Genomic DNA, 56,559 nt, shown 5'->3' with positions numbered 1-56,559 from the left:
ATCGACCCTCCCAGATGGGAGGGTAAGGAATGAATTGGTCGATCTCCTTCGAACCGCTGATCTCCTGGCCACTGCTGGCCTTGGCGCTGGTGCCGCTGGCGCTGCTTGCGCTGGTCGGCCTGTGGTTTCGCCAGCGCGGTTCGGTCTTCCGCTTCATCGCCCTTCTGGCGCTCGCCGCCGCTTTGTTCAACCCGGTGTTCCTCAACGAGGAGCGTGAGCCGCTGAAAAGCGTCGTTGCTCTCATTGTCGACCGCAGCCAGAGCCAGGATATCGGCGACCGCACCAAACAGACCGACGAAGCGCTGGCGGGGCTGCAGCAGCGGCTTGGCCGCTTCAAACAGTTCGACGTGCGCCTCGTCGAGGCGGGTAAATCCGAGGCCGCCGAGGAGCGCACCGAGACACGGCTGTTCGGTGCGCTGGAAGGCGCCTTCCGCGACGTGCCGCCGTCACGCATCGGCGGCGCCATCATGATCACCGACGGCGAGGTCCATGACGCCCCCCCGGGCGCGCCCGATTTCAACGCCCCGCTGCATGCCCTGATCACCGGTAACGACCACGAAAAGGACCGCCGCATCCGCTTCGAGAACGCGCCGCGCTTCGGCCTTGTCGGCAAGCCGCTCGACATGACCTACCGCGTCATTTCGACCGAAAACGAAACCGGCCCGGTCGATGTGCGCGTCTCGGTCAATGGCGAACAGGTCGCGGTCGAGCACGCCACCGTTGGCCAGGCGATGCCGCTGCAGGTGACCATTCCGGGCGCCGGGCGCAACATCGTCGAACTCGCCATCGACCGCGAACCGGGCGAACTGACCGACACCAACAACCGCGCCATCGCGCTGATCGACGGCATCCGCGAGAACCTGCGCGTCCTGCTCGTCTCCGGCGAGCCGCATGCCGGCGAGCGCACCTGGCGCAATCTGCTGAAATCCGATGCCTCGGTCGATCTCGTCCACTTCACCATTCTGCGGCCGCCGGAAAAGCAGGACGGCACGCCGATCAACGAATTGTCGCTTATCGCCTTCCCGACCCGCGAGCTGTTCGTCGAGAAGATCAAGGATTTCGACCTCATCATCTTCGACCGCTACCAGCACCGCGACGTGCTGCCGATCCTCTATTACGACTACATCTCCGAATATGTCGAAAAGGGCGGCGCGCTGCTGATCGCGGCCGGCCCCGAATATGCCGGCGAAAGCTCGATCGCGCGCACGCCGCTGATGGCGGCCCTGCCGGCAATGCCGACCGGCGAAGTTGTCGACAAGGCCTTCTATCCGCGCCTCACCGAACTCGGCCAGCGCCATCCGGTGACGCGTGGGCTGGATGGCTCTGCTACCGAGCCGCCGCACTGGAGCCGCTGGTTCCGCACCATCGGCGTGCAGAATCCCGAAGGCGCAGTGGTGATGAAGGGCGCCGACAACCGGCCGCTGCTGTTGCTCGACCGCAAGGGCGAAGGCCGCGTCGGCATGCTGCTGTCCGATCAGGGCTGGCTGTGGGCGCGCGGCTTCGAGGGCGGCGGCCCGCATGTCCAGCTCTACCGGCGCATCGCCCACTGGCTGATGAAGGAGCCTGAACTCGAGGAAGAGCGGCTGACCGCCGACGGCCGCGGCATGGTGCTGGAAATCCGCCGCCAGACGATGGCCGACGATCCCGGCCCCGCCCAGATCATCACCCCGTCCGGCAAGACCTTGACCGTCAAGATCGAGAAATCCGAGCCCGGCGTCTTCCTCGGCAGCGTCGAGACCAGCGAGATCGGCCTCTATCAGGTCGCCAATGGCGACCTCACCGCGCTCGCCCATGTCGGGCCGGTCAACGCACCGGAATTCGCCGACGTCATTTCCACCGAAAGCCGGCTGAAGGCGCCGGCTGAAGCCACCGGCGGCAGCGTGCGCCGGCTGGCGTCGTCCACAGCCCTTGGCAGCGACGTGACGCTGCCCTCCATCGTGCCGGTGCGCTCGGCTGGTGCCGCGTCCGGCAACGACTGGATCGGACTGCGCACCACGGACGACAGCGTGCTCAAGGCCGTCTCGCGCGTGCCGCTGTTCGGCGGCTTCCTCGGCCTCGGCCTGCTGCTTCTGGCAATGGGTTCGATGTGGTACCGCGAAGGACGGTAGGGCTACTCTTCCGGCTCCGTCGTGAACATCAGCGGATAGCCCTTGGCCTTGCCGGCATCGGTGGCACGCGTCGCCTTGGTCTCGGCGACATCCCTGGTGAACACGGCGACGACGCAGACGCCACGCCGATGCGCGGTGATCATCACCCGATGCGCCTGGTCTTCGCTGAGTTTGAACTCGCCCTTCAGCACCGTCACCACGAACTCGCGCGGCGTGAAATCGTCGTTGATGAGGATGACCTTGTAGAGCTTTGGCCGTTCGACCTGCGGCTTGACCTGGACGCGCGGTTTTGTGGTGATTTCAGGCATTGGAACCGACCATTTGCGTAAGCGACCTTCGCCATTCTGGCACCAGCGAAAGCAGCCGTCTATTTTGATCAACGCCGCAAGCCGGGCGCGGCTATTCACACCTATGTGGGAAAGTGTCGTTTGCCGTTCAACGGCCCTGGCGACCGAACATCCGACGGCTTGGAATCTGCCGCGCGGTCGTGGCGGACGGCAGATCGGGGCGAAAGCGGTTTCCACCGGCATCCGCCCGGCGTTCCAGCCAGGTCGCGATCGGCCACGCGGCGACGCAGATCAGCGTCGCGCCGGTCAGCACGACCAGCAGCCAGGTCTGTGCCGGCGTGATGTAGTCCCAGCTGGTGGAAATCGCCGGCGCGAACAGCGAAGGCTCGGTGCGTCCGGTGGCCGGATCGGGCACCGGGCTGGCGGTGAACAGGATCAGCACCCTGGCGACGCCGGTGGCAACCAGGCCGCCGATCACCATCGAGCGCAAAATGGACGAAAGCCGCTTCTTCATGCGGATTGTCCTACACGGTCGGCGTTGCAAACGGGTTAAGTGTCAGTCGAGGCGGAAGCTGCCGGTGCCAGACTTCGTCAAGATCAGTTGAACCCATCGACCCGCTTCATCGCCAACGTCAGGGCTTCAGCGGTTCGGACAGGAAGAAGGCCGCTCCAGCCGAAACCAGCTGGAGCGGCCTTGGTCAACAGGCCGGCATTTTGCGCCGGACCTTATTAGGTCTTCGGGGCGTCCTTCTTGACGGCCTTCTCGGCAGCCTTCTTGTGCTTCTTGACGGTCTTCTTGACGACCTTCTTCGGAGCAGCCTTGGCCGGAGCGGCAGTCGCCGGAGCAGTGGTCGTCGAAGCAGCCGGAGCAGCGGTCGTGGTGGCGGCGGCGTTGCCGAGAGCCGGCATCGCGAAGGCGAGAGCGACGGCGAGACCGGTTGCGGAGAGGATGGACTTTTTCATGGCTTCGTTTCCTTTTTATGCGGGTCAAGTTTCGGAGTGTTACTGAACCGGGTCGTTCGGCGTCACTCCAAGCAGCTTCAAAGCACTGGCGAGCATCCGGATGCCCTGCGCCTGTTTCTTGGCGGCGCAGTACCGGTTGCCCTTTCTCTGAAGTGCCTTTGCCGCGGAGACCTGCGTTGCCGTGGCATGGGTTTCGAGGGCTTCATCAAATTGGTGGCTAAGATTGGCGCACCGTTCGCTCCGGGTTGTGAGCGTCACCTTTGCGTCCGATTGTCCGACAGCGGCAGTGACCAGGCAGAAGCCCAGCAACGCACCCAACAAACTGATCGACAATCTTGGCATCGGTTTACCCGTAAACCCGGAGACTAGCGTCGCAGCCGATGACCTGACCGCCACGAGACCAGTTATGCCCTTGAAATTTTTCAGGAGTTTTTCTGAACTGTAGAATTTTGTTTCTGGATTGTGTCTGAGAAAGCCGGTGTGAACCCGTCATAGCCACTGGCCAACATATGGCCTGAATTCTATCGTGTGGGTTGCGACAGAAGGGCTTGGCAATCAAAGACAGAAGGGCTTGGCAACAATGACAGGGCTGCTGTGAAATCCGACGCACACATACTGATCGTCGACGACGACAAGGGTATCCGCGACCTGCTGCAGGAATTCTTTCAGAAGCGGGGCCTGCACACCTCGGTTGCCGCCGACGGCATCGAGATGGAGACCATCCTGCGCCGCGTCCAGGTGGACCTCATCGTCCTCGACGTGATGCTGCCCGGCAAAAGCGGGCTGGAGCTGTGCCGCGACCTGCGCGCCCAGTATTCGACGCCGATCATCATGCTGACCGCCGTCACCGAGACGACCGACCGCGTCGTCGGCCTGGAAATGGGCGCCGACGACTATGTGCCCAAACCCTTCGACCCGCGCGAGCTTTTGGCGCGTATCCGCGCCGTGCTCAGGCGCAATGGCGCCGCCGAGCCGAAGCGCGCCACCACCAAGCAGATCTACCGCTTCGCCGGCTGGACGATGGATTGTGCTCGGCGCCGGCTGATCGCACCCGACGATGTCAGGGTCGAACTGACCATGGCCGAATTCAATCTGCTGCAGACCTTCGTCAAGAGCGCGCAGCGCGTGCTGACCCGCGACCAGCTCATCGAGCTGTCCGGCGGCGACAGCGACTATTCCTTCGACCGCAGCATCGACATCCTGGTCAGCCGGCTGCGGCGCAAGATGGAGGACGACCCGAAGACGCCCAAGCTGATCCTGACCGTACGCAGCGGCGGCTACCAGTTCCTGCCCGAGACGACCTCCGAATGAGACGTTTCCTGCCGCAGACCTTGCCTGTCTGGGTGCTGCTGATCGTCATTGCCGGCCTGCTGATCAGCCAGGTCGCGACCCTTTACATCGTGTCGCGCGACCGCGCCGCCGCCAACGGTGTCGTCGACCTCTACCGGCTCAACGACCGTGCCTTCTCGCTGGTTCAGCTCATGCATGACGCCAGTCCGGACGAGCGCAAGGCGACGGCGACCGGCCTGTTCAACTCCACCTACGCGCTCACCGTCTCGGACACGCCGGCGGTCACTTCGTCGATCGCCGGCGACGACGAACTGGCCGAACTCGAAGACATCCTCGTCGGCCGGCTGTCGAAATTCGGCATCACCGATGCACGCGTACGCCGCGATCCGGCGACGCGCGAGGCCGATGACGCGGACGGCACGGCGCCGGGACCCGACATCGGACAGGTCGAGCGTGACCTTCTGGTGCTGGCCGCCGACTTCGCCCAGAGCGACAAGCTGACGGCCTCGCTGCGCTTCGCCGACGGCCAATGGCTGAACTTCACCGAACCGATCACGCCCGTCGGCCCGATCCTGAGCTTCGACAGCCTGCCGCTTTATTCGCTGATCGCAGGGCTGGTGGTGATCATGTCGATCTGGTCGCTGCGCCGGCTGACGGCGCCCTACCGGATGATGGAAACCGCCGTGAACCGGATCGGCAAGGATCTGAAGAGCCCACCGATCGCCGAGAGCGGCAGCCGCGAGGTCCGTGCCGCCGCCAAGGCGATCAACGCCATGCAGGCGAGGTTGCGCGAATATGTCGAGGACCGCGAACATCTGGCGGCGGCATTGGCGCATGATCTGCGCACGCCGATGACCAGGATGCGCCTGCGCCTGGAGCTGTTGCGCAAATCGGCGGTCCGCGAGGCGCTGGCGCACGATCTCGCCGATGTCGAGAGCATTGCCAGCTCGGTGATCGACTTCGCCACCTTCGAGGTGACGGAAGAGAAGAACGAACGCATCGACTTCTGGTCGCTCGTGGAATCGATCGCCGACGGCTATGACGACGTGTCGTTCGACGACGAGACCCGTTCGCGCGGGCTGATCTGCATGGCGCGGCCGGTCGCGCTCAAGCGCTGCGTCACCAATCTGGTGCAGAACGCGGTCACCTACGGCAAGAAGGCGCATCTTTCGCTGCGCCGGTCGGAAGACATGATCCTGCTCACCATCCGCGATGAAGGGCCTGGGATACCGCAGGCACAGATCGACGCCGTGTTCGGCTCGTTCGTGCGCCTCGAACAATCGCGCAACCGCCAGACCGGCGGTCTGGGCCTCGGCCTGACCATTGCCCGCAACATCGCGCGCGCCGCGGGTGGCGAGATCCGCCTGTCCAACAACCCGGGCGGTGGCCTGCTGACGCAACTGCGCCTGCCGCTGGCGGCATAAAAAGCATTCAAGCAGCCTCCGCTGCCCGCGGCGGCGTCCACGAATTTGGCGTTACCGCCGCAGCACCGCGCTCAGCACATCGCGGATGCCGATGGCGCCGACGAAGCGCGACTGGTCGTCGAACAGCGCCACAGGAGCGGTCTGCGAGCGGTGCATGGCCAGCATGACGGTTTTCAGCGAGGTGCCCGGGTTGGCCCAGAACACCTGCGCTACTTCCTCGGGCTGGGCTTCGACGTCGGCGCAGGACACCCACACCGCCGGCTTGCCGTCGCGTTCGGCCGCCGCCACCAGCCCGTGATCATCGATCTTGAAGCGCGTCGTCTTGCGGCGGTCGAGCCACACCCAGCCATCCTTGCCGTGCTCCAGATCGCGACGGTCGCGCATCACGTTCCAGGCGGTCAGCACCGACAGCGGGTTCACATTGGCGATGAAGTCGCGGACATAGTCGTTGGCAGGCCGCAGCACGATGTCCTCCGGCGCGCCGGTTTGCACGATGCGCCCACCCTCCATGATGGTGATGTGGGAGCCAATCTTCAGCGCCTCCTCGAGGTCGTGGCTGACAAAGATGATGGTCTTCTTCAACTCGGCCTGCAGCTGCAGCAATTCGTCCTGCAGCTTGGTGCGGATCAGCGGGTCGAGCGCCGAGAACGGCTCGTCCATCAGCAGGATCGGCGCCTCGGTGGCGAAGGCCCGCGCCAGGCCGACGCGCTGCTGCATGCCGCCCGACAGCTCATGCGCGTATTTCTTCGACCACTGGTCGAGATTGACCAGCTTGAGCTGGCGTTGCACGCGCTCCTTGCGCTCGGCTTCCGGTACGCCGGCGAGTTCGAGGCCGAGACCGACATTCTCCTCCACCGTACGCCAGGGCAAAAGGCCGAACTGCTGGAACACCATCGCCACCTGTTTCTGGCGCAGGCGCCGCAGGGTCGCCTCGTCGCAGGTGACGACGTCGACGGTTTTGTCGCCATCCTTGACCAGCACCTGGCCGCGCGACACCACGTTGAGCCGGTTGACCGCCCGCAGCAATGTCGACTTGCCCGAACCGGAGAGACCCATCAGCACGGAGATTTCGCCCTCGTTCACGGTCAGGCTGGCGCCGGCGCAACCCAGTACATTGCCGGTCTTGTCGAGGATCTCGGCGCGGCTGGCTCCGGCGTCGATCATCTTCAGCGATCCGGCCTGGTCGGCGCCGAAGACGATATCGACGTTCCGGAAATCGACGGCGACCGTCATTTCTTGCCTCCAACGGCGATGCGGGTCATCCGGTCGAGCACGATGGCCAAAACGACGATGGCGAGGCCCGCCTCAAGCCCGAGGTCGATCTTGCGCGAACCCAGCGCCCGGTTGATTTCGGTGCCGAGGCCGCCGGCGCCGATCAGTGCGGCAAACACCACCATCGACAGCGACAGCATAATGCACTGCGTCAGACCGGCCATGATGGTGGGCAGCGCCGAGGGCAGCTCCACCTTCCACAGCAACTGGCTCTTGGTGGCGCCGAACGCCTCGCCGGCTTCGACGATCGACTTCGGCACCGAGACAACGCCGAGATGCGTGAGACGAACCGCGGTCGGGATGACGAAGATGATGGTGACGATGAGGCCGGGCGCATTGCCGAGGCCGAACAGCGTCAGCACCGGGATCAGGTAGACGAAGGTCGGCAGCGTCTGCATCAAATCGAGCACCGGCAGCATGACGCGATAGACCTTCGGCTTGTGCGCCGCCCAGATACCGAGTGGCACACCGATGGCCATCGAGACGGCGGCGGCGGCAACCACCAGCACCAGCGTCTCTACCGTCTGCTTCCAGAGGTTCTGGTTGAGGATGAACAGCAATCCGAGAAAGACAGCCATGGCCAAGCCTCTCGATCGCTGCAGATAATAGGCAAGCAGTGCAATCAGCGCGATGAGAAGGACCGGCGGTACCAGCAGCAGCGTGTCGACCACTCCGTCGAGCAGGAAATTCAAACCGCCGGAGAGACCGCGGAAGAAGGTGTTGAAATTGTCGGTAAGGAAGGTGAAGAACGCTTTGCCCCATTCGCCTATGGGGATCTTGTAACTGACAAAGAATTTTGAAATCGGATCCATCTTGCCCCTCTTTGACAGTCGCCGTCCTTGCCGGACGGTCATCTTGTCACAGGATATGAAAAAGGGCAGCCCCTTCTAAAGTGACTGCCCTTCTTGATCGGTCACGCCGAACGCAAGACCTGCTCAGCTTCCGAGCGCAGTCTTCACGGCTGCAGCCGCGTCGCCGCCATCGAAAGTGGTCACGCCGGCAATCCATGGAGCAACCGCGTCCGGATGCTTCTTGAGCCAGTCGGTCGCAGCCGTATTGGCATCGGCGCCCTTGAGGATCGCGTCCATTATCTCGCCTTCCATGTCGAGATTGAACTTCAGGTTGGCGATGAATTTGCCGGCATTCGGGCACTCGGTGGTGTAACCCTTGCGCACATTGGTATGCACGGTGGCTGCGCCAAAGCCGCTGTCGCCCATGCCATCGAGATAGGTGATCTTCATGGCACCCATCACCGGATGCGGCGTCCAACCGAGGAACGCGATCCACTCATTGCTCTTGATCGACTGCTCGGCCTGCGTGAGCATGCCAGCCTCCGAGGATTCGACCAGCTCGAAGCCTTCGAGATTGTCCTTCGGGTTCTTGATCATGTCGAGGATGATGCGGTTACCATCATTGCCGGCCTCGATGCCGTAGATCTTGCCGTCGAACTTGTCCTTGAACTTGCCGAGGTCGGTCAGCGTCTTGACGCCGGCGTCCGCGACATAGGTCGGCACGACGATACCGTAGCCGGCGCCACTGAGGTTTTCGCTGATGGTCTCGACCGAACCGTCGGCGGTGTAGTCCTTGATGTCGTTGGTCATCGACGGCATCCAGTTGCCGAGGAAGACATCAAGATCCTTGTTCTTCAGCGACGCCATGGTCACCGGCACCGACAGCTGGATCGTCTGCGGTTCGTAGCCGAGCGCGGTGAGCAGTACCGATGCGACGCCGGTCGTCGCCTGGATGTCGGTCCAGCCGACATCGGAAAGACGCACCGCCTTGCAGCTCGCCGGATCGCCGGCAAAGGCAGCGCTGGTGGACAAAAAAGCCGCCAGGCCGAGGCCGGCGACGAAAGAGTTCATACGCGACATAGACAGTCTCCCATTGTGATTCTTTGGCGAAGCGTAGCTACGGTTTCTATGCCCGCCTTGTTTCGTCAGCCAAACACCATTCTGGTGTGGTTTCAAGCATTAAGACAATCACGATCAACGGCGCGGGCTGGCCAATCAGCGACACATCAGGCGCTTTTGCCATGCCGGACGGTTTTTTCGAAGACGGGCGGGCTTTTTCAGGGGAATGCGGGCGACCGCCCCTCCCCGTATCAGGGCAAGTCGGCTTAAAAGAGCGGCATGGCCAAGCTTTACTTCCACTACGCGACTATGAACGCCGGCAAGACGACGATGCTCTTGCAGGCCTCTTACAATTATCGCGAGCGCGGCATGGGCACGATGCTGTTCGTCGCCGGCCACTACCGCAAGGGCGACACCGGCCTGATCTCGTCGCGCATCGGCCTGGAGACGGAAGCCGAGATGTTCCGCGATGGCGACGATCTGTTCACCCGCGTCGCCGATCATCACGCGCATACGTCAGTGCATTGCGTCTTCGTCGACGAGGCGCAGTTCCTCGAGGAGGAGCAGGTCTGGCAGCTCGCCCGCATCGCCGACCGGCTGAATATCCCGGTCATGTGCTACGGCCTGCGCACCGATTTCCAGGGCAAGCTGTTTTCCGGCTCGCGCGCGCTGCTGGCCATCGCCGACGATTTGCGCGAAGTGCGTACAATCTGCCGCTGCGGCCGCAAGGCGACGATGGTCGTGCGCCTCGGCCCCGATGGCAAAGTGGCGCGCCAGGGCGAGCAGGTGGCGATCGGCAAGGACGTCTATGTCTCGCTCTGCCGCCGTCATTGGGAAGAAGAAATGGGCCGCGCCGCGCCCGACGACTTCATCGGCTTTATCAAGGGCTGACTCTGTCTCTTGGTTTTTGGAGCAATTCCCAGGGGGAGCGCTATGTGCTTTTCTTGGAATTGCACCGGGCTCATACGGTCGAGACACGCCACTTCGGAAACCGCCAACCCAGCCGCACACCCAGCGTCGCCACTGCAATCAGCGCCATGCCGGCAGCCTGCGCCGGTCCGAGCGGATGCCCATAGATCGCCCAGTCGACGATGATGGCGACGACGGGATAGATGAAGGTGATGACGCCGATCACCGGTGTCGTCAGGCGCGGAAAGGCCGAATTCATCAACACGTAGGCGATGCCAGTGTGCAGCACGCCGATGCCGAGCAGCCAGCCCCATGACGCAGGCGCAATATGTTGGCCGATGCCGGCGAACGGGGCGAGCATGACGACCCCAACCAGTGTTTGGCAGAGTACCGTAATTTCGGCGCGCTGCTGACCAAGGCCCTTGGCGAGGATCGTTGTAACGGCGTAGAGCATTGCGCCGCCCAGCGTCAGCGCAATGCCCGGCGCCCAGTTGGCATCGTCGTGGCCGTGCGCGAAGACGAGGCCGCTGGCCAGCACGACGCCGAGAAACGCACCGAGCATCCACAGCAGTTGGTCGAGCGAGATGCGCTCCTTGAGGAAGACGACACCGATCAGGACCACGAAGAACGGCTGGATATGGTAGATAATCGTCGTCGTGGCGATCGATGTCATGGCGAAGCCGGCGAAGAAGGCCGTCCAGCTCAGCACCATGCACACGCCGGCAAGTGCTGCAAGGGCAAGCCGAGACGGCGACAGCGTCCGATCCGGCAGATAGCCGCGCAACAGGCACCATAAGAAAAGGAATATCGCGCCGAACACACATCGCCAGAAGACGACGGCAACGGGATGCAGCCCCGATTCCGTGGCGAAGGCGCCGACCGTACCGGCGATCACCATTGCCAGAGCAAGGCTCGCGGCCGGAAAGCGGGCTGTCGAGGCGTCCGTCATGTGGTGGTTTCCCAGCGATCCCAGCAACCATCTGGTCACTGGCGCCACCTTCAAACAAGCGAATAGATTTGTGATGACCTATTCGATATACTGATAGCACCATGGCCGCGCCACTCGATCTCAATCTGCTGAAAACCTTTGTCGCCGTCGTCGAGAGCGGCAGCCTTTCCAATGCAGCACCCAGGGTCGGCCGCAGCCAGTCGGCGGTCAGCATGCAGATGCAGCGGCTGGAGGAGATGGTCGGCAACCAGCTTCTGGTGCGTGGTCCCAGAACCGTCACTCCCAATGCGATCGGCGAGGATTTCCTGATCTATGCGCGCCGGTTGCTGAAACTGTCGGATGAAGCCTGGGCAAGTGTCACCCGGCCCAAGGAAACAGGCAGCGTCCGCTTGGGGGTGCCCGACGATTATGCCGCCTTCCTCCTGCCGCCCGTGCTCTCACGCTTCGCGGCGGAGCATCCCCTGGTGACGGTGGAGTTGATCTGCGAACAGTCGACCGCGCTGGTGAAGACGCTGGCGGAGGGGCGGCTGGATCTGGCGATCATCACCCGCTTGCCGGAGCAGCCGCTTGAGGTGATCCGGCTGGAACGCTTCGTCTGGGTCGCCTCATCAAACCATGTCGCCTGGGAGACCGATCCGCTTCCGGTCGCCTTGTTCGAACCGGGCTGCGCCGCCAGGATGAATGTCCTGCAGGCGCTTGGCGATGCCGACCGCTCCTATCGCTGTACCTATTCAAGCGCCTCTCTGCTTGGCCTGATCGCCGTCGTCCAGGCCGGGCTCGCGGTGGCTGGCCTCGCCCTGCGCAGCGTACCACCGTCGCTGCGCATCGTCGGCGGCAATGAAGGGCTTCCGGTGCTGCCGGACCTCGAAATCGGCATCCTTCGCAACCCGCTGTCGACGACCCAGGCGGTCGAGCGGCTGAATGATTTCCTGCGCCGCGATCTGGCACAACAGGCCTGACTCGCGGGCCTGTCTTCCGCAATCCCGCCGCGATGCAGCGTTTGTTTCCGCGATGCAGCGTTTGTTAAAGCCTCGGTACTATAAGGCCGCCAGCCAGAACTCTCCGGGGGCAGCATGTTTCGAGCCGCTTCGTCCGCCAGCATCCTTCTCCTTGCCAGCTCGCTTGTGGCCCATGCCGGCGGCGACCCGGCCCTGGGCAAGAAGGCCTTCAACCGGTGCATGGCCTGCCATGAAGCAGCCACCGACCGCGACAAGGTCGGTCCGCATCTGCTGGGCGTCGTTGGTCGCACCGCCGGAAGTGCGGAGAGTTTTCTTGGCCGCTATTCCGAGGCGATGAAGAGTGCCGGCGCCGCCGGCCTGGTCTGGGATGAAGGCAATCTCGCCGAGTATCTCAAGGCACCCAAGCTGAAAGTGCCCGGCAACAAGATGGCGTTTGCCGGCCTGGCCAAGGACGACGACATCGCCAATGTCATTGCCTACCTGAAGGCCGATCCCAAGCCCTGATCCGCTGTTCGCCAGCTCTGTAAAGCCGGCTTTCTCCTCGCATATCGCGGCCGCGATTGCTTCGGTGGTTTGCCCAATACAAAGGCATCCGTGCGCCTTCGCCTTGCAGCATGAAAGTTCAATGACAGCTGAACTATGGCTGGTCGGCAAGCTAATCACGCCAAGCCCACGCCTTCACTGGCTTTCAAGACCCTGACGAATTTTTTTGTTTTCACGCCGCCCTTATCTTCACGTCTTTCAATCCCCTGATGCCCCACATATATTCGCCGCTGTTCGCGACCAGCGACGTCATGCCGAAGCGGGAGGCCCCAATGGCGACATTGCAGAATTTCGACGCCGAAATTGCCAAGACCAAGCAGGTCGTGCAGGACATGCGCTCCAAGATCGAGCAATCCGGCACCATGCTTGATACGCTTGCCACATCAGACAAGAAGATCGGCGACGCAAATTTCGACCTCGAGAACGCCCGCATCGAGGATGTGCTGAAGCAGCAGAAGGTGATGGAAGGCAACATTGCCGACCTGATCATCGGGCTGGAGGACGCCACCAACGTCTTCGGCGCCGAGTTCGAGAGCATGAAGAACTACACCGGCTGGGAAAAATTCATTGGCATCTTCTCCAGCCAGAGCAAGCAGCGCATGCGCACCGACCGCGTTCGCAACATGTCGCTGGCCGGCAATCTGCAGGAACTGCTGGTCAAATCCGACACCATCGTCGGCATATTGAAGGCGCAGAAAGAGGTTCTCGACCAACGCTACAAGACCTCGGAAACCAGCCTGTCTCAGGTTATCGAGCGCCGCAAGACCACCATGACCAATCTCGAAGCCGTGCAGAAGCGCATCGAGGAGCTCAACCCGATGCTGCTCGACATCGAAAACAAGATCGCCGCTTCGACCAGCCAGAAAGACCGCACGCAGCTCGAAGGCGAACGCTCCAAGCTGGCGACGGAATACAACGAAAAGCAGGCCAAGGAGCAGGAGCTGCTGGCCGAGAGCCAGACGCTCGAGCGTTACACCTCGATGTTCCAGACCTTCGTCGATTCGCTCAACAACCAGATCGCCGCGCAATCGACGCTGATCAACAAGCTGACCATCGATACCGAGCAGCGCATCGTGCTCTACAAAGCGCTGGAAGATTCGCTGAAGACCGCCGCCCAGCAGGACGTCGCCCACAAGATCAACACGCTGGGCAGCCAGGTCGACAACACCGCCGAGGAAACCATGGCCGGCATCGGTGCTGCTTCGCAAAAGCACATCGGCGACCTGCTCGAGATGCACGAGAAGAACATGGTCGCTACCGCCGACATCCAGCGCCGCAAGAAGCTGGCCGACGATGCCTTTGCCCGCCGCTTCGACGAGGTGCTGAAGAAGCACAATTCGGCGAACTACGTGCAGTCTTAGGAGTGACAGGACTGCCCGCGAGCGCACAGGCATGACCCCCGAAAACGAAACGGCGGCACGGTATTTTTCCGCCATCACGGCCGCACTCAGCGGCCTTGAAGTGTTCATGCGCGACGATCGCTCGCCGCTCTACCGGCATGGCATCGTCGCCAAGATCGTCGCCGAACACATCGCCAGGCTCGACAAGTCGTTTTCCTGCTGGCGCAACCGGCTCGGCTTCATGGACACATTCCACATTTCGCGCGCCGAAAGCGGATTTCCGGTGTTCCAGAACTTGCTCGAACTGGAAAACGACCGACGCCAGGCCGACGCGCGGCTTGCCAACATTCCGCTCGCCGGCGAGTTGCGCGAGGAAATGGCCGACTTCATCCTGCGCCACAAGGAATTCCCCGCGGCGCTGCAGAAGTCGATAGCCGAGCGGCTTTATCTCGAGGACGTGAAAAGCGAGAACACGTTCGGCCCGTTCACCTTGGCGCAAACGGCCAAGGTCTCGGTCAATCCGAAGACGGGGCGGCCTTATTATCTCGTCCACTGGGCGACGTTCGACGGCAGCGCCAACCTGCCGCTAGTCTACATGGTGACAGTGGAGGATTCGTCCGAAACGATGATTCGCCAGCTTGTCGATAGAAACGGCAAGCTGAACGAGACGATTGACATTCCGCTGCCGGTCGATGGCCTGCTCAATCCCGAGCTTGCCCACCGTTTCGACGATTTCACCGAGAAGAACTCCGCCTATACGCTGTCGCCGGCGACCATCGCGGTCAATCTCGACAAGGATTTCGAGCCGCTGCACCCCAAGCAGCTGCGCCGCGTTGTGCTCGGCCCGTTCTATTCGGCTGGCATCACCGACAACAATTCGACGGTGACCGAGGTTTTGGCCAAGGTGCGCAAGCCGGAAAATGCCTGGCTTTTGACCTGGACCATCCAGGAGGTCTATTCCAAGGCAGAAAAGCCCGGCCGCAAGGGCCTGTTTTCGAGCGAGAAGACGACGCAGGAATTCTTCATCAACACCGACGATCTGGAAGCCGCGCGCCAAGGCGTGTCGAGCTACGAAAACCATGCGCTGATCCCGCACGAGGCCTATCAGGCGCTCTACGCCGCCGGCGAGGCGCAGAAGATTTTTGCCGGCTACAAGGTTCACATTCTGTCCAACGGACAGGTCATCTCAGACGTCTGACCGTCACACCACGGAGCACCCTTCATGGATACCGGCCTGACCACCATCCCGGAAGCCGCCATCGAGAAGCACCGCGCCACCGCGCAGAGCTTCATCACCCGCGTCGTCGTGCTGGAGGACCCGTCTAGCTCCTCCGGCACAGCACTTGCCGGCACCAACCGCCGCTTTGTCTCGACCGTCTCGGTCGGCTCCGTGCGTCGCACGCGCGAGGTCGAGCTGGCCAAGACCGTCGGCGCCGTTCATCCCGACGACCAGTTGCTGACCATCCCGCAGCACACGCTGTTGTTTCGCGCCCGGCGCGGCACGGCGATCGCGCTGGCAATATCGGATGTCTTTGCCGAAAGTTCGGATCTCGAAAGTCTGCAGGCCAGGAACACCCGCGCGCCGCTCGAAGGCGACGAGGCGTCCACCTTCAAGAAGCTTCTGTCGGCCTCCGCCTACATCTCCGCCTTCAGCCTCGCCTCCTATCTGTTCCAGCTGATCGACAGCGACGGCGAGGCACCCAACGACATCCCCGAGCCGGACTTCCTGTTCGACACGCCGCAGGATGCGGTGAAGTCTATCCTCGCCGGCCTCGACAAGGCGATATCGGGATCGTCCGACGACGCCGATCTGATGACAAGGGCGCGTGCGTTCGCCCGCGTCGCCATCGACGGGCTGCTGGCCCGCAAGGGCCGCTTCGACGGCATCGGCCCGTTCGAGAACGCGCATATCCGTATCGATGCCGACGATTTCACCCTCGATGGTTTCGACGTCGCGCCGGGCAAGCGTTCAAAACCGCTGGTGATGACATTCAAGAAGCCGGAAGAGGTCGTCGGCAATCACATCGCCAAATACCAGTCGGTCAAGCTCGCCAAGATGCTGATGGCCTACGACTTCGAGCGCGAACTCAATCCGTTCGTCGAACTCGGCGGCTTCCTGTTCACCTTCATCGGCGACGGCGCCCCCGGCACCGGCAAGACGACCCTGATCCAGATGATCGCCGGCCTCGTCAACGGCTACTGCCAGGTCGCCGGCTATCCCTTCGCCTACGAGAATTTCGGCGTCGACCAGATCTCGTCCTATCAGGGCAAATCAGGCCAGAACTGCCGCCAGTTCATCAACAATGTGCTGAACCCGCGCGTCATCGGATTCGGCACCATCGACGACATCGACCAGGTGGCGGCGCGCCGCTCAGACGACCGCGCCTCGGCCGGCCAGCAGGAAATCACCGGCGTGTTGATGGATGCCTTCGCCGGTGCCGCGACCGTGGTGCGCGGCAATTGCTCGTTCGGCATGTTCTCCAACTATCCCGAAAATGTCGACGACGCGCTGCGCCAGCGCGCCGGCGCCCGCTGGCTGGTCGACGGGCCGCAGAGCCGCAACGACTACATCGATATTTTTGTCCTGCTGGCGGGAAAAAACCACAAGATCCCGCTCGGCGACCACGATCTCTACGCCGCGCAGGAAATCCAGCGCGCCGTGACCGAAGCCTATGAGGGGCACGAGAAGCCGCAAGAAGACGGGCTGATGAAGGTCTACGAGCGCTACATGAAGGAGAACGGCGCACCGAAATCGATGGCCGACATCGGCACCTATCTGCACCTGATCAAGGATGCCGAGCCCCGCTTCACCGGCCGCGCCATCAAAAACGTCACCGACGCCATCAAGATGCGCGCCATGGACATCGAGCTTCCCGACGACTGGTTCGAGAAGCCGGAAGTCTTCATGCACAAGGGTTATGACGAGAAGAAAGCGATGATCGAGGAACTGCGCGGCCCCTTTTCGATGGACATGGTCATGCAGGAGATCAACCGCTACGCCGACTCGGAGTTCCGCTATTCCGACAAGTCCGACGACTCCGCCGTACAAAAACTGCTGCGCGACGCCCGTCTGCGCGAGCGGGCCGCGCGCGAGATGGAGGAGATGAAGAAGAAGGGGCTGTGGAATGCGTGAGTGCGCGCCTACCCCCCTCTGGCCTGCCGGCCATCTCCCCCTCAAGGGGGGAGATCGACTTCCATCATCGCTTTCGCCAATCTTCGACCTATCTGGAAAAGCAGCATGGACGACGCTGCCAATCTCCCCCCTTGAGGGGGAGATGGCCGGCAAGCCAGAGGGGGGTGCTGGCACGCTCCTAGGGAGCGATGCACCTTGACCGCCAAACCTACCAAGAAGCCCGATCTTCTGCGCGACAATGAGCTGATCTACGGCCGGTTGCTGACGGTCGACGAGCCGCATCTGATCCAGCGCTACAACAAAGCGCTCGCCGCGTTCGGCTTGAAGCCGACCAAGCTGAAGAGCTTCCAGATCGACCGCACCGGCTTCTCGCCGGAAGTGGCCGAGGAATGCGATGATTATGACTATCTCGATCCCAACGAGGTCAACCGCCGCTTCATCATCCTGACGCCGTCGCAGATCGACCTGCCGGTGGTGCACACCGCCTTCTCCAACACCTCGCAACTCATGTTCGAGTTCATGTCCAGGAACCGGCGCGCCATCGATGCGCTGACGATCAAGGACGTCATCTACGGCGAGATCGAGGATTCCATTCCCAAGGTCAACGACATCGAGGATTTGCTGTCGATCAGCCAGGTCGAATTCAAGGTGCTGTCGGCCGAGGATGTGCTGGGCAAGGCCGCCGAACTCGGCAAGCTCGTGGACCGGCTGAAGCAGGAGCCCGATGCCTGGCGCGACAGCGACATGCTGAACCGCATGGTGGAGCTCGCCAAGATCTGCGGCGACGTCCGCGAGAACGCGCTGGTGCCCGACCAGGTGATCTTCCGCCACAATGCCTACTGGACCAGCCACTTCGGCGGCCTCTACGTGTTCGTCGATCCGGATATAACGACGGTGATCAGCGATCCGGCCGCCCCCGGTTTCCGCCGCTCGCGGCCGTGGCAGGTCAGCTATCTCTCCATCAACGACGCCGACAAGGTGTTCAAGTTCCTCGCCACCACCGGCCGCATCGAGCTGCCGCGTGCCTCCTGGGTGGAGACCTCGGGCTATCTCGAGCACCGCGCCGAGATGGTGGTGCGCGCGCTGATCCGCGATGCCGAGCCGAACCGCAATTTGACCGATGTCGACAAGGTCTGGCTGCAGACCTGGATCCAGAGCCATGCCGACCTGATCACCAGAGACGGCAATTTTCCGTTCCTCAACGCCGCCAAGCGCGAGATCGCCCAACTCGGCCACCTCAAGATCGAGGATGTCTTCCCGCAGCAACGTTTCCTTGTCATCCGCGCCAAGCCTGACCACCCCGACGCCTGGCTGACCAACCGGCTGATCTCGGATTTCGTACCGTCGGACTTCGTCTCGCGCTACATCTTCAACAAGGACGGCTTTTATGAGGACTATGGCGGCTTCAGCGACGCGTGGCGATCGCATGTTGTGGACGTTCTCAAAACCACATATTTGAAGGACAAGGTGGCGTTTCGCACACGCCTCTACGGCCTGACTGACTAATGCATGTCGCCCAAAAGTGACCTCGGTTTTGGGAGAACGACATGCATAGACCAAAGACCTAAAGCGCGTCGCATGAATCCGTTCGACGCGACGCGCTTTAGAACGAAATGAATCGTTATGTCGTTCTAACTTCTTGTTTTGGCGCATGATGTTATCCAAAAAGCCTGCAACTTTTTGGCGTCATGCTTTGAGGGGGTGACACAGCCATGCTCGATCCGATCGTGAATTTCTTCACCCGCATTTTCCAGTGGATTGGCCGCGGCATCGGCCTGTTAATCGGCGTGATCCTGTGGCCCTTCCTGTGGGCCGGGCGCTGGTACACGCAGCGCGGCTGGATCCTCAAGGCGGCGGTCGGCCTTGCCCTGCTGGTGCTGATCGGCCTCTACGCCAATTTCTTCTACGCCACCCAGTGGTGGAACAATTTCAACCCGAACTATCCCGACACCTACACGTTCGAGAAGCGCAATGTCTCCGCCGGCGAACAGGTCTCCGCCGGCGCCGGCACCGACACGGCCAAGACCTGCGGCAACTCCGGCATTGCCCAGATCGCCGCCGACCTGACCGACTTCAACGTCAACCAGAATGCCTGGATCTCGTCGATGATCCTCTACAAGCTTGGCCTGTTCGGCATCGACTGGGACAACACGCCGTGGATGGACAACAAGGCCTCCTTCCAGCGCGGCATCAACCAGGCGGTGCGGCGCACCGCGACCGAACTCGCTGACAATCTCGGCCGCGTCCGCACCACCTCGCAGATCGACAGCGATCTGCAGAATGCCCGCGGCAACCTGCAGTTCGACGAGGAGACCTGGTATTTCGGCCTGAACCCGTTTGGCCCCAAGACGCCGACACCGAGCTACTATCGCGACGCCGTGCGCATGCTGCGTTCCTTCAACGCTCGCCTTGCCACCTGCCAGGCGACATTCGACGCCCGCGCCGACAATCTGAAACAGTATATCGACCGCATCTCGTCCGACATCGGCTCGACCTCGGCGATCCTCAAGGAACGCGCCGAGAACCACAACAATGGCTGGTTCGACTTCCGCGCCGACGACCGCTACTGGTTCGCCTATGGCCAGCTCTACGGCTATTACGGCCTGATGAAGGGCGCCCAGGCCGACTTCGAGGACGTCATCAAGGAAAAGCATCTGCAGAACCTGTGGGACACGATGGACTCGCAGTTCGTTTCGGCGCTGAAGATCCAGCCTTTCATCATCGCCAATGGCCGCGAGGATGGCTGGCTGTTGCCGACGCATCTGACGACGATGGGCTTCTATGTGCTCAGGGTGCGCTCCAACATGGTCGAAATCAGCAACGTTCTGACGCAGTAGCGCTGTTCCATTAGGGACCAAGCGATGGCGAATTTGCGCCGTCGCCTCTGTCGCATTCCGTGCATTGTGCGGCTGTTTTGAGACGGCGGCGCGGCGTGTCCTCTGGCTTCTATACGGCGCGGCAACGGAGCCAGGAAGAACCGATGACAGGTCGGCCGGTCCGCAGAGGAATTTTCTCTATAGGAAACATAGTTGCATGAAAGTTGACGCCGCGGCAGCGACAGGGTTAGAACATGCCCGCGCCCGGGTCCAACCTGCCTGCGAGTAAGATCAACCCGTCCCCTCCATCGTCCAATCCAGAGGAAAGCCGTCATGGCCGAAGTGAAGTCCGACATCGAGATCGCGCGCGGCGCCAGGAAAAAGCAGATCCAGGAGATCGGCCAGAAGATCGGTATCCCGACCGAACATTTGCTGCCCTATGGCCACGACAAGGCCAAGATCTCAGCTGAATTCATCAAATCGGTGAAGGGCAACAAGGACGGCAAGCTGATCCTCGTCACCGCCATCAACCCGACGCCGGCCGGCGAAGGCAAGACCACGACCACGGTCGGTCTCGGCGACGGCCTGAACCGCATCGGCAAGAAGGCGATCATCTGCATCCGCGAGGCCTCGCTGGGCCCGAACTTCGGCGTCAAGGGCGGTGCCGCCGGCGGCGGCTATGCGCAAGTCGTGCCGATGGAGGACATGAACCTCCACTTCACCGGCGACTTCCATGCCATCACCACGGCGCACAATTTGCTTTCGGCGCTGATCGACAACCACATCTACTGGGGCAATGAGCTCGGCATCGACACCCGCCGCGTCGTCTGGCGCCGCGTCATGGACATGAACGACCGCGCGCTGCGCGAAATCATCTGCTCGCTCGGCGGCGTCGCCAACGGATTCCCGCGCGAGGGCGGTTTCGATATCACCGTCGCCTCGGAAGTCATGGCCATCCTGTGCCTGTCGACCGACCTGAAGGACCTCGAAAAGCGCCTCGGCGACATCATCGTCGCCTATCGCCGCGACAAGTCGCCGGTCTATGCCCGCGACCTCAAGGCCGACGGCGCCATGGCCGTGCTGTTGAAGGACGCCATGCAGCCGAACCTGGTGCAGACGCTGGAGAACAACCCGGCCTTCGTGCATGGCGGCCCGTTCGCCAACATCGCGCATGGCTGCAACTCGGTCGTCGCCACCACGACGGCGCTCAAGCTCGCCGACTACGTCGTCACCGAAGCCGGCTTCGGCGCTGACCTCGGTGCTGAAAAGTTCTTCGACATCAAGTGCCGCAAGGCGGGCCTCAAGCCGGCGGCGGCCGTCATTGTCGCCACCGTGCGCGCCATGAAAATGAATGGCGGCGTCAAGAAGGAAGACCTCGGCAAGGAAAACGTCGAAGCGGTGAAGAAGGGCTGCGCCAATCTCGGCCGCCACATCGAGAACATCCGCCAGTTCGGCGTGCCGGCGGTGGTTGCCATCAACCACTTCTACTCCGACACCGACGCCGAGATCCAGGCGATGAAGGACTATGTCGCCTCGATGGGCGAAGAGGCGATCCTGTGCAAGCACTGGGCGCACGGCTCGGCCGGCATCGAGGATCTCGCCAACAAGGTGGTGGCACTGGCCGAATCCGGTGCTTCGCAGTTCGCGCCGCTCTATCCCGATGCCATGCCGCTGTTCGAGAAGATCAACACCATCGTCCAGCGCATCTATCGCGGCTCGGAAGCGATCGCCGACAAGTCGGTGCGCGACCAGCTCAAGGCCTGGGAAGACGCCGGATACGGCCACTTGCCGGTGTGCATGGCCAAGACGCAGTACTCGTTCTCGACCGACCCGAACCTGCGCGGCGCGCCGACCGGCCACACGGTGCCGGTGCGCGAGGTCAGGCTTTCGGCCGGTGCCGGCTTCGTCGTCATCATCTGCGGCGAGGTCATGACCATGCCCGGCCTGCCCAAGGCGCCGTCCTCGGAAAAGATCTTCCTCAACGAGATGGGCCAGATCGAAGGCCTGTTCTAAAATCCTTCAGTTCAAACCGCAAAGGGCGCCGCAGCGATGCGGCGCCCTTCTGTTTTCGGATAACCCTAAGCAGCGCTGCGCGAGAGCGCCCGCTGGTTGGAGCCGAAGATGGTGTCGCGTTCCGGCAGCGCGCCGGTCTTCAGGCACTCGACCCATTCGGCGGTCTTGAGCACGGCGGCGAAGCGCGACTGCAGGATGATCGTGACCACGCGGTGGATCTCCTCGGCCGAGGCGTAGCCGGCGCTGTTGGCGTAAGGCACCGAGCCGGTCGCATCCGACAGGAACTCGACGGCAAAGCCCATATGCACGGCGTGGATGATGGTCGACAGGTCGCAATTATGCGTCATGTAGCCGACCACCGTGATCGTATCGATGGCGTTGGCGCGCAGCCAGTCCTCGAGGTCGGTGCCGGTGAAGGCGGAGGGCAGGTTCTTTTCGACATAATGGTCGCGCTCACGCTTGGCGATTTCGGGATGCAGTTCGCCGCCATGGCTTCCCCTAGCGAAGATCGGCGATGTCTCGGGCGCCATCTGCTTGACGACCACCACCTTGATGCCGGCAGCAGTCGCTGCATCCATCGCCCGCGCCACATTGACGACGCTGTCGCGGAACGGCGGATGCTGGATGGCGAGATTGCCGCCGTCATAGTCGTTCTGCACATCGACGACGATCAGCGCCCGGCGTGGCGTGGTGTTGGCTAGGTCAGACATGGTGTTTTCCTTTCCGGCTTGAATGCGATGGGCCGAAAATAGACGGGTCGCCGGCCTGCTAAAAGTGGCCCGATTGACATCATTCGAAAGAATTGGGACAATCCGCTTTCAACTACCGGAAGCACCCATGACCGACCCGATCATTGCCGTCCTCGCCTTCGACGGCATCAGCCCGTTCCATCTTTCCGTGCCCTGCCTGGTCTTCGCAGAGGACAGGACGGCGCTTGGCCTGCCGCGCTTCGACTTCCGCATCTGCGCGGTCAAGCCCGGCCCGATCCACACCGAGGCCGGACTGACAATTGCCCCGCCGCATGGGCTCGAAGGCCTCGACGGCGCCGATATCGTCATCATTCCAAGCTGGCATCATCTCGGCGAGCCGGCATCGCCGCCGCTGATGGAGGCGTTGCGCCGGGCGCACCAACGCGGCGCCTTGATCGTCGGCCTGTGCCTCGGAACCTTCGCCATTGCCGCGGCCGGGCTGCTTTCGGGCCGTCGTGCCGCTACGCACTGGGCCTATTCCGAACAGTTGCAGAAACTCCATCCCGACGTCGCCGTCGACGCTTCGGTGCTCTATGTCGACAATGGCGACATCGTGACCTCGGCCGGCGTCGCCGCCGGTCTCGACTGCTGTCTCCACATCGTGCGCGCCCGCTACGGCGCGGAAGCGGCATTGCGGCTCGCCCGCCAGATCGTTCTTTCTCCGCATCGGCAGGGCGGGCAGGCGCAATTCATCGAGCATCCGGTGGCAAGAAGCGCCGACGCCGACCGCTTCACCCAGGCCCTGGACTCAGTTCGTGCGACGCTTGGCGAGACGCATAGCCTCGACAGCGTCGCCGAGGCCGCTGGCCTGACCCGCCGCACCTTTACCCGTCGCTTTCAGAAATCGATCGGCGCCAGCTTTGGCGATTGGCTGACCAGCCAGCGGATCGAACTGGCGCAGCGTTTGCTGGAAGCGACGGAGAAATCCATGGACATAGTGGCCTTCGAAGCCGGCTTCGGCAGCGCCACCTCGCTGCGCCAGCATTTTTCGGCACGGCTCAAGACATCGCCGGCGCAATACCGGCGGGAATTCTCCAGAAGGACCGATCAGGACGAGCGCATGACGTACGTCCTATCGTCCTGACCTGTTCAGCCTCGCTTGATCGCCCGCGCCGGATTGCCGAGCACCGTGGTGTTCGCAGCCACGTCGCGCGTTACCACCGCCCCCGCACCGACGATGGCACCTTCACCAATGCTGACGCCGCCAAGGATGACGGCTGAGCCGCCGATCCAGGCATTGGCGCCGATCTCGACGGGTCGGGCGATCTCCAGTCCGGCCTGCCGCCCACTGGCCTCCTTGTGATGCTCGGCGCAATAGATCTGCACATTGGGACCGAGCAGCGTTCCCTTGCCGATGCGCACACTCGCTGTGTCGAGGATGGTGCAGCCGGCATTGAGAAAGACCCCGTCGCCGAGAAAGATGTTGAAGCCATAGGCGCAGTGGAACGGCGCCTCGATGCGGGCGCCCTCACCGGCGTTGCCGAGCAAAGTTTTCAAGCCCGGCCCGAGATTGCCGCGCTGCCGCGGCGGCAGGCAATTGTGCTCGAACACCGCGTCACGCGCGACAACACGCAAGGACTCCAGCTCATCATCGAGGCAGGTGTACCATTCGCCGGCCGCCATCTTCACGCGCTCGCTTTCGACCATGACGCGTCTCCAGTTCACGTCCTTGCAAAGCACAAGTGCGGCCAACAGAAAAGCGCCGATGCAAGTACTGGCCAAATATTGGACCTATGGTAGCCTGTGTCTCAAGGCCGTCTTGGCCCGGTGATCGAGGGGGATCGACCATGCTCTACATTCTCGCACTTCTGATCGGCGTCATTGCCGGTCTTCGCGCCATGACGGCGCCGGCTGCCGTTGCCTGGGGCGCTTATCTCGGCTGGCTGCCGGTTGCCGGCACCTGGGCGAGCTTCATGAATCACTGGGCGGCTGTCGGCATCTTCACCATCCTGGCCATCGTCGAACTGGTCACCGACCAGTTGCCGTCGACGCCGAGCCGTAAAGTGCCGCAGCAATTCGGCGCCCGCATCGTCATGGGCGCCTTCACCGGCGCGGTGATCGGCGCGACAGGCGGCGCCACCATCGGCGGCTTGATTGCCGGCGCCATCGGCGCTGTCATCGGCACGCTGGGCGGCGCTGAAGCTCGCGGCCGGCTCGCAGCCGCCTTCGGCAAGGATCCGCCCGCCGCCTTCATCGAGGACGCGGTGGCGATCATCGGCGGTCTGCTGATCGTGGCTGCGGTGGCATGACGACGAAAACCTTCGACGCCATCATCATCGGTGCCGGACAGGCTGGCCCTCCGCTGGCCGGCCGGCTGACGGCCGCCGGCAGGAGCGTGGCGCTGATCGAGCGCAAGCTGGTCGGCGGCACTTGCGTCAACACCGGCTGCATGCCGACCAAGACCATGGTCGCCAGCGCCTATGCCGCGCATCTGGCGCGCCGCGCCGCCGACTACGGCGTGACGCTCAGTGGCCCCGTCGGCGTCGACTATGCCAGGATCAAGGCGCGCAAGGACAAGGTGACGATCGACGCTCGCACCAATCTCGAGACCTGGATTGCCGGCATGGACAAATGCACCCTCTATCGCGGCCATGCGCGTTTCGAATCCGCCAACACGGTGCGCGTCGGCGACGATCTGCTGACCGCCGAAAATATCTTCCTCAACACCGGCGGCCGCGCCTCGGTCCCAGACCTGTCCGGCATCCACGACATCGACTATCTGACCAATTCCTCGATGATGAATCTCGACGTGCTGCCGCGCCATCTCATCGTCGTCGGTGGCAGTTACATCTCGCTCGAATTCGCACAGATGTTCCGCCGCTTCGGCTCGGAGGTCACAGTCATCGAAAAGAGCCCACGCCTGACCGGCCGCGAGGACGAGGACGTCTCTGCCGCCATCCTGTCGATCCTCGAAAACGAAGGCATCGCGGTCCATCTCGGCGCCGACGACATCGCTTTCGCCAGACAAGGCCAGGACATTGCCGTGACCTTCTCCGCCGGCAAACCGCCGGTGGTCGGCTCTCACGTGCTGCTGGCTCTGGGGCGGACGCCCAACACCGATGACCTCGGCCTGGAGAGGGCTGGCGTGGAGGTCGACAAGCGCGGCTTCGTCTCTGTAGACGACCAGTTGCGCAGCAGCGTGCCCGGCATCTGGGCGATGGGCGACTGCAACGGCAGGGGCGCCTTCACCCACACCTCCTACAACGACTACGAGATCGTCGCCGCCAACCTGCTGGACAATGATCCGCGCAAGGTCAGTGATCGCATCGAAGCCTATGCGCTCTACATCGACCCACCGCTCGGCCGCTGCGGCATGACCGAGGCCGCGGTGAAGAAATCCGGCCGTCGCGCGCTGGTCGGCCAGCGGCCGATGACCCGCGTCGGCCGCGCTATCGAAAAGGGCGAGACGCAGGGTTTCATGAAGATCCTGGTCGACGCAGACACGAGGGAGATCCTCGGCTGCTCGGTGCTCGGACCCGGCGGCGACGAGGTTATCCATTGCGTGCTCGACCTGATGTACGCCAAGGCGCCCGTCGACACGCTCGCGCGTGCCGTGCATATCCACCCGAATGTCTCGGAACTGTTGCCCACCATTGCTCAGGAACTGAAGCCGCTGGCTTGACAGCCTGTTGGCGACCCATTTCAAAGCTCTTCCTTTTCTGCATCGCTGCAATGCAGCAATGCCGCTTGCGCACGGCGGCGTCCTTCGCGCAGTCTCAATTTGGACGCCCCATGCCCTTGCCGATCCTTGCGCTTGCCATTGCGTCCTTCTGCATCGGCACCACCGAATTCGTCATCATGGGCCTGCTGCCCGAGGTCGCGGCCGACCTCGGCGTGTCAATCCCTTCGGCGGGTCTGCTGGTCACCGGCTATGCGCTGGGCGTCGTCTTCGGCGCCCCGATCGTCGCCATGGCCACCGCGCATTTGCCGCGCAAGCCGGTGCTGGTCGGGCTGGCCGTGCTGTTCGTCGTCGGCAATCTGTTTTGCGCCATCTCGCCCAATTACTGGACGCTGATGGCCGCGCGTGTCTTCACCGCTTTCGGCCATGGCGCCTTCTTCGGCATCGGCTCGGTCGTTGCCGCCAGCCTGGTGCCGCGCAACAAACGCGCCAGCGCCATCGCGCTGATGTTCGCCGGGCTGACGCTGTCCAACATCCTGGGTGTTCCCGCCGGAACCGCACTTGGCGAAGCGTTCGGCTGGCGCTCCACCTTCCTTGCCGTGGTGGGTATCGGCCTGATCTCGGTGGCAGCGATCGCCTGGCTGGTGCCGTCCGATGTCGCCCAGCCAAGCGGTGGCGGCCTGCGCGGCGAGCTGCGCGTGCTGGGCAAGCTGCAGGTCTGGCTGGCCATGCTGATCGCGGCGCTGACTTCCGCAAGCCTGTTCACCGTCTTCACCTACATCAAGCCCTACCTCACCGAGGTATCGGGCTTGTCGACCGCCGCAGTCACGTGGGTTCTGCTGCTGTTCGGCGCGGGCATGACCATCGGCAACATTATCGGCGGCAGACTGGCCGACTGGAAACTGATGCCGACGGTGATCGGCACGCTGCTGCTGATGGCCCTGCTTTTCGTTGGCTTCAGGCAGTTCGGCGCAATCGCCAGCGTTGCCGTCGGCATCGTCTTCCTGTGGGGCCTGCTCATCTTCGTCGTCGTGCCGCCGCTGCAGATCCGGGTCGTCGAGGCCGCCTCCGAGGGACCCAATCTCGCCGCCACGCTGAACCAGGGCGCCTTCAATGTCGGCAATGCCGGCGGCGCCTGGATCGGCGGCGTGGCTCTGTCCGCTGGTGTCTCCTATGCCAATTTGCCGCTGGTCGGCGCAGCGCTCGCTCTTTTGGCGGTCACCGTCGCTGTGCTGTCGCAGGCGCTGGACCGGCGCGCACCGGTCATCCCGCTTCCGGCTGAATAGTCTCTTGCGCCCATAGCGCGGCAGGCTGGACCAATCGACATCGGCGTCTTCAAATCGCATGTCTCTCGCTCTTGATGGAGGAAGTCATGCAGAAATCGATCGAACGCATCGCCGGCGAAAGCGAAGGGGTTTCCTACGAATTCCCGCTGTTCCGCTTCGCCGGAGCCGACAAGGCTGCTCCTTCGGCCTATCTGCAGGCGGCACTCCATGCCGGCGAGTTGCCGGGCGTCGTCGCCATCGACGCGCTGATGCCGATGCTTGCCAGGGCGGAGGCCGAAGGCCGCATCAAGGGTAACCTCACCATCGTGCCCTGGGCCAACCCGATCGGCCGGGCGCAATATCATTTCGGTGAGCATCAGGGCCGCTTCCATCTGGGCACGCGCACCAATTTCAACCGCGGCTTTCCGCTGCTCGCCGCGCCCGACACAGCGCTCTTGCCCGACACCACCCTTGGCAGCGTCGACCAGCGGCTGAAGACCCGGCTGGTGCAGCTCTCGCTCGGCCATGACATCGTGCTCGACCTGCACTGCGATGACGAGGGCCTCGCCTATCTCTACGTCCACACCAGCCTGTGGCCGGCCATGGCCGATTGCGCCGCCGCCATGGGCGTCGACGCGGTCGTGCTGTGGAGCGAGGACACCGACGGCACCTTCGAGGGCGCCTCGATCATGCCCTACCAGAACGTCCCCGCCGATATGGCCAAGCTCGACCGTCGCGTCGCCACCACCGTCGAATATCGCGGCATACTCGATGTCGATGGCGCCCTGGCCGCGGCCGACGCCGACGGCCTCTACCGGCTGCTGGTGGCGCGCGGCGTGATCGCCGACAGCGCCCTGCCCGCGCCGGGTCCTTTCACCGGCTTAGTGGCGCCATTGGAAAACATCGACATGATGCCGGCGCCACGGGCCGGTGCCGTGCTCTACGACGTCAAACCCGGCGACCACGTCGCCAAGGGCGCGCGCCTAGCCACCATCGTCCATGCACCGGGTGAAACCGATGGCCGCACCGAAGTGTTTGCGCCGCAGGATGGCATCATCCTGACCCGCCGCTCGCGCCGCATCATCCGCGCCGGCGAGGATCTCTTGAAGCTGGTCGGCGACAGGAAGAGCACCGACGCCAGGTCGGGAACGCTGGAAGATTGAGAAAGCTTTGCCTCGTAGTTTGCCGAAGCACTCCATAGCTTCGTCATTCTAGGGCGAAGCAAGGAGCGAAGCGACGCGGCGCAGACCCTAGAATCCATGCCGCGACTTCAAAGCGTCGCTACGTTCAGAATTCTGTTCCGCTGCGCCCTTCAACTGAGGTCGCGGCATGGATCCTCGGGTCTCCGCGACGTCGCTTCGCTCCTGCTCCGCCCGAGGATGACGAAGTTGCGAGGCTTCGGCCAATCCCAAACCCGTTGCATGCAGCATCACCGCCTAGCCCGAAATAGCCAGTCGCGCCTTCCCCTCCAGCCACTCCGCCATCTGCCGGTAAGGTACCGGGCCGTGGCTGATACGGGCGACACCCAGTTCCGCCAGCCGCTGGCGCGGCGGCACATGCGCCAGCGCAATGATGTTGACCGGCAACGCAATTTCCTTGCAGAGCGTCTCGATCAGGCCCTCGTCGCCAAGGCCCGGCGCAAAGAAGCCGTGCGCGCCGGCTTTTTCGAAGGCCTGTGCGCGCTCGATGGCCTGGTCAAGCAGAACGTTATCGTGCGCATCCGGTTTCGCCTTGAGGAAGATGTCGGTTCGAGCGTTGATGAACGCCGGTATGCCGGAAGCCTTGACGGCCGCCGCAGCAGCTTCGATGCGCTTTACCTGGACAGAAATGTCATGCAGGCCGCTGCCACCGACGATCTGGTCTTCGAAGTTGAAACCAACAGCGCCGGCCCGCAGCGCCAACGTTACCGTTCTCGCGACGATTTCCGGATCGACGCCGTAACCGCCCTCGAGATCCATGGTGACCGGCAGGTCGACCGACCCGACGATGCGCCCGATGTTGTCGAGCGCAAGCTCCAGCGGGATTTTCTCGCCATCGGCGTAGCCGAACGCGGCCGCGACCGGCCAGCTTCCGGTGGCGATCGCCTTGGCGCCCGCTTTTTCGACGATCTTGGCCGAGCCCGGATCCCAGGCGTTGTAGAGAACGACCGGGTTTCCCTTGACGTGGAGGGAATGAAACATCCGCGCGCGTTCGATCTGCTCGGTCATGGTTGTTTTCCCGTCTTCCTGCTGTTGGATGAACAGTCTAAGCGGCTCTGTCGGCTCTGGCGATGTGCCATGAGCCTGAGAAGCGGCGGCCAACGAACAGACTTTCAAACCTGTTGCGCATCCTTCTTTTCGCAGCTATGGATTTCGCCATGAACATGCGTTCGACCAAGACCATTTGGTGGTGGGCCTGCTGACAGCGGCCTGTTCGAACACGTGCGCGTGAAAAGAGAGGGTGGCCGCAACGGAAAGTCCGGGCGGCCATTTGTTTTTTCCAAGCCATTCCCGGGTCCGTTGCCCCAAGAAGCTGATGGAGACGGCAATGACGATGAAGGTTCTGGAAAACGGCGCGGAAAGTTTCTTGACCGCGGGTGGCGTCACCATCACCCGCGAGCGCCACGACCGGCCCTATGCGGGCGCGATCGACGCTTACGTCGACGGCCTGAATTCGCGCCGCGGCGCGGTGTTTTCCTCCAACTATGAATATCCCGGCCGCTACACGCGCTGGGACACCGCCATCATCGACCCGCCTCTGGTTATCTCCGCGCGCGGCCGCGCCATGCGCGTCGAGGCGCTGAACGGCCGTGGCGAGGTGCTGTTGCCGGTCATCGGCAAGGCGCTCGCCGGCCTGGCCGATGTCACCATCGCCGAGACGTCGAAAAAGCTCATCCGCCTCGACGTCGCCAAGCCTGGTCGTGTCTTCACCGAAGAAGAACGCAGCCGCGTCCCCTCGGTGTTTACCGTTCTGCGCGCCATCACCGCTCTGTTCAAGACCGAGGAAGACGCCAATCTCGGCCTCTACGGCGCTTTCGGCTACGACCTCGCCTTCCAGTTCGACCCGGTCGACTACAAGCTCGAGCGCAAGCCAAGCCAGCGCGACCTGGTGCTGTTCCTGCCCGACGAGATCCTGGTCGTCGACCATTATTCGGCCAAGGCCTGGACCGACCGCTACGACTATGCCGGCGACGGGTTTTCAACCGAAGGGCTGCCGCGCGACGAAATCGCCGAGCCGTTCAAGAGCCCCGACCGCATCCCGCCGCGCGGCGACCATGAACCGGGCGAATACGCCAATCTGGTGCGCAAGGCGATGGATTCGTTCAAGCGCGGCGACCTGTTCGAGGTCGTGCCCGGCCAGATGTTCTACGAGCGCTGCGAGACGCAGCCGTCCGAGATTTCGCGCAAGCTGAAGGCCATCAATCCGTCACCCTATTCCTTCTTCATCAATCTGGGCGAAGGCGAATATCTGATCGGCGCCTCGCCGGAAATGTTCGTGCGCGTCAACGGCCGCCGCGTCGAGACCTGCCCGATCTCGGGCACCATCAAGCGCGGCGACGACGCCATTTCCGACTCAGAGCAGATCCTGAAACTGCTCAACTCGAAGAAAGACGAATCCGAGCTGACCATGTGCTCGGACGTCGACCGCAACGACAAGTCGCGGGTCTGCGAGCCGGGTTCGGTGCGCGTCATCGGCCGTCGGCAGATCGAAATGTATTCGCGCCTGATCCACACGGTCGACCACATCGAAGGCCGGCTGCGCGAAGGCATGGATGCCTTCGACGCCTTCCTGTCGCATGCCTGGGCGGTCACCGTTACCGGCGCGCCGAAATTGTGGGCCATGCGCTTCATCGAGCAGAACGAGAAAAGCCCGCGCGCCTGGTATGGCGGTGCGATCGGCATGGTCAATTTCAACGGCGACATGAACACCGGCCTCACCCTGCGCACCATCCGTATCAAGGACGGCATTGCCGAAGTGCGCGCCGGCGCCACATTGCTGTTCGACAGCATTCCCGAGGAAGAAGAAGCCGAAACCGAACTGAAGGCATCCGCCATGCTCTCCGCCATCCGCGACGCCAAGACAGGAAATTCCGCCAGCACCGAGCGCACCACCGCGCGCGTCGGCGACGGCGTCAACATCCTGCTGGTCGACCACGAGGACAGTTTCGTCCACACGCTGGCCAATTATTTTCGCCAGACCGGTGCCAACGTCTCGACCGTTCGCTCGCCGGTGCCGGAGGAAGTCTTCGACCGGCTGAAACCCGATCTCGTCGTGCTGTCGCCCGGCCCCGGCACGCCGAAAGATTTCGACTGCGCCGCCACCATCAAGAAGGCGCGCGCCCGCGACCTGCCGATCTTCGGCGTCTGCCTTGGCCTGCAGGCACTGGCCGAGGCCTATGGCGGCGAACTCAGGCAGCTGCATGTGCCGATGCACGGCAAGCCGTCGCGCATCCGCGTTTCCAAGCCGGGCATCATCTTCTCCGGCCTGCCCAAGGAAGTCACCGTCGGCCGCTACCATTCGATCTTCGCCGATCCGGTTCGCCTGCCCGACGATTTCATCGTCACGGCCGAAACCGAGGACGGCATCATCATGGCCTTCGAACACCGCAAGGAGCCGATCGCCGCGGTACAGTTCCACCCGGAATCGATCATGACGCTCGGCCACAATGCCGGCATGCGCATCATCGAGAACATCGTCGCCCACCTGCCCCGCAAGGCCAAGGAAAAGGCCGCCTGACGATCATGGCCGAAGCCGAGAACACGATGGCGATCGCGGCCAAGGCGGCCGCGAAGCGCAAGATCGCCAATCTCGCCTTCTGGTCGATTATCGTCGCCTTTGTCGTGCTCGCGCTGAAAGCTGCCGCCTGGTACGTCACCGGCTCTGTCGCGCTCTATTCGGACGCACTGGAATCGATCGTCAACGTCATCGCCTCGGTCGCCGCCTTCTGGGCGATCCAGGTCAGCCACAAGCCGGCCGACCAGGATCATCCCTTCGGCCACCACAAGGCCGAGTATTTCTCGGCAGTGCTGGAAGGCGTGCTGATCGTGCTTGCCGCGCTCTTGATCCTCAACGAGGTCTGGCGCTCCTGGCAGACCCCGTCACCCTTGGAACAGCCTTGGGAAGGTCTTGCGGTCAACGGCGTTGCCACGGTCATCAACGCCTTCTGGGCCTGGACGCTGATCCGCGCCGGTAGGGCTGAGAAATCACCGGCACTGGTCGCCGACGGCAACCACATCATGACCGACGTGGTCACCTCGATCGGCGTCTTCGGCGGCCTGGTCGGAGCGATCCTGACCGGTTGGCAGATCCTTGACCCCGCACTTGCCGTCCTCGTGGCTTTGAACATCCTGTGGCAGGGCTGGCATGTCATAGGCTCGTCGATGAACGGCCTGATGGACCGCGCCGTCGACACCCAGGAACACATGCGCATCCGTGACGTCATCTCGGCCAACTGCAAGGGCGCGCTGGAGGTTCACGATCTCAAGACGCGCATCGCCGGCCGCGCCACCTTCATCGAGTTTCATCTGGTCGTCGACGCAGACATGTCGGTCGGCGCCAGCCATGTCATCTGCGACCGCATCGAGGACGCGCTGAAGGCCGAAATCCCTTCGGTGCGCGTCACCATCCATGTCGAGCCCGACGACGAGGCCAAGCTGCCGAAGGGCACGACGGCCGTGCCGTTCGCCTGAGGCGATTTCCTGTAGCGACTTGGGAAAATTAACCGAAGCCTCGCGACTTCGTCATCCACGGGCGGAGCAGGAGCGAAGCTCCGTCGCGGAGACCCGAGGATCCAGGCCGCGACCTTGGCCGTAGAGTGAAGCGGAACAGAATTCTGCACCGCAGCAGCGCTCGGATGTCACGGCATGGATCCTATGGTCTGCGCCGCGTCGCTTCGCTCCTTGCTCCGCCATAGGATGACGAAAACGCTGGGTGCTTACGGAGCGCATGCCGATTGCGGCATCGGCTGCAGCCGATAGACCTTGTCGTCGGATTTCGTCTTGCCGTCGGCGGCCTTCGAACACAGGTCGACGATCGCGAGTGCACTGTTGGGATTGGCCAGCATCATCGTGCCATCGGCACCACGCTTGAGGAAAATCTCCTTCTGCGCGATGTCGCAGGAGAAATCGCTCATCTTCGAACTGGCCGCGCAGCGCCACTGGTCGGCTTCGGCCTGGCAGGAATAGGTCTGCGTGACTTTGGCCGATTTCTGCCGTGTGGTGACGGTAACGGCAATGTCGGCGCCATCAGGCCAGTTGGCGGCGTCGCCACCCGAGGCGAAGGACGCCAGCTCTACCTTGCCGCGGAAAACCCGGATCGACTTGGTGAGCTGATCGGGGTGCGAGCCGAGATGCGCTGCATCGTAGTCGCGCCCATAGCAGAATGTCTGGTCCGGCTTCAGCCGCTCGCGCAGTGGAACCCCGAGCGCAGGGGCGATCGGATCGATGCGCGCGAACTCGGCCTTGCAGGTCACCGCCGGCATCGGGTCGAGGCGGAAATTGTCGTCCTCCGAGCCGAGCGCCTGCCTGTCATACTCCGCTGCGCCAAGCTCCTCTTCCGATCCGGCATCGAGATAGATGTCGGGCTGCAGATCCGAGAGGAACAGCCGGCCCTTGTCGTCGACCTTCAGCGACGCAAGCGTCCGGTCGCATTCCATGCCGCAATGGATCGGGCCTGTCTTGCCGTCCTCGGATGCGTGATTGCACCAGCCGCCGGCCCATTCAGGCGCCTTGGCGCCGCGCACGGTGGTGGCGATGAAAGCATTGTAGGACGTGTCGGAATTCGCGGTCGGTTCCTCGTTCGGCCGGCTGACTGGATCATGGCCGTAGTAGAAGAAGATCCGGGCCACCTTCTGCTTCGGGTGCGCCTTGAGATGCCCCGCATCATAGACGCGGCCGAAACAGGCATCAGCGCCGTTCGGACTGAGTTCGGTGAGCTTCAGCGCATCGTCGGCGGAGGCCGGTCCGGCAAGCAAGCCAAGCAGCGCCGCGCCAAACCCGGCGCCGGCGACTGTCTTCCATTCCCCTGCCCTGAACGCCACGTGATCTCTCCTCCGCATCGACAGGACGCAACGTCAATTTATGCTAGTATTGCGGCCGCAGCCACGCAATTCGCGGCGGGCCGCCAAGCGAAGGAGGATGCCATGCGTCGGCGCGACATGTTCCGCGCGGTTCTTGCCGGAACCGGAACGCTTCTCGGTTTGCGGGCAGCACAGGCAGCCGCCACCGAGCCCACAAGGCAAAAAGTCGCCTACCACTTGAGCGACACCGACAAGGTCAATTTCGTGCTCGGCAACATCAAGAACCACTATGAGGGCACCGGCGGCAATGTCGACATCGTGCTGGTCGTGCATGGTCCGGCCTTGGCCAGCTTCAAGTCGAAGGGAATATCGGCCGCGATTTCCGGGCGCTTCGCCGGCCTGGTGCGGCAGGGGCTGGAATCCCATGCTTGCGCCAACACCATGCAAGGCATGGATATTTCGCTCCCCGACCTGCTCGCCGGGTTTCATGCCGCCGACAAGGGCGGCGTCGTCAAACTCGCCGAACTGCAAGGCCAAGGTTACGCCTATCTGCACCCGTAGAGCGGTTTGCTTGGCGCAAATTCCCCAAGGGAAAGCGCTACTCCTTTTCCCGGGAAACCGTTTCACACGTTTCCTTGAATTGCTCAAAGGCTTGAACACCGGGGTGGCAAGGGCCTACGAAGGACAGGCAGACGTCCCGGAGGAAGAACCGTGCCAGCCACCACACTCAGCATACCCGATCTTGCCGGCAAGGCAGTGCTGGTCACCGGTGCGTCGACCGGCATCGGAGCGGCGCTCGCGCTGGCCTATGCAGCGCAGAAATGCAAGGTGGCGCTGCACTACAATTCGAGTCAAGACGCCGCCGAGAAGCTCGGCCTGACGATTGCCGACAAGGGCGGCGAGGTGTTTCTCGTTCAGGGCGATTTCTCCGTTGCCGCCGATGTCGAGCGCGTCGTCGAGGATAGCGCGCAATATTTCGGCCGCCTCGACGGGCTGGTCAACAATGCCGGCGGCATGCTTGGCCGCATTCCCTATGCCGAGCAGACCGAGGCGCATTACGACGCTGTGATGGACCTCAACGCCCGTTCGGTACTGACTGCTTCGCGCAAGGCGATCCCGTGGCTGAAGAAACAGGGCGGCTTCATCGTCAACACCTCCTCGATCGCCGCCCGCAATGGCGCCGGCGGCGGCGCCGGGCTTTACGGCTCGGCCAAGGCCTTCGTCTCCAATGTGACGCGCGGCATGGCCAAGGAACTGATCGGCTTCGGCATCCGCGTCAACGCGGTGGCGCCCGGCACCATTCTCACCCCGTTCCACGAGCGCTATTCGACCGACGAGCAGATCAAAGGCATGGTCGCCACCATTCCGCAGGGACGCGCCGGCACGGCGCAGGATTGCGTCGGCGCCTATCTGTTCCTCTCTTCCGATCTTCTCAGCGGCTACATCACCGGCCAGGTCATCGAGGTGAATGGCGGCCAGTTGATGCCTTGAGCGGCTATCGGCATACTGGCGGTCTGCACGCTCTTGTCGAAACCTCAAAGGGAGACAACGGAATGTATGGACTGATCGGCAAGATGCGGGCGGCGCGCGGCCAGCGTGACGCGGTCATCGACCTCCTGCGCGCCAGCACCGGCGCCCTGCCGGGTTGCCTGAACTACATCATCGCCCGCGACCCCGCGGATGCCGATGCGATCTGGGTCACCGAAGTGTGGACCGACGCCGAAAGCCACAAGGCCTCGCTGCAGCTTCCCGAAGTCCAGGCGGCGATCGCCAAGGCGCGGCCGTTCATCGCCGGCTTCGAATTCCAGGTCGAAACCCACCCTGTCGGCGGCTTCGGCCTGGCCGACGGCAAGACGGGGTGAGTTCGATGCCAACTTTGAGGAGCAACCTTTGACGCAGACAGTAAACATTCGCGATGCGAAAGCCCATCTGTCGCGCCTTGTGAGACGTGCAGCCCAAGGCGAGTCGTTTGTTATTGCCAAAGCCGGCAAGCCGTTGGCCAGAATCGTGCCGATCGAACAACCGGCTCTGCAGGCGCGACGGGTCGGTTTTATGGCCGGCCAGTTTTCCGTCCCCGACGATTTCGACCGCATGGGTCGCAATGAGATCGAGCAACGGTTCGACGCCGGCTTATGAAACCTGTTACTCGACACCTGGACGGGTGAAACAATAGTTTTCTATGAACCGCGGTTCGCATTTTTCGCCCTGCGGGTCTAAGAGCGAAACATGGATTCCTCGGCCGAGCAGCCCTCCCCGGACCTGCCCACACTCGAGCGCATGGCGCGGATGCGCAAGCTCTGGCAGTGGCTTGCCCTGCTGGTTGTTTCTCTCCTGTTTGCCGGCGCGCTGGAACTCGCCACCCTGCCGGCGGCGTTGCTGATCGGGCCGATGCTGGCGGCCATCGTCGCCGGCACCAATGGCGCCACGGTGCGTGTGCCGCGCCTTCTGTTCGGCGCCGCCCAGGCGATCGTCGGCTGCCTCGTCGCCAGCTCGATCTCGGCCGACATCTTTCCAGTCTTCTACCGGGAATGGCCGCTGTTTCTCGGTGTCGTGGTGGCCACCGTCACGGCCTCCAGCCTGCTCGGTTGGCTGATCAGCCGCTGGCGCATCCTGCCCGGCACCACCGCCGTCTGGGGTTCGTCGCCGGGCGCGGCCACCGCCATGGTGCTGATGGCCGGTGCGTTCGGCGCCGACCAGCGTCTCGTCGCCTTCATGCAATATCTGCGCGTCATCTTCGTCTCGATGACGGCAGCACTCGTTGCCAAGATGTGGGTCGACACATCGGGCGTCGAAATCCCCGCCATCACCTGGTTCCCGCCGATCGACGCCCAAGCCTTCGCCGCCACCATCGGCATCGCGTTTATCGGCGGCTTGGCGGGAAAGCTGTGCCGGCTGCCTTCTCCCTACTTCCTCGGCACCTTCATCTTCGGCGGCGTCATCCATCTCGGCCTGGGCGTTGAGATGCAATTGCCGCCCTGGCTGCTGGCATTCAGTTACGCTATGGTCGGCTGGTCGATCGGGTTGAATTTCACCAGGGCGATCCTGCGCCATGCAACGCGCGCGCTGCCGCAGATCATCGCCTCGATCGTGGCGCTGATCGCCTTTTGCGGCGGCCTTGCCTTCATGATCAGCCATCTCCTGGGCATCGATCCGCTGACCGCCTATCTGGCGACCAGCCCTGGCGGCATGGACAGCATCGCCATCATCGCCGCCGCAGCGCAGAACGTCGACATCTCCTTCGTCATGGCGCTGCAGTCGGCGCGCTTCCTGATCGTGCTGCTGGTCGGCCCGAGCGTCGCGCGACTGGTGGCGAGAAGCGTCAGGCAATAGGCAAAACCGACGCCGGAGACGGTCATAAGCCGCGGATTATTCCTCGCCGCCCTCGCCCACGCTGTGCGCGTCCCGGCGCCAGTAGGCGGTGACCAGGTGCCGGTCGCGCGACAGGTTCCACTGCTTGCGCACGATCTTGCGGATCTCCCGGAAATCGCCGAATTCGCATCCGGCCCAGACATAAAGACCGTCGGCAAGCGCCATGTGGCTGCGCTCCCGCAAGGCGGCTGGCAACAGGCCGGCGGTGCCGGCCTCTCGGCCGTGCCGGTAGAGCCAGGTGATATCGATATTGTCCCCTTGCGCCAGCGCGATCCGGTCATCCGGGCCATCGACCTCGATCAGTGCCTCGGCGCGGGTTGACGCCGGCAAATGCTCCAAAATCCGGCCGACGGCTGGCAGTGCGGTGTCGTCGCCGAGCAGAAGCAAGGTCTGCGCCACCGGGGCGTCGCCGCCACCGGGTCCGATCATGCCGATCACGTCTCCTGCCTGTGCGCTTTGCGCGAAGGCGGCGGCGGGCGTCTCCTGGCCTGGATGCAACACGAAATCGACGTCGAGCCAACCGCTTGCGGCGTCCACCGCCCGGATCGTGTAGACCCGCACGGCAAGCGCATCGTCGCCAGAAGGCCAGACGATCAAGCCGTCAGCGCCCATCGTCGGCCAAACCAGCCGGCGGCCAGGCGGCGGCAGCAGCAGCCGCATGTGCAGGCCGCCATGGCTAAATCGGCCGAGATCCTTGCCGGCGAAGCGCAGGCGCTGCATGTGCGCCGATATCCGCGTTGACGACATCACCGCGATCTCGCGGAAGAAGACCGGCGTACCGGCGGCGCTGCCGTCACCTTGCCAATGGATGCCCTTGGTCGTGCCGAGATGTTCGGCGACATGGCCGGCGACCGTCATCTTCATGTAGGACAGGCAGGTTTCGTCTGTCGCCGCGACCCGGATCAGCACGCTTTCATCATCAAGCGTAGCGCTCAACGAGCCGTAGTAGAGGCGGAGCTCCCACTGGTCGGCAACGCCAGTGTCAATCTCGAATTCGCTGTGCTCTGCGCGCAGCCGGTCCATCACCAACCTGATCGCCGCGTCGCTGATCCGGGTTTGCGCGCTAAGTTGGTCCATCGCTCAGTCCTTCGCAACAATTCGGCAAGCGCCGCAGCGCCACCGCCGTCAGCGACATGCCACAGCCGCTGCGGCGTTTCCACATAAACTTGATTATAAAATTCATATTTAGCGATGAACGCCTACCGCGCAGCAAGCCGCTCGGGAAGGAAGTCGACGAAGACGCGCACCTTCGGCGACAAATGGCGATTGGAGGGCCACAGCATCCGGAACTGGCCACGGCCGTCGACATGACCGTCGAGGACGGTACGCAGCCTGTCTTCGTGCAGCGCCTCGCGCACCAGGAAATCCGGCATGCAGGCTATGCCGAGGCCGGCGAGCGTGGCGCCCTTCAAGGCTTCCATGTTGTTGCAGGTCAGCATCGAGCGGATCTGCGGTTCGGCGCTTCCGGTCATGAACGGCCACTCCAGCAACCTGCCGCTGTTCAGGAAGCGGAAGTTTATGCCGAAATGCGTGGTGAGATCCGCCGGCACACTGGGGGCGCCATGACGATCCAGATAGGAGGGCGCCGCGCACAGCAGCATGCGAAAGGGGGCAACGGGTCTCGAAACAAGGCGCGAATCCGGCAGTTCGCCGCTACGGATCGCGACATCGATGCCCTCGTCGATGACGTCGACGATCCGGTCGTTGAAATCGATGTCGAGCTCTATCTCCGGATAGCGGGCCATGAACTCCGACAGCACCGGCAGCAGCAAATGATAGGTGACGATCGGAGTGGATATGCGCAGCCGCCCATGCGGCGTTTCCCGTGTCCGCGACAGCATCGCTTCGGCATCGTCGATGTCGTCGAGGATGCGGCGCACGCGCTCGTTGAACAGTCTGCCCTCTTCCGTCAGGCCAATCCGCCGCGTGCTGCGCTGCAGCAGCCGCACGCCGAGTTCCTGCTCGAGACGGGCGACACTTTTGCCGACGGCGGAAGCCGAGATGCCAAGTCCCCGCCCGGCAGCGACGAAACTGCCGAGCTCGGCGGTGCGGGCGAAGGCCAGGAGGCCGTTGAGACGATCCATCGCGTCATTCCATTCGAGCGTTTCAGTCCGATATACCAGGAGATATAACACTATTTTTCCTGAAATGCCGGCGACCTATCTTGTCATCACGACCGGCTCCGCAACCGCGCGGCTACCGCAGATACTGCTTCAGATAGGGAAATCCATGACTTCTAGGACCACAACCGGCTCTGCCGAGAGATGGCTCGTGCTCTTGTCCGTGTGCCTTGCCGCGATGACGATGCCCTTGACCTTCACCGGTCCGGCCGTCGCTCTGTCGCGCATCGCGGCCGATCTCGGCGGCAGTCCGATCGAGCTCAACTGGGTGACCAACGCCTTCATGCTGACCTTTGGCGCCACCCTGATGGCGTCGGGCGCTCTGGCCGACAACCATGGCCGCAAGCGCCTCTTCCTCGTCGGCCTCTCCCTCTATATCCTGGCATCGCTGGGCGCGATGCTGGCGCCGGACATCATCTGGTTCGACATTTTCCGGGCCGCGCAGGGGATCGGCAGTGCGGCCGCCTTTGCTGGCGGCGCCTCGGCACTTGCCCAGGAATTCGAAGGGCCATTGCGGCTGCGCGCCTTCAGCTTTCTCGGCACCAGTTTCGGCATCGGCCTCGCCTTCGGCCCGATCGCGTCGGGCCTGCTTATCTCTGCATTCGGCTGGCGGTCGATCTTTATTCTGGTTGCAGCACTCGCGATTGCCGCCGCCATGCTCGGCCTGCGCACCATCAGGGAATCGCGAGATCCGGATGCGACTGGCCTCGACTGGGCGGGAGCCGGCACCTTCACGATCGCGCTGGCGTCGCTGACCTATGGCGTGCTCCAGGCCCCGCAGCGCGGCTGGGCCGATCCCCTTGTCGTCACCCTTCTGGCCGCTTCTGTCATCTGTTTTGTCGCCTTCGTCTTTGTCGAGCGGCGCGCACAACGGCCGATGCTTGACCTCACGCTGTTTGCCTATCCCCGCTTCGTCGGCGTCCAGTTTCTGGCTGCGGCACCCGCTTACGCCTTCGTCGTCCTGCTCGTCCTGTTGCCGATCCGCTTCATCGGCATCGAGGGCATGAGCGAGATCAAGGCCGGGCAATTGATGATCTGCCTATCAGGCCCGCTGCTGATCCTGCCGATGCTCGCCGGACAGCTGGCGCGCTGGATCGCGCCGGCCACGATCTGCGGCGTCGGCCTGCTTGTCGCTGCCGCCGGGCTTGTCTGGCTGAGCCTGACACCACCGGTCGATAGTGCGCTGGTGGCGCCGCTGATGCTGATCGGCGTCGGCATCGCCCTGCCCTGGGGATTGATGGACGGGCTTGCCGTCAGTGTCGTGCCGAGAGAGCGCGCCGGCATGGCGGTCGGCATCTTCAACACCACCCGCGTCGCCTGCGAGGGTGTGGCGCTCGCGATCGTCATGGCGACCCTTTCCGGCTTTACCGCCGCGCAGGTCGCCGCCGAGGAAACGGCATCTTCGACGGAGGCGGCGGCGGCAGCCCAGCTGCTGGTGACCGGCAATCTCGGCGAAGCAGCACAACATCTGCCCCAAGCCGGAGCCGCTGTTCTGGTCCAGGCCTACGAGACGGCGTTCGACAGGCTGCTGATCGTGCTGGCGGCAATCACCGTCATGACCGCCGTCGTCGTCTTCCTTGGCCTGCGTCGCGGATCGGCTTCAGGTGAAAGTGTCGACGTCCAGGCAGTGCCGCAGGAAGGGTAGCAGTCAGCGGACGGCCCCCGCTATCAATCGAGCCTGTGCATCAGGTCCTCATCCAGCCAGCGGCCGAAGAAATAGACCAGTTGCTTGTGCCACCACGGCCAGTCGTGGCTGACATCGCCACCCCAATAATCGACCCAGGCGGGAATGGACTTGTCGCGCAGGATTTGTTCCAACCTGCGCGTCTCGACCAGCATCCGCTCTTCCCATGCGCCCTGCCCGCAGCAGAAGATCAGCCTGAGCGCCTTCAGCCGGGTCAGCAGTTTGGGATCGACGATGCCGGGCAGATAGTCCAGCGGCGAGTTGTAGAAAATGTCGCCCTCGAGCGCTTTGCCGAAGAAGTCGCGCGCCGAATAGACGCCCGACAGCGCGATGACGCCGCTGGCAAGTTCGGGAAAGCGGAAGACGAAGTTCGACGAGTGATAGCCGCCCATCGAACAGCCCGAGAACAGCGGCTTCAGCTTGCGGCCGCCATTGGCCTGCTCGGCTGCGGACAGGAACTCCGGCAGCGCCTCCTCGCGCACATAGCGGAAATAGGCTTCGTGGCGGGCGATGCGATGGGCCGCGTCGGCATGCTTGTCGAAGAAGGATTCCGAATCGACGCCGTCGACCGTGAACAGCTGGATGCGGCCGGTGTCGATGAATTCGGCCAGTGCGCCCACCCCGCCGGAATCCTCGAACTGGTAGAACCGGCCCTGCGAGGTCGGAAACACCACCACCGGCCGGCCGGCATGGCCGTAGCGCTTGTATTCCATGTCGCGGCCGAGCTGGCTCGAGAAATTCTTGTGATAGGAGATGTCCATCGCCTCACGCCTTTTCCGCGTGGATATAGGCGACTGCCTCGCGCAACGCTGCTTCGTCCTTCGAGCGCATCTGATAGGCGTAATTTCCCATGGCGCGGCTGAAAACCTCTTCGATGGCCTGATGGTGGACGATCTTGTCGCGGTGCGCGGCTAGCACGTCCTCATGGCTGTGCAAATAGTGGAGGCGTCGCTTGCGGCTGGCATAGGCGGTGAAGTATTTGCCCTCGTAAGGGCCGCCGGCGGCATCTCTGACCACCATATCGGCCCATGCCGCATAGACGTCGACGTCGAACGTATAGTTGATCGCATCGGTCATCCAGGCGCCGGGCGGACGCATGTTGACCTCCAGCGCGATGACCCGGTCGTCCTTGGTCTCGAACAGCTCAATGTGGAAGAAGCGTTCGCGCACGTCGAACGCCTTCAGTATCTTGCGGCCGGCCTCCTCGATCGCCGGTCTAACCTTGGGAAAGCAGGTGTAGCTCATGTGGCGGTCCTTGTTGACCACCTCCATGATGCTCTGGTCATAGCGATGGCTGGCCGCCAGCACCACCTCGCCGTCGCGGTTGACCAGCCCGTCATAAGTCACCACCAGTCCCTCGATGAACTGCTCCATGACGAAGGTCACGTCCTCGGGCTTGTCCCGGAAGAACTGGTCGAGTTCCTTGGCGTTGGAGATCTTGAAGGTGTTCGATGCGCCGGAACCGCTGTCGGGCTTGACCACCACCGGATAGCCGACGCGCCGGATGAAAGTCATGGCCCCGGCACGGTCGGAGCATTTGCGCTGCGCGATGGTGTCGACGCCACTCTTGCGGAAGAAGGCGCGCATGCGGCTCTTGCGCTTCAGATTCTTCACGAAATCGAGCTTGGTGCCGTAGATGTTGAAGTCGGAGCGGATGTTGGCTTCCAGCTCCAGCCAATGTTCATTGAGCGATTCGAAACGGTCGATGCGGCCCCATTTGTGGATGAAATGCCCCATCGCCCGGAACACCGGATCGTAGTCTTCCATGTCGGCGACACGGTAATATTCCGAAAGCGCCGCCTTCAGCTTGGCGTCGAGTGCGTCATAGGGTGCGTCGCCGATGCCGAGCACCCTGGCTCCGGCCTTCTTCAAACGGTCGCAGAAATCCGCGCCGTTGGCGGGAAAATGCGGGGAGAAGAACACGAAATTCATGGACAACCCCATCGCAACCCGTCGATGCCCAAGTCTGGCGCATTTGCAGCGCCTGGGGAAGGGCATGTGCGGTGGGGACAATATCCAGCAAAATCCGGCCAGCAAAGCCAAGGCACCGAACTCGGGTTCCCTCGCGGCCTTCGGCGCGTTGGCTGACGGAGCATCAAACGAAAAACCCGCCTGTGCGGCGGGTCACTGGCGCAGATCAGCACCATGGACGAATATGTACCGTAGCTGAGGTCACCCAGTCAAGAAAAAATTCCTATCGTGGAAAGCTGCCGGCACAAAGGCTGCCAACACTGCCGAACTCGCTGTCATCAGCATTACCCGCAATGCGGCCCCACTTGCCTCCCACAAGCCGCTCCTATATGAGATCAGCCATGAACACGCGCGCCACCAACGCTTCCCGTCCGACCGGTTTTTCCGGCGAGACCGTGCGCGCGCTGGCTTCGACCCTGCTTCTTCTCGGCCTTATCGGCGATCGCCGGGTTCGCTGAAGGAGCGCCCGGCGGTCGAACCGCCGCGCAAGCGCATGCTCCTTGGCAATCACATCAAGCGAACGAAATTCTGGTAAGGCGCCGCTCGCCATCAATCCACCTGAGGGTGGATCCATGAGCCGCCGGGAGAAAAGACGATGAACGCACGAGAAGAGATCCGTTCCGATGCCGCGGTAGCCGGCAAGGATGCGGAACGAAGCATCCAGAACAAGGGCATGTCCGACGCAGCCCGCAAATATCAGCCCTATCCGACCGTCGGCCTCACCGACCGCACATGGCCCTCGAAGGTCATCGACAAGGCGCCGATCTGGTGCTCGGTCGACCTGCGCGACGGCAACCAGGCGCTGATCGATCCGATGGGCCATGAGCGCAAGGCACGCATGTTCGGCCTGCTGCTCGACATGGGCTTCAAGGAGATCGAGATCGGCTTCCCGTCGGCCTCGCAGACCGATTTCGACTTTGCCCGCTGGTGCATCGAGGAAGGCAACGTGCCCGCCGATGTCTCGCTGCAGGTGCTGGTGCAGTGCCGGCCGGAGCTGATCACCCGCACCTTCGAGGCGCTGAAGGGCGCCACCAACCCGATCGTCCATTTCTACAATTCGACCAGCGAGCTGCAGCGTCGCGTCGTCTTCGAAAAGGACGTCGGCGGCATCAAGCGGATCGCCACCGACGCCGCCAAGATGATCACCGACATGGCGGCCAAGGCCGGCGGAGGCTTTCGCTTCGAGTATTCGCCGGAGAGCTTTACCGGCACCGAACTCGAAGTGGCGCTGGAGATCTGCAACGCCGTCACCGAGATCGTCAGGCCGACGGCGGACAACAAGCTGATCGTCAACCTGCCCTCGACGGTCGAGATGTCGACACCCAACATCTATGCCGACCGCATCGAGTGGATGTGCCGCAACCTCGACAACCGGGAGAACCTGCTGGTCTCGCTGCATCCGCACAATGACCGCGGCACCGGCATCGCCACCACCGAACTCGGCCTGATGGCCGGCGCCGACCGTGTCGAAGGCACGCTGTTCGGCAATGGCGAGCGCACCGGCAATGTCGACATCGTCACGCTGGCGCTGAACATGTACACGCAAGGTGTCGATCCGTTGATCGACTGCTCCGACATCAACCGGATGAAGGACGTCTACGAATATTCGAACCAGTTGAAGATCCCCGAGCGCCACCCCTATGTCGGCGAACTCGTCTACACCGCCTTTTCCGGTTCGCACCAGGATGCCATCAACAAGGGCATGAAGGCGCTGAAGAAGGCCAATACGAGCCTGTGGGAAGTGCCCTATCTGCCGATCGATCCGGCCGATGTCGGCCGCAGCTATGAAGCCATCATCCGCATCAACTCGCAGTCCGGCAAGGGTGGCATCGCTTATGTGCTGCAGGCCGATTACGGCCTCAACTTGCCGCGCAATCTGCAGATCGAATTTAGCCAGGAAATCCAGGCGATCACCGACGCCGAGGGCAAGGAAGTGCCGGCCAGGCGTATCTACGAGCGCTTTCTCGAGACCTATGTCGATCAGCCGGCCGCGCGGCTGAAATTCCTCGATCACCACACCTATCCCAGCACCGAAATCAAGGGCCGGCGCGTCGTCGAGGCGGTCATCCTGGACAATGGCAAGGAAGTGACGATCTCCGGCACAGGCACCGGTCCGATCGACGGCTTCGTCGATGCGCTGTCGCGCCATGTCGGCGTCGAGATGTCGGTGCTCGACTATTCCGAGCACTCGATGCAGCGCGGCTCGAACGCGTCAGCCATTTCGTATGTCGAGATGGAGTATCCCCAGGGCAAGCTGTTCGGCGCCGGCATCAACACCAACATCGTCGCCGCCTCACTGGAGGCGGTGATGTCTGCCGCGAACCGTATCGTCGGTAAAAAAGCCGGCTGACGCCCGACGGGAACAAAGATCGGAACCCTCCCAACCTGGTGAACGGTTCCGATCTTTCGGGCCATTAACCACCGCGGAATTATCCGGTGGGTACGTGATCGCATAACGGGGTGTATACTTGTGTGGTGGTGCGGGACCTATATGATCGCGCCTCAACCTGTGCCGACTTCGAGAGGATCGACACTTGCAGCATGCCACGCCTGCCGCCCCCGCAGTGCGCGAGACACTGGAGCGACTGCTTGCCAGCCAAACGTTCGGCCGATCCGAACGCGCGCGCAAGCTGCTGCGTTATCTTGTCGAACGTGAACAGGCCGGCGAAGCCGACAGGCTCAAGGGCTTTTCCATTGCCATGGATGTTTTCGGCAAGGACGGCGACTTCGATCCGTCCACCGATGCCGTGGTGCGTGTGCAGGCAGGCAGGCTGCGCGAGCTTCTGCAGCACTATTTTGCCAATGAGGGAATTGCCGAGCCGGTCCGCATCGCCATTCCGCGCGGCGGCTATGTTCCTGCCTATGAATTGAACGCGATCCGCCTGCCGGATATTGCCGAGGCTGTTCCCGAACTCAGGCTGGACGGCGTCGTATCCGCCGATCGGTCCAACGAAGCCGGCACGGGCATGCTGGACGCGATGTCTCTGGCTTCCGTACCGATTTCGCCTGCCCCCTCGGTGGCGCGCCATCTCCGCTTTTTCTGGATGGCGATCGCCTTGGTCATCGCCATGCTGGGCGTACTGATCCTTCGCCAGGGCAGCACTGCCTTGCTGGCAGGCGGCGACATCTCGGCAACGCCGGAGATTGCTGGCGCAAGCGCAAGCGTCACGGCATCGGCAAGGGCTGACGCCCTTCCGCAAGTCTATATCGGACTCAAGGCTGACGGCCCCGACGCCAGCCGTGTCGCCGCATCGCTGCGCGCCGGCCTGAGTGGCTTCGATACCATCGACTTCATCGGCCGCGACACCGTCGGCGATCCGGCTGACGACGCTGCGAGCTTCATATTCGACGTCCTGCCCGGACCGGACGCGGGCGACATCACGATCGAACTGCAAAGCATGGCGTCCGGACGGGTGCTTCTATCGCGCAATCTCACCCCCGCCGACAGCGCACCTGCCGCGGTCGAAGACCGTATCGCCGACATGCTGAGCTCGGCACTCCCCGCCTCCGGCACCATCTACAACTATATCGAGCAGACCGGCACGCCAAACGGCCTGACGCAATGTCTGCTGCTCAACGGCAAATATTATCTCGACCAGAACGCCAGGACCCATGAGGCAGCCTACCGTTGCCTCGAGAAGCTGGCCAATGGTGGAACCAAGTCCTCGCTCGTCTATTCGGAACTTGCTTCCCTGCATCTCGAGGCGGTGTCCGATCATTACGCCTATCCGCCCAATGCGACGATTGAGACAGCCGTCGAGTTTGCCCATCGCGGCGTGCAGATGGGTCCGACCAGCCCTTATGCGCATCGCTCCTACGGCTATGTCAGTTCGCGCCTCGGCAATACGGACGAAGCGATCCGCTGGATGCGCAAGGCCTATGAACTCAACCCCTACGACCTCGGCATGGCCGCCGCTTACGGCTACGGGCTGATCTTCGCCGGACGATATGCCGAGGGAACGCCGATCCTCGATCATGCGGCGGAGACCTTCAGCGGGCACCCGACATGGTGGGACTACGGGCTGTTCGTTGGTGAGTTCATGCTCGGCGACATGAACAAGGCGGTCGCGGCCAGCATGGCACTGAGAACGACGGCAACGAAATCACACTATCTGGCGGCGCGGCTGGTCGGCGCCAAGGCTGCCGGACAGGACCATCTGGTGAGCACGCTGCTGAAACAGCTGACCACCGAGTTCCCCAAATTTGCCGCCGATCCACGGGCGACTTTCGTCGAGCGGAAATATCCGGCCGACCTGACCGACCGGCTGGTCCAGGCACTCCGCGCTGCCGGGCTCGGCAGCCCAAGCTGACACCATCGACGTCCGCGCACTGGCTGCGCCGCGTCCCGATGGATTTCCTGCGCTCCGATCGCCGATTGCCGATTGGTGGCCAAGTTCTGTACACAACCGTACAAATCGCGAAAATTTTACTGGTCATCACGTTGGACTAGGAGCAATTCAGCCATCATTGGTGTCGCGCATTCTGCAATAACAAAAAAATCAGCTTTCATGACCGCATCACTTTTTGCCGCCGAAGAGGGTGTTGGCTCGAAGGCCATCGTCCTGCTGCACGGTTTCGGCGGCTGCCATGATGTATGGCGCGAGGTGATTTCCGCCCTGACGCCTTCCACGCATACGCTGGCCTATGATCTGCCTGGGTATGGGATGTCGCTCGATTTTCCCGCCGCCGGTCCGGCCAGGGTGGCGGCCAAGGCCGTGCTCGCCGATCTCTCTGAGCGTCGCCTGAAGCGCGTTCATCTCGTGGGCCACTCGATGGGCGGTGCCGTGGCGGCGCTGATGGCGCTGGCCGAGCCTGAAAAGATAGCCTCGCTGACGCTTCTGGCGCCGGGCGGCCTTGGCCCCGAAATCAATGGACCGCTATTGCGCCGCTATGCCGAAGCCTCGGATCGGTCCGAGATCCGCTCCTGCCTCGCCGTCATGTCGGGACCTTCAGCCCCGCCACTCGAACATATGGTGGACACCCTTTGGGAAATGCGCAGGCGACCCGGCCAACTCGAAAAGCTGGTCGAGATCGCAGCCGCCATGACCGTGGACGGTCGGCAAGGCGTCATCCCGCACGATCGCCTCGATGGACTGAACATGCCAGTGATGGTGGCATGGGGAACCAACGATGCGGTGCTGCCCTTTACCCAGGCGGATGACCTGCCGGCGCATTTTCACGTGCACCACGTGCTGGAGGCCGGCCATATGCTGGCTGAGGAAGCCCCCGGCCTTGTTGCCGAGATCATTCGCCGCAACACCAATCGTCGCGCCGGGCCACATCGCCAGAAATTCGCCGCAGCAGCCAGCTGACCTTTTTCGCACGACAACCTTCCTGGGCACCCCGGGGGCCGTCGATCTCGCCAGTGCATTTTGCCGGCGGCTGTGTTAACCCGGTGTTAACCAAACCCACGAGGCAGACGCCGATGAAGGAAGCAGGCGAGAAGACCATCGACCAGTCCAAGAAACTGTCCGATGCCATCCGTGATGTCAAAAATGCCTTCGCCGACCGCGACGACGTCGTCGTCGACATGCGCGAGGCGCATCGCATGCGCCTCGATCTGCTCGCCGCCGAACTGGCACCGGTTTTTGCCGATGTTCCGGCCGACATGGACAATTTCGACTTTGTCGTCTCGTCCGGCTTGCAGCCGCGCTTGTGGATCGACGCCATCAGTCATGTCGCCATGGGGCGCGACCGCCGGACCTATCGCTTCCTCAAGGACACCCGTATCGGCCGGGTGGTGCTTGCCGAATCCACCGAGATGAAGCCGGTTGCCCATTCCGTGACACGCTATGTCGCGGAGCGCATTGTCGAGCGTCAGAGGATGCTGGAAGGCGGCGTCGAACCGGCCGTCGCCGGCATGAAACGTGCCTATGTGCCGGAAGCCGAACCGCCGCTGCGCGCGACGGCGCGCGGCAAACGCTGGTCGGCCTTTCTGTCCGGGCTTGGCCTTGTGGCTGCCGGTGCCCTGGTCGGTCTTCTCGTGTCCATCGTCCTGTTCTGGGACCGCATCGTCGCCATGGTAGTCAGCTTGCGGCCATAGCGGCGCCAGTCACGGCACCGAGTTCCAGCGTCTGCAGATCGGATGGCGGCATGGACGGCCCGGTCAGGCCGCGCCGCGTCAGCCGGATCCGCCAGTTGCCCGTCTCGCCGTCAATGTCGAACAGATTGTACTGCGCCGCCGGGTTCTTGCCGCCCGGCGCCTGGCCGGCGGCGGCGACGCCGACCGCTGGAATCCTGACGCCGCGACCGCCGATGAAGAACAGCGACGGCAGATGTGAATGGCCGTGCAGGACAAGGTCGGCGCCGTGGCGGCGAATGATCTTGTTGAAGCGGGCAATGCCGAACAGCCGCTTGTGCTGCGGGACCGCGCCGCGCACCGGCGGATGATGGATCATGATGGCGCGGAACAGCCCCTGTCCGGCGGTATCCCCGAGGATTTTGCCGAGCCGCTTCGCTTGGCCTTCCATGAAGAAACCATTGGCCATGAAGGGTGCCGTGGCGCGCGCTGTCGAGACACCGATCAGCGCGACGTTGCCGCGCACGCGCAGATAGGGAAATGCGTTACGATCGACCGGCGTGTTGACGCCGTCGCCGCTCATCCACGCCGCCCAGGATCGGCAGACCTTGTCGAAGGCGCCTGGCACATAGGCGTCGTGGTTGCCCGGAACGACCGAAACATCATGCGCCGGCCCCAGCGTCTCCAACCAGTGCCTGGCCATCTCGATCTCGCCGTCGAGCGCCAGATTGACCAGGTCGCCGGTGACGGCGAGGTGGTCAGGCGTGTTCGCCTTGATGTCGGCGACGATCGTGTCAATCACCGCATCATGCATATGGCGGCGGCGGTTGCGCTGCCAGTTGACATAGCCGAGCACGCGCTTGGAGGCGAGATCGCGATAGGATACATCGGGGAGCGGCCCCAGATGGACATCGGAAATATGCGCGAGCCTGAACATACAACCTTCATAGGCGACCCGCGCGCGGCTTTCCACCCACGGTTTCGCTATCAATGACGAGCCCTGAAGATGCCTTCCGCCAGACCGGCTGGCCAGGTTTGAGGGCCAGGCTGTTCCATCTCTATTTCGTGCTGCGGAGGCCGATGACGCTTGGCGTGCGCGGCTTGATCCACGACAGGGCGTCCAGGTCCGTCTTCCTTATTCGCCATACCTATGTACCGGGCTGGCAGCTTCCCGGCGGCGGCGTCGAAGTCGGCGAGACGATGAACGAGGCACTGGCCCGTGAACTGGCCGAGGAAGGCAACATCGCTCTCACCGCCCCGCCGGTGCTCAAATCGATGCATTTCAACCGCCGCTCCAGCCGCCGCGACCATGTCGGCTTTTATTTGCTCGAGCATTTCAGCCAGACGGCGCCGAAGCTGCCGGACCACGAAATCGCCGAAGCCGGCTTCTTCCCGCTCGACGGCTTGCCGCAGGGCACGACGCCGGCGACGCTGCGCCGGATCGCCGAGGTTTTTGACGGCGAGCAGCCCTCGCCCTACTGGTAGATCAGGCTGCCGCTTTCTCGAAGCGCGCCCGGTCATGCCGTGCGGCATAATCCAGATCCGGTCCGACAGGCACGATCCGCGTCGGATTGATTGTCTGGTGGCTGCCGTAATAATGCGCCTTGATATGATGCAGATTCACCGTCCAGGCCACATCAGGCACCTGATAGAGATCGCGCAGATAGTTGGACAGGTTCGGGTAGTCGGCGATACGGCGCAGATTGCATTTGAAATGGCCGACATAGACCGGATCGAAGCGCACCAGCGTGGTGAACAGCCGCCAGTCGGCTTCGGTGATACGATCGCCGACGAGATAGCGCTGCTTCGACAGCCGCTCCTCCAGCGTATCCAGCGCTGTGAACAATTCACCGAACGCCTCTTCATAGGCACGTTGCGTGGTGGCGAAGCCGGCGCGATAGACGCCGTTGTTGACCGCGGGATAGACCAGCGCATTGATCCGATCGATCTCGCCGCGCAACGCCTTCGGATAGAAATCGAGGCTGGCGTCGCCCCATTCGTCGAAGGCTGAATTCAGCATGCGGATGATTTCGGAAGACTCATTGGAGACGATGGTCTGCTCCTTTTTGTCCCACAGCACCGGCACCGTCACCCGGCCCGAATAGGCGGGATCGGCCTTGGCATAGATCTGGTGCAGGAAGTCGAGGCCGTAAAGCGTGTCGCCCGTGGCGCCGTCCTCAGCCACGAACGTCCAGCCGTTGGCGCCCATGAAATGATGCACCACCGACACCGATATGACGCCTTCCAGCTTCTTCAGCGCGCGAAAGATCAACGTCCGGTGGGCCCACGGACAGGCAAGCGAGACATAGAGGTGATAGCGGCCGGGCTCGGCCTTGAAACCGCGCGTCCGGCCTTCAGCCGGCTTGCCGTCAACAGTGATCCAGTCGCGCCATTGCGACTGCGTCCGCACGAAGCTGCCACCATTGTCCGCCGTATCATACCAGCGATCCTGCCATCTTCCTTCAACCAGCAATCCCATGCAAATCTCCTTGCGTCCTGTTGGTTGATGTAGGCACAAGGCTGCCCTGTCGAAGACGTCAGGTGCTGAACAGACCGTCACTTGGCAGAAATGACGGACAAAAACGGCCGATTGCAGCGGCGGGAAATTGATGCTAGCGGACAATCCGCATGTTCGACTTTGCTTTGATCCGGTTTGACCGACGACGAAAGGGCGCCCGCGCTTGATGAAGCGCTGACTGGCGAATGCTGCCGTTTGCAGCAAACCTCTCCTCCTTGTATCGGACCGCAACGACCATGAGCCTTGCCGACGTGAAATACCTGCCGGAAACCCCGGCGCACGACCCCGAGATCGAAGCCATCAACGACGAAGCCTTCGGGCCCGGCCGCTTTGTGCTGGCCGCTTACAAGATCCGTGAAGCCGGAGGGCACGAGCGCTCGCTGTCCTTTGTCGCCGTCGACGGCGACCTTGTCGTCGCCTCGGTGCGCATGACCCGCATCGCCGCCGGCGCCGGCCGCGCATTGATGCTCGGGCCGCTCGCGGTGCGGCCGGCCTTCAAGAATCTCGGCATCGGCCGCCGGCTGGTGGCGATCGCGCTGGAGGCCGCCGCCCGGGCCGGCGCACCTGCCGTAATGCTGGTCGGTGACGAGCCCTATTACGGGCCGCTCGGTTTCAAGCGGATTCCGCGCGGCCAGATTTCGATGCCGCGCCCCGTCGATCTCGACCGGCTGCTGTCGCACGAGATCGCGCCGGGCGCGGTAGCCAGGCTCTTGGGCGAGGTCGGCCACGCCGATCAGGCCAGGGTGGCCGATCCTACCGCGGCGATGGCTTGACCTTTCCCTTCGATCTGGCGCCTGATCCATCCCACTGTTCCCGAGATCAAAGGATGACGCCATGAACCCGAACGGCCAGATCGCGATCGTCACCGGCGGCGGCTCCGGCCTTGGCGAGGCAACGGCGCGCGCGCTGGCGGCCAAGGGCGCCCGCGTCGCCATCTTCGATGTCGGTATCGATCGCGCGGCCAAGGTCGCGGCCGAGATCGGCGGTATAGCCGTCCAGTGCGACGTCAGCAGCGCCGACAGCGGGACCGCTGCCCTCGCCGACGTTACGGCCAAGCTTGGCCAGCCACGGATCCTGGTCAACTGCGCCGGCATCGCCATCGGCGTGAAGACGATCGGCAAGGATGGTCCCCACCCCCTTGATCAGTATCGCAAGGTGATCGAGGTCAATCTGATCGGCACGTTCAACATGATCCGCCTCGTTGCCGAGCGCGCGTCGAAGCTCGAGCCGCTGCAGGGCGGCGAGCGCGGCGTCATCGTCAACACCGCTTCGGTTGCCGCTTATGATGGCCAGATCGGTCAGGCCGCCTATGCGGCTTCCAAGGGCGGCGTCGTCGGCATGACGCTGCCGGTGGCGCGCGATCTTGCCCGTTCCGGCATCCGCGTCTGCACCATCGCACCCGGCATCTTCAAGACGCCTATGATGGCCGGCATGCCGCAGGAAGTTCAGGATTCGCTGGGCGCCGCCGTGCCATTCCCGTCGCGCCTGGGCGAACCATCCGAATATGCCGCTCTCGCCCTGCACATCGTCGAGAACCAGATGCTGAACGGCGAGACCATTCGTCTCGACGGCGCCATTCGCATGGCGCCGAAATAGAAGGTCATGAGCGCCGGCCTGTCCGCTGCCGCTAAAACCGGTCCGCTGGCCGGGCTGAAGGTGATCGAGATGGCCGGGCTCGGCCCGGTGCCGCTGGCCGGCCTGATGCTGTCGGAGATGGGCGCGCAAGTGTTGCGCATCGAACGGGCGGGGACGAGCCAGTTCCTGTCGCTGCCGGATGAGTACAACATCGACCGCCATGGCCGCGCCGTCCTGCGCCTCGACCTGAAACGCCGTGAAGGCACCGATCTGTTGCTGCGCCTTGCCGAAAAGGCGGACATGTTGCTCGAAGGCTTTCGCCCAGGCGTCATGGAGCGGCTCGGCCTCGGCCCGGAAGCGGTGCTGGCGCGCAACCCGGCGCTGATCTACAGCCGTATGACCGGCTTCGGTCAGGACGGCCCGCTCGCCGGCCGCGCCGGCCACGACATCACCTACCTCGCCTATAGCGGCGTGCTGCACGCCATCGGCCATGCCGACGGCCGTCCCGTCCCGCCGCTCAACCTTGTCGCCGACTATGGCGGTGGCGCCATGATGCTGATTGCCGGCGTGCTGGCCGCCCTGTTCCAACGTTCGCGCACGGGCAAGGGTGAAGTCATCGACGCCGCGATGGTCGACGGTGCCTCGATGCTGGCGGTGCCCCTGCACGCCTTGATGGCGGCCGGCTTGTGGAGCGGCAAGCGCGGCGCGAACCTGCTCGATTCCGGCGCCCCGTTCTACGATACCTATGAGACGTCGGACGGACGCCATATCGCCATCGGCTGTCTCGAGCCGCAATTCTTCGCCGAATTCGCCAGGCTGCTGCCGCTCGACGAGCGCTTTGCGTCCGGCCAGTACGACAAGGCCCTGTGGCCGCCGATGCGCGCCGCCATTACCGATCGGATCCGGCAGAAACCACGCGACGACTGGGACCGGCTGTTCGCGCAAACCGATGCCTGCGTTGCACCCGTCCTGTCGCTGCAAGAGGCGAAGCACCACCCGCACAATCGGGCACGCAACGCCTCTGTGACGACAGGTGCATTTGAGCGCCCGGCCCCCGCGCCGCGTTTCTCGAGCTCGCAACCGACATTGGCCACTATGCCAGGCAATGAGGATTTGTCGCCGTCGGCAATGCTGGCGCGTTTCGGCTTTGCGAAAGCCGAGATCGACGACCTTGTCAAATCCGGCTTGCTGACCGATAACTAGAGAAGAAAGATCACCTTACTGTGGTGCTGCCTTGGACGAGCCGAAAAAGGACGTGATCCGCGAGACGGACGCCGAAGCGATCCGGCTGGCGAAGACGCTTCTGCGCAGCGCCCGCTTTGGCGCCCTGGCGGTGATCGAACCGCAAACCGGCTCGCCGCTGGCCAGCAGGGTCGGCGTGGCCACCGACATCGACGGCGCGCCGCTGATCCTGGTTTCGATGCTTTCGGCGCACACCGGCGCGCTGCTTGCCGATCCGCGCTGTTCCCTGTTGCTCGGCGAACCAGGCAAGGGCGACCCGCTGGCGCACCCGCGCCTGACATTGATCTGCCAGGCGGCACGGCTTGAGCGCGGATCAGCCGAACACGCCCGCACCGAGCGCCGTTATCTCAATCACAATCCCAGGGCGAATCTTTACGCCGGTCTCGGCGACTTTTCGATCTTTCGCCTCGATCCGCAACGCGCCAGCCTCAACGGCGGCTTCGGCAAGGCCTATCAGCTCGATCGATCGGATTTGCTCGCCAGCGGACCGGTCGTCGAGGAACTCGCGGCGCGCGAACAATCCGCCATCGACCACATGAACGCCGACCATCTCGACGCAATCGCCGTTTACGCACAGCATTTCGCGAAAGTATCCGGAAACGGCTGGCGTGTTGCCGGATTCGATGCCGATGGCATGGACCTGGTGTCGGGCGACGATGTTTGCCGGGTCTTTTACCCACACCCTTTGGCGGCGGCAGGTGAATTGCGGCACGTTCTGGTCGATATGGCCAAGGCCGGCCGAGCCATGGCCGACGCCGGGACTGAGACTTAATTATGCTGGATCAAAAGCAACACTTGAGATTTAAGTGAAATGCTCTACCTTTTGGTGACGCTGAATCGCCAGCGCCGATCGACAAGTGAATTTATGGAATCAGACGCCATTGCCCCCATGGCGTCGGGATGAACAGGAAGCATGGGGGATCGATGGTCTCGACAAAGCTAATCGTGAACGCCGAATCGGCGGCAGAGTTTCTCATGCTGATGGGCAATGAGAAGCGACTGTTGATCATGAGCTATCTCGCCGAAGGTGAAATGTCGGTTGGAGCCATTGCTGAGAAGGTGATGCTCAGCCAATCCGCCCTGTCCCAGCACCTCGCCAAGTTGCGGGCGCTCGACCTGGTCGAGACCCGCCGCGACCGGCAGATGATCTACTACTCCTGCAAATCCGACGCCGTGCGAGAACTGCTTGTCATGCTGGACGGCATTTTCGGCAGCGGCAAGGATGACCTCTCCCAGATGGCGCACCGTTTGCGCCGTGCTGGAACCTGACCACATAGCGCCGATCTCGCCGGTGATTTCAGAGCGACATGCGCCATCCGGGGCGCACAGAGGTAGCTGATCGTCCCGAATTGTCGCATCGTGCTTTCCAAACAAGATGAGCGCCGGGAAGCGGTCCGGATTTTCGGGCCGATGCGACGGTCGCGAGGAATGCATGGATCCCATTCGCATCGACGACCCGCAAGATCCGCGCGTCGCTGCCTATCTCGACATTCGCGAGCGTGACCTCGCCGGCCGGCAAGGCCGCTTCGTCGCCGAAGGCAAGGTGGTGCTCGACCTGCTGCTCTCGACCGGGCG

At 63.1% G+C, this 56,559-nt stretch carries 54 protein-coding genes (1 of these 54 running past the window's edge); 36 read left to right on the top strand and 18 right to left on the bottom strand.

All coding sequences use genetic code 11. The features are described from left to right. Positions 1-29 precede the first annotated feature (29 nt). The gene (locus NKH06_RS12475) at positions 30-2,108 is read left to right on the top strand and encodes a hypothetical protein (protein WP_352893191.1); all 2,079 of its coding nucleotides are present in this window, start codon (positions 30-32) and stop codon (positions 2,106-2,108) included. 2 nt (positions 2,109-2,110) lie between these two features. On the opposite strand, the gene clpS is transcribed toward NKH06_RS12475, so the two are convergent. From clpS to NKH06_RS12455, 4 genes are all read right to left on the bottom strand, one after another. Beyond that, positions 2,111-2,416 carry an ATP-dependent Clp protease adapter ClpS gene (gene clpS / locus NKH06_RS12470; protein WP_023809857.1) on the bottom strand — a complete coding sequence of 102 codons (306 nt, stop codon included), beginning with the start codon at positions 2,414-2,416 and terminating at the stop codon, positions 2,111-2,113. Between the two features lie 127 nt (positions 2,417-2,543). Beyond that, complete coding sequence (locus NKH06_RS12465; protein ID WP_352893189.1) at positions 2,544-2,909, bottom strand: hypothetical protein; 366 nt, start codon at positions 2,907-2,909, stop codon at positions 2,544-2,546. 215 nt (positions 2,910-3,124) lie between these two features. Further along, on the bottom strand, positions 3,125-3,358 hold the full coding sequence (locus NKH06_RS12460) for a hypothetical protein (protein ID WP_013529962.1): 234 nt from the start codon (positions 3,356-3,358) through the stop codon (positions 3,125-3,127). 39 nt (positions 3,359-3,397) lie between these two features. Next, positions 3,398-3,700 (bottom strand): hypothetical protein, encoded by a 303-nt coding sequence (locus tag NKH06_RS12455; RefSeq protein WP_352893187.1) that lies wholly within the window; start codon positions 3,698-3,700, stop codon positions 3,398-3,400. A gap of 252 nt (positions 3,701-3,952) precedes the next feature. Between NKH06_RS12455 and NKH06_RS12450 the strand changes: the two genes are divergently transcribed. Next, complete coding sequence (locus tag NKH06_RS12450) at positions 3,953-4,669, top strand: response regulator (protein WP_013529960.1); 717 nt, start codon at positions 3,953-3,955, stop codon at positions 4,667-4,669. Beyond that, positions 4,666-6,072, top strand: coding sequence for an ATP-binding protein (locus tag NKH06_RS12445; RefSeq protein ID WP_352553421.1), 1,407 nt, complete (start codon positions 4,666-4,668; stop codon positions 6,070-6,072). The genes NKH06_RS12450 and NKH06_RS12445 overlap by 4 nt, the downstream gene beginning before the upstream one ends. Positions 6,073-6,123: 51 nt before the next feature. On the opposite strand, the gene choV is transcribed toward NKH06_RS12445, so the two are convergent. The 3 genes from choV to NKH06_RS12430 form a co-directional block, all read right to left on the bottom strand. Beyond that, positions 6,124-7,305, bottom strand: coding sequence for a choline ABC transporter ATP-binding protein (gene choV, locus NKH06_RS12440; protein WP_352759557.1), 1,182 nt, complete (start codon positions 7,303-7,305; stop codon positions 6,124-6,126). Further along, positions 7,302-8,156, bottom strand: a complete 855-nt coding sequence (gene choW, locus NKH06_RS12435) for a choline ABC transporter permease subunit (RefSeq protein ID WP_128303732.1) — start codon at positions 8,154-8,156, stop codon at positions 7,302-7,304. Before choW ends, choV begins: the two co-directional genes overlap by 4 nt. A gap of 123 nt (positions 8,157-8,279) precedes the next feature. Next, entirely contained in the window at positions 8,280-9,215 is a 936-nt protein-coding gene (locus tag NKH06_RS12430; RefSeq protein ID WP_023809863.1) for a choline ABC transporter substrate-binding protein, read from the bottom strand. Positions 9,216-9,473: 258 nt separating this feature from the next. Here NKH06_RS12430 and NKH06_RS12425 point away from each other — a divergent pair, with 258 nt between their 5' ends. After that, positions 9,474-10,085, top strand: a complete 612-nt coding sequence (locus NKH06_RS12425) for a thymidine kinase (RefSeq protein WP_352674731.1) — start codon at positions 9,474-9,476, stop codon at positions 10,083-10,085. Positions 10,086-10,155: 70 nt separating this feature from the next. On the opposite strand, the gene NKH06_RS12420 is transcribed toward NKH06_RS12425, so the two are convergent. After that, positions 10,156-11,052: a DMT family transporter gene (locus NKH06_RS12420; protein ID WP_128303731.1), complete on the bottom strand. Its 897-nt coding sequence runs from the start codon at positions 11,050-11,052 to the stop codon at positions 10,156-10,158. A gap of 101 nt (positions 11,053-11,153) precedes the next feature. Here NKH06_RS12420 and NKH06_RS12415 point away from each other — a divergent pair, with 101 nt between their 5' ends. The 8 genes from NKH06_RS12415 (at position 11,154) to NKH06_RS12380 (ending at position 21,856) form a co-directional block, all read left to right on the top strand. Then, the gene (locus NKH06_RS12415; protein ID WP_128303730.1) at positions 11,154-12,011 is read left to right on the top strand and encodes a LysR substrate-binding domain-containing protein; all 858 of its coding nucleotides are present in this window, start codon (positions 11,154-11,156) and stop codon (positions 12,009-12,011) included. 114 nt (positions 12,012-12,125) lie between these two features. Further along, positions 12,126-12,515, top strand: coding sequence for a c-type cytochrome (locus NKH06_RS12410; RefSeq protein ID WP_128303729.1), 390 nt, complete (start codon positions 12,126-12,128; stop codon positions 12,513-12,515). 311 nt (positions 12,516-12,826) lie between these two features. After that, positions 12,827-13,915, top strand: coding sequence for a hypothetical protein (locus tag NKH06_RS12405; RefSeq protein WP_127266549.1), 1,089 nt, complete (start codon positions 12,827-12,829; stop codon positions 13,913-13,915). Between the two features lie 31 nt (positions 13,916-13,946). Further along, entirely contained in the window at positions 13,947-15,092 is a 1,146-nt protein-coding gene (locus NKH06_RS12400; protein ID WP_352610498.1) for a hypothetical protein, read from the top strand. A gap of 24 nt (positions 15,093-15,116) precedes the next feature. After that, entirely contained in the window at positions 15,117-17,027 is a 1,911-nt protein-coding gene (locus tag NKH06_RS12395) for an AAA family ATPase (protein WP_352893182.1), read from the top strand. Between the two features lie 195 nt (positions 17,028-17,222). Beyond that, the gene (locus NKH06_RS12390) at positions 17,223-18,533 is read left to right on the top strand and encodes a DUF6638 family protein (RefSeq protein ID WP_128303726.1); all 1,311 of its coding nucleotides are present in this window, start codon (positions 17,223-17,225) and stop codon (positions 18,531-18,533) included. 206 nt (positions 18,534-18,739) lie between these two features. Further along, positions 18,740-19,864, top strand: coding sequence for a DUF2333 family protein (locus tag NKH06_RS12385; protein WP_013529949.1), 1,125 nt, complete (start codon positions 18,740-18,742; stop codon positions 19,862-19,864). A 312-nt stretch (positions 19,865-20,176) separates the two neighbouring features. Beyond that, positions 20,177-21,856, top strand: a complete 1,680-nt coding sequence (locus NKH06_RS12380; RefSeq protein ID WP_023809872.1) for a formate--tetrahydrofolate ligase — start codon at positions 20,177-20,179, stop codon at positions 21,854-21,856. Between the two features lie 65 nt (positions 21,857-21,921). On the opposite strand, the gene NKH06_RS12375 is transcribed toward NKH06_RS12380, so the two are convergent. Beyond that, a complete protein-coding gene (locus NKH06_RS12375; RefSeq protein ID WP_352893179.1) occupies positions 21,922-22,566 on the bottom strand; it encodes a cysteine hydrolase family protein in 645 nt (214 codons plus the stop codon). 127 nt (positions 22,567-22,693) lie between these two features. On the opposite strand from NKH06_RS12375, the gene NKH06_RS12370 reads away from it, so the two are divergent. Further along, positions 22,694-23,689, top strand: a complete 996-nt coding sequence (locus NKH06_RS12370) for a GlxA family transcriptional regulator (RefSeq protein WP_352893177.1) — start codon at positions 22,694-22,696, stop codon at positions 23,687-23,689. Positions 23,690-23,694: 5 nt separating this feature from the next. Here NKH06_RS12370 and NKH06_RS12365 read toward each other — a convergent pair whose 3' ends face one another. Then, positions 23,695-24,252: a sugar O-acetyltransferase gene (locus NKH06_RS12365; RefSeq protein ID WP_352610505.1), complete on the bottom strand. Its 558-nt coding sequence runs from the start codon at positions 24,250-24,252 to the stop codon at positions 23,695-23,697. Positions 24,253-24,392: 140 nt separating this feature from the next. Here NKH06_RS12365 and NKH06_RS12360 point away from each other — a divergent pair, with 140 nt between their 5' ends. From NKH06_RS12360 to NKH06_RS12345, 4 genes are all read left to right on the top strand, one after another. Further along, positions 24,393-24,854, top strand: coding sequence for a DUF4126 domain-containing protein (locus NKH06_RS12360; protein ID WP_352610506.1), 462 nt, complete (start codon positions 24,393-24,395; stop codon positions 24,852-24,854). Then, entirely contained in the window at positions 24,851-26,227 is a 1,377-nt protein-coding gene (locus NKH06_RS12355; protein WP_352893175.1) for an FAD-containing oxidoreductase, read from the top strand. Before NKH06_RS12360 ends, NKH06_RS12355 begins: the two co-directional genes overlap by 4 nt. Positions 26,228-26,337: 110 nt before the next feature. After that, complete coding sequence (locus tag NKH06_RS12350; RefSeq protein ID WP_352893174.1) at positions 26,338-27,510, top strand: MFS transporter; 1,173 nt, start codon at positions 26,338-26,340, stop codon at positions 27,508-27,510. An 86-nt stretch (positions 27,511-27,596) separates the two neighbouring features. Next, a complete protein-coding gene (locus NKH06_RS12345) occupies positions 27,597-28,652 on the top strand; it encodes a succinylglutamate desuccinylase/aspartoacylase family protein (RefSeq protein ID WP_128303716.1) in 1,056 nt (351 codons plus the stop codon). 273 nt (positions 28,653-28,925) lie between these two features. On the opposite strand, the gene NKH06_RS12340 is transcribed toward NKH06_RS12345, so the two are convergent. Then, on the bottom strand, positions 28,926-29,696 hold the full coding sequence (locus NKH06_RS12340) for an isocitrate lyase/PEP mutase family protein (RefSeq protein ID WP_352893171.1): 771 nt from the start codon (positions 29,694-29,696) through the stop codon (positions 28,926-28,928). A gap of 319 nt (positions 29,697-30,015) precedes the next feature. On the opposite strand from NKH06_RS12340, the gene NKH06_RS12335 reads away from it, so the two are divergent. Both NKH06_RS12335 and NKH06_RS12330 read left to right on the top strand, forming a co-directional pair. Further along, a complete protein-coding gene (locus NKH06_RS12335) occupies positions 30,016-32,205 on the top strand; it encodes an anthranilate synthase (protein ID WP_352893169.1) in 2,190 nt (729 codons plus the stop codon). A gap of 5 nt (positions 32,206-32,210) precedes the next feature. Continuing rightward, positions 32,211-33,158, top strand: a complete 948-nt coding sequence (locus NKH06_RS12330; protein ID WP_050596711.1) for a cation diffusion facilitator family transporter — start codon at positions 32,211-32,213, stop codon at positions 33,156-33,158. Between the two features lie 245 nt (positions 33,159-33,403). Here the strand turns inward: NKH06_RS12330 and NKH06_RS12325 are convergent, their stop codons facing one another. After that, positions 33,404-34,507, bottom strand: coding sequence for a hypothetical protein (locus NKH06_RS12325; protein ID WP_352893167.1), 1,104 nt, complete (start codon positions 34,505-34,507; stop codon positions 33,404-33,406). Between the two features lie 102 nt (positions 34,508-34,609). Here NKH06_RS12325 and NKH06_RS12320 point away from each other — a divergent pair, with 102 nt between their 5' ends. From NKH06_RS12320 to NKH06_RS12300, 5 genes are all read left to right on the top strand, one after another. Next, complete coding sequence (locus tag NKH06_RS12320; protein ID WP_023809884.1) at positions 34,610-35,047, top strand: DsrE family protein; 438 nt, start codon at positions 34,610-34,612, stop codon at positions 35,045-35,047. Between the two features lie 150 nt (positions 35,048-35,197). Further along, the gene (locus NKH06_RS12315; RefSeq protein WP_023809885.1) at positions 35,198-35,977 is read left to right on the top strand and encodes an SDR family NAD(P)-dependent oxidoreductase; all 780 of its coding nucleotides are present in this window, start codon (positions 35,198-35,200) and stop codon (positions 35,975-35,977) included. Between the two features lie 62 nt (positions 35,978-36,039). Beyond that, complete coding sequence (locus NKH06_RS12310) at positions 36,040-36,348, top strand: putative quinol monooxygenase (RefSeq protein WP_127290228.1); 309 nt, start codon at positions 36,040-36,042, stop codon at positions 36,346-36,348. A 28-nt stretch (positions 36,349-36,376) separates the two neighbouring features. Next, positions 36,377-36,622: a type II toxin-antitoxin system Phd/YefM family antitoxin gene (locus NKH06_RS12305; RefSeq protein WP_023809887.1), complete on the top strand. Its 246-nt coding sequence runs from the start codon at positions 36,377-36,379 to the stop codon at positions 36,620-36,622. 90 nt (positions 36,623-36,712) lie between these two features. Then, positions 36,713-37,816: an AbrB family transcriptional regulator gene (locus NKH06_RS12300; protein WP_352553369.1), complete on the top strand. Its 1,104-nt coding sequence runs from the start codon at positions 36,713-36,715 to the stop codon at positions 37,814-37,816. Between the two features lie 36 nt (positions 37,817-37,852). Here the strand turns inward: NKH06_RS12300 and NKH06_RS12295 are convergent, their stop codons facing one another. After that, entirely contained in the window at positions 37,853-38,932 is a 1,080-nt protein-coding gene (locus NKH06_RS12295) for an SIP domain-containing protein (protein WP_352893163.1), read from the bottom strand. 122 nt (positions 38,933-39,054) lie between these two features. Further along, positions 39,055-39,939, bottom strand: coding sequence for a LysR family transcriptional regulator (locus tag NKH06_RS12290; RefSeq protein WP_352796167.1), 885 nt, complete (start codon positions 39,937-39,939; stop codon positions 39,055-39,057). Positions 39,940-40,084: 145 nt separating this feature from the next. Here NKH06_RS12290 and NKH06_RS12285 point away from each other — a divergent pair, with 145 nt between their 5' ends. After that, positions 40,085-41,620 carry an MFS transporter gene (locus NKH06_RS12285; RefSeq protein WP_352796170.1) on the top strand — a complete coding sequence of 512 codons (1,536 nt, stop codon included), beginning with the start codon at positions 40,085-40,087 and terminating at the stop codon, positions 41,618-41,620. 23 nt (positions 41,621-41,643) lie between these two features. On the opposite strand, the gene NKH06_RS12280 is transcribed toward NKH06_RS12285, so the two are convergent. Next, positions 41,644-42,420, bottom strand: a complete 777-nt coding sequence (locus NKH06_RS12280) for an esterase family protein (protein WP_023809891.1) — start codon at positions 42,418-42,420, stop codon at positions 41,644-41,646. A 4-nt stretch (positions 42,421-42,424) separates the two neighbouring features. After that, on the bottom strand, positions 42,425-43,591 hold the full coding sequence (locus NKH06_RS12275; RefSeq protein ID WP_023809892.1) for an ATP-grasp domain-containing protein: 1,167 nt from the start codon (positions 43,589-43,591) through the stop codon (positions 42,425-42,427). A gap of 712 nt (positions 43,592-44,303) precedes the next feature. Between NKH06_RS12275 and leuA the strand changes: the two genes are divergently transcribed. From leuA to NKH06_RS12255, 4 genes are all read left to right on the top strand, one after another. Then, positions 44,304-45,980: a 2-isopropylmalate synthase gene (gene leuA, locus NKH06_RS12270; protein ID WP_023809894.1), complete on the top strand. Its 1,677-nt coding sequence runs from the start codon at positions 44,304-44,306 to the stop codon at positions 45,978-45,980. 184 nt (positions 45,981-46,164) lie between these two features. Next, positions 46,165-47,940 carry a tetratricopeptide repeat protein gene (locus NKH06_RS12265; protein WP_023809895.1) on the top strand — a complete coding sequence of 592 codons (1,776 nt, stop codon included), beginning with the start codon at positions 46,165-46,167 and terminating at the stop codon, positions 47,938-47,940. Positions 47,941-48,138: 198 nt separating this feature from the next. Continuing rightward, on the top strand, positions 48,139-48,942 hold the full coding sequence (locus NKH06_RS12260) for an alpha/beta fold hydrolase (RefSeq protein WP_352440341.1): 804 nt from the start codon (positions 48,139-48,141) through the stop codon (positions 48,940-48,942). Positions 48,943-49,055: 113 nt separating this feature from the next. Continuing rightward, positions 49,056-49,673: a hypothetical protein gene (locus NKH06_RS12255; RefSeq protein ID WP_023809897.1), complete on the top strand. Its 618-nt coding sequence runs from the start codon at positions 49,056-49,058 to the stop codon at positions 49,671-49,673. On the opposite strand, the gene NKH06_RS12250 is transcribed toward NKH06_RS12255, so the two are convergent. Next, positions 49,657-50,586: a metallophosphoesterase family protein gene (locus tag NKH06_RS12250; RefSeq protein WP_023809898.1), complete on the bottom strand. Its 930-nt coding sequence runs from the start codon at positions 50,584-50,586 to the stop codon at positions 49,657-49,659. The genes NKH06_RS12255 and NKH06_RS12250 overlap by 17 nt on opposite strands. A 53-nt stretch (positions 50,587-50,639) precedes the next feature. On the opposite strand from NKH06_RS12250, the gene NKH06_RS12245 reads away from it, so the two are divergent. Next, on the top strand, positions 50,640-51,134 hold the full coding sequence (locus NKH06_RS12245) for an NUDIX domain-containing protein (RefSeq protein WP_023809899.1): 495 nt from the start codon (positions 50,640-50,642) through the stop codon (positions 51,132-51,134). Between the two features lies 1 nt (position 51,135). On the opposite strand, the gene NKH06_RS12240 is transcribed toward NKH06_RS12245, so the two are convergent. Further along, positions 51,136-52,128 carry a glutathione S-transferase family protein gene (locus NKH06_RS12240; protein WP_352893157.1) on the bottom strand — a complete coding sequence of 331 codons (993 nt, stop codon included), beginning with the start codon at positions 52,126-52,128 and terminating at the stop codon, positions 51,136-51,138. Positions 52,129-52,403: 275 nt separating this feature from the next. On the opposite strand from NKH06_RS12240, the gene NKH06_RS12235 reads away from it, so the two are divergent. From NKH06_RS12235 to NKH06_RS12210, 6 genes are all read left to right on the top strand, one after another. Then, complete coding sequence (locus NKH06_RS12235) at positions 52,404-52,940, top strand: GNAT family N-acetyltransferase (RefSeq protein WP_023809901.1); 537 nt, start codon at positions 52,404-52,406, stop codon at positions 52,938-52,940. A 61-nt stretch (positions 52,941-53,001) separates the two neighbouring features. After that, positions 53,002-53,763, top strand: coding sequence for a 3-hydroxyacyl-CoA dehydrogenase (locus tag NKH06_RS12230; protein ID WP_128303701.1), 762 nt, complete (start codon positions 53,002-53,004; stop codon positions 53,761-53,763). A gap of 6 nt (positions 53,764-53,769) precedes the next feature. Beyond that, positions 53,770-54,945 (top strand): CaiB/BaiF CoA transferase family protein, encoded by a 1,176-nt coding sequence (locus tag NKH06_RS12225; protein ID WP_352440340.1) that lies wholly within the window; start codon positions 53,770-53,772, stop codon positions 54,943-54,945. Between the two features lie 31 nt (positions 54,946-54,976). Continuing rightward, a complete protein-coding gene (locus tag NKH06_RS12220) occupies positions 54,977-55,756 on the top strand; it encodes a HugZ family pyridoxamine 5'-phosphate oxidase (protein ID WP_352440339.1) in 780 nt (259 codons plus the stop codon). 152 nt (positions 55,757-55,908) lie between these two features. Beyond that, on the top strand, positions 55,909-56,253 hold the full coding sequence (locus tag NKH06_RS12215; protein ID WP_023809905.1) for an ArsR/SmtB family transcription factor: 345 nt from the start codon (positions 55,909-55,911) through the stop codon (positions 56,251-56,253). A gap of 163 nt (positions 56,254-56,416) precedes the next feature. Then, a protein-coding gene (locus NKH06_RS12210) for a TrmH family RNA methyltransferase (protein ID WP_352440338.1) crosses the window boundary here: on the top strand, positions 56,417-56,559 show its beginning. Its footprint extends 673 nt past the window's final position; 143 of the gene's 816 nt are visible here — the first part of the coding sequence; the start codon lies at positions 56,417-56,419; its stop codon lies off the right edge, out of view.

Origin of the sequence: Mesorhizobium sp. M1342, assembly GCF_040317955.1 — a bacterium.
Classification (GTDB): Bacteria; Pseudomonadota; Alphaproteobacteria; order Rhizobiales; family Rhizobiaceae; genus Mesorhizobium.
Note: the sequence above shows the minus strand (reverse complement) of the source record. Positions and strands in the feature narration are given on the sequence as shown.

What these genes read in the sequence shown, in the direction of transcription:
- NKH06_RS12475 (WP_352893191.1), top strand. Translation starts at nt 30, where the DNA reads ATGAATTGGTCGATCTCCTTCGAACCGCTGATCTCCTGGCCACTGCTG.
- clpS (WP_023809857.1), bottom strand. Translation starts at nt 2,416, where the DNA reads ATGCCTGAAATCACCACAAAACCGCGCGTCCAGGTCAAGCCGCAGGTC.
- NKH06_RS12465 (WP_352893189.1), bottom strand. Translation starts at nt 2,909, where the DNA reads ATGAAGAAGCGGCTTTCGTCCATTTTGCGCTCGATGGTGATCGGCGGC.
- NKH06_RS12460 (WP_013529962.1), bottom strand. Translation starts at nt 3,358, where the DNA reads ATGAAAAAGTCCATCCTCTCCGCAACCGGTCTCGCCGTCGCTCTCGCC.
- NKH06_RS12455 (WP_352893187.1), bottom strand. Translation starts at nt 3,700, where the DNA reads ATGCCAAGATTGTCGATCAGTTTGTTGGGTGCGTTGCTGGGCTTCTGC.
- NKH06_RS12445 (WP_352553421.1), top strand. Translation starts at nt 4,666, where the DNA reads ATGAGACGTTTCCTGCCGCAGACCTTGCCTGTCTGGGTGCTGCTGATC.
- choV (WP_352759557.1), bottom strand. Translation starts at nt 7,305, where the DNA reads ATGACGGTCGCCGTCGATTTCCGGAACGTCGATATCGTCTTCGGCGCC.
- choW (WP_128303732.1), bottom strand. Translation starts at nt 8,156, where the DNA reads ATGGATCCGATTTCAAAATTCTTTGTCAGTTACAAGATCCCCATAGGC.
- NKH06_RS12430 (WP_023809863.1), bottom strand. Translation starts at nt 9,215, where the DNA reads ATGTCGCGTATGAACTCTTTCGTCGCCGGCCTCGGCCTGGCGGCTTTT.
- NKH06_RS12425 (WP_352674731.1), top strand. Translation starts at nt 9,474, where the DNA reads ATGGCCAAGCTTTACTTCCACTACGCGACTATGAACGCCGGCAAGACG.
- NKH06_RS12420 (WP_128303731.1), bottom strand. Translation starts at nt 11,052, where the DNA reads ATGACGGACGCCTCGACAGCCCGCTTTCCGGCCGCGAGCCTTGCTCTG.
- NKH06_RS12415 (WP_128303730.1), top strand. Translation starts at nt 11,154, where the DNA reads ATGGCCGCGCCACTCGATCTCAATCTGCTGAAAACCTTTGTCGCCGTC.
- NKH06_RS12410 (WP_128303729.1), top strand. Translation starts at nt 12,126, where the DNA reads ATGTTTCGAGCCGCTTCGTCCGCCAGCATCCTTCTCCTTGCCAGCTCG.
- NKH06_RS12405 (WP_127266549.1), top strand. Translation starts at nt 12,827, where the DNA reads ATGGCGACATTGCAGAATTTCGACGCCGAAATTGCCAAGACCAAGCAG.
- NKH06_RS12400 (WP_352610498.1), top strand. Translation starts at nt 13,947, where the DNA reads ATGACCCCCGAAAACGAAACGGCGGCACGGTATTTTTCCGCCATCACG.
- NKH06_RS12395 (WP_352893182.1), top strand. Translation starts at nt 15,117, where the DNA reads ATGGATACCGGCCTGACCACCATCCCGGAAGCCGCCATCGAGAAGCAC.
- NKH06_RS12385 (WP_013529949.1), top strand. Translation starts at nt 18,740, where the DNA reads ATGCTCGATCCGATCGTGAATTTCTTCACCCGCATTTTCCAGTGGATT.
- NKH06_RS12380 (WP_023809872.1), top strand. Translation starts at nt 20,177, where the DNA reads ATGGCCGAAGTGAAGTCCGACATCGAGATCGCGCGCGGCGCCAGGAAA.
- NKH06_RS12375 (WP_352893179.1), bottom strand. Translation starts at nt 22,566, where the DNA reads ATGTCTGACCTAGCCAACACCACGCCACGCCGGGCGCTGATCGTCGTC.
- NKH06_RS12370 (WP_352893177.1), top strand. Translation starts at nt 22,694, where the DNA reads ATGACCGACCCGATCATTGCCGTCCTCGCCTTCGACGGCATCAGCCCG.
- NKH06_RS12365 (WP_352610505.1), bottom strand. Translation starts at nt 24,252, where the DNA reads ATGGTCGAAAGCGAGCGCGTGAAGATGGCGGCCGGCGAATGGTACACC.
- NKH06_RS12360 (WP_352610506.1), top strand. Translation starts at nt 24,393, where the DNA reads ATGCTCTACATTCTCGCACTTCTGATCGGCGTCATTGCCGGTCTTCGC.
- NKH06_RS12355 (WP_352893175.1), top strand. Translation starts at nt 24,851, where the DNA reads ATGACGACGAAAACCTTCGACGCCATCATCATCGGTGCCGGACAGGCT.
- NKH06_RS12350 (WP_352893174.1), top strand. Translation starts at nt 26,338, where the DNA reads ATGCCCTTGCCGATCCTTGCGCTTGCCATTGCGTCCTTCTGCATCGGC.
- NKH06_RS12345 (WP_128303716.1), top strand. Translation starts at nt 27,597, where the DNA reads ATGCAGAAATCGATCGAACGCATCGCCGGCGAAAGCGAAGGGGTTTCC.
- NKH06_RS12340 (WP_352893171.1), bottom strand. Translation starts at nt 29,696, where the DNA reads ATGACCGAGCAGATCGAACGCGCGCGGATGTTTCATTCCCTCCACGTC.
- NKH06_RS12335 (WP_352893169.1), top strand. Translation starts at nt 30,016, where the DNA reads ATGACGATGAAGGTTCTGGAAAACGGCGCGGAAAGTTTCTTGACCGCG.
- NKH06_RS12330 (WP_050596711.1), top strand. Translation starts at nt 32,211, where the DNA reads ATGGCCGAAGCCGAGAACACGATGGCGATCGCGGCCAAGGCGGCCGCG.
- NKH06_RS12320 (WP_023809884.1), top strand. Translation starts at nt 34,610, where the DNA reads ATGCGTCGGCGCGACATGTTCCGCGCGGTTCTTGCCGGAACCGGAACG.
- NKH06_RS12310 (WP_127290228.1), top strand. Translation starts at nt 36,040, where the DNA reads ATGTATGGACTGATCGGCAAGATGCGGGCGGCGCGCGGCCAGCGTGAC.
- NKH06_RS12300 (WP_352553369.1), top strand. Translation starts at nt 36,713, where the DNA reads ATGGATTCCTCGGCCGAGCAGCCCTCCCCGGACCTGCCCACACTCGAG.
- NKH06_RS12295 (WP_352893163.1), bottom strand. Translation starts at nt 38,932, where the DNA reads ATGGACCAACTTAGCGCGCAAACCCGGATCAGCGACGCGGCGATCAGG.
- NKH06_RS12290 (WP_352796167.1), bottom strand. Translation starts at nt 39,939, where the DNA reads ATGGATCGTCTCAACGGCCTCCTGGCCTTCGCCCGCACCGCCGAGCTC.
- NKH06_RS12285 (WP_352796170.1), top strand. Translation starts at nt 40,085, where the DNA reads ATGACTTCTAGGACCACAACCGGCTCTGCCGAGAGATGGCTCGTGCTC.
- NKH06_RS12280 (WP_023809891.1), bottom strand. Translation starts at nt 42,420, where the DNA reads ATGGACATCTCCTATCACAAGAATTTCTCGAGCCAGCTCGGCCGCGAC.
- NKH06_RS12275 (WP_023809892.1), bottom strand. Translation starts at nt 43,591, where the DNA reads ATGAATTTCGTGTTCTTCTCCCCGCATTTTCCCGCCAACGGCGCGGAT.
- leuA (WP_023809894.1), top strand. Translation starts at nt 44,304, where the DNA reads ATGTCCGACGCAGCCCGCAAATATCAGCCCTATCCGACCGTCGGCCTC.
- NKH06_RS12260 (WP_352440341.1), top strand. Translation starts at nt 48,139, where the DNA reads ATGACCGCATCACTTTTTGCCGCCGAAGAGGGTGTTGGCTCGAAGGCC.
- NKH06_RS12255 (WP_023809897.1), top strand. Translation starts at nt 49,056, where the DNA reads ATGAAGGAAGCAGGCGAGAAGACCATCGACCAGTCCAAGAAACTGTCC.
- NKH06_RS12250 (WP_023809898.1), bottom strand. Translation starts at nt 50,586, where the DNA reads ATGTTCAGGCTCGCGCATATTTCCGATGTCCATCTGGGGCCGCTCCCC.
- NKH06_RS12245 (WP_023809899.1), top strand. Translation starts at nt 50,640, where the DNA reads ATGACGAGCCCTGAAGATGCCTTCCGCCAGACCGGCTGGCCAGGTTTG.
- NKH06_RS12240 (WP_352893157.1), bottom strand. Translation starts at nt 52,128, where the DNA reads ATGGGATTGCTGGTTGAAGGAAGATGGCAGGATCGCTGGTATGATACG.
- NKH06_RS12235 (WP_023809901.1), top strand. Translation starts at nt 52,404, where the DNA reads ATGAGCCTTGCCGACGTGAAATACCTGCCGGAAACCCCGGCGCACGAC.
- NKH06_RS12230 (WP_128303701.1), top strand. Translation starts at nt 53,002, where the DNA reads ATGAACCCGAACGGCCAGATCGCGATCGTCACCGGCGGCGGCTCCGGC.
- NKH06_RS12225 (WP_352440340.1), top strand. Translation starts at nt 53,770, where the DNA reads ATGAGCGCCGGCCTGTCCGCTGCCGCTAAAACCGGTCCGCTGGCCGGG.
- NKH06_RS12215 (WP_023809905.1), top strand. Translation starts at nt 55,909, where the DNA reads ATGGTCTCGACAAAGCTAATCGTGAACGCCGAATCGGCGGCAGAGTTT.